Annotated in this window: 39 protein-coding genes, 3 tRNA genes and 1 pseudogene; 22 read left to right on the top strand and 21 right to left on the bottom strand. The window is 72.2% G+C overall.

All coding sequences use genetic code 11. From position 1 onward, the window contains the following. Positions 1 to 224: 224 nt before the first annotated feature. Complete coding sequence (locus ACWDX6_RS19925) at positions 225 to 2,279, bottom strand: transglycosylase domain-containing protein (RefSeq protein ID WP_451486213.1); 2,055 nt, start codon at positions 2,277 to 2,279, stop codon at positions 225 to 227. A 166-nt stretch (positions 2,280 to 2,445) separates the two neighbouring features. Between ACWDX6_RS19925 and ACWDX6_RS19920 the strand changes: the two genes are divergently transcribed. The 4 genes from ACWDX6_RS19920 to ACWDX6_RS19905 all read left to right on the top strand — a co-directional run bounded on the left by ACWDX6_RS19920 (position 2,446) and on the right by ACWDX6_RS19905 (position 6,447). Continuing rightward, positions 2,446 to 3,246 (top strand): ABC transporter permease, encoded by an 801-nt coding sequence (locus tag ACWDX6_RS19920; RefSeq protein ID WP_451486218.1) that lies wholly within the window; start codon positions 2,446 to 2,448, stop codon positions 3,244 to 3,246. Continuing rightward, entirely contained in the window at positions 3,239 to 4,108 is an 870-nt protein-coding gene (locus ACWDX6_RS19915; RefSeq protein ID WP_451486212.1) for an ABC transporter permease, read from the top strand. Before ACWDX6_RS19920 ends, ACWDX6_RS19915 begins: the two co-directional genes overlap by 8 nt. A gap of 20 nt (positions 4,109 to 4,128) precedes the next feature. Beyond that, complete coding sequence (locus tag ACWDX6_RS19910) at positions 4,129 to 5,106, top strand: ABC transporter ATP-binding protein (RefSeq protein WP_451486217.1); 978 nt, start codon at positions 4,129 to 4,131, stop codon at positions 5,104 to 5,106. Between the two features lie 129 nt (positions 5,107 to 5,235). Further along, complete coding sequence (locus ACWDX6_RS19905) at positions 5,236 to 6,447, top strand: DUF445 domain-containing protein (protein WP_451486216.1); 1,212 nt, start codon at positions 5,236 to 5,238, stop codon at positions 6,445 to 6,447. A gap of 156 nt (positions 6,448 to 6,603) precedes the next feature. Here the strand turns inward: ACWDX6_RS19905 and ACWDX6_RS19900 are convergent, their stop codons facing one another. The 3 genes and pseudogenes from ACWDX6_RS19900 to ACWDX6_RS19890 all read right to left on the bottom strand — a co-directional run bounded on the left by ACWDX6_RS19900 (position 6,604) and on the right by ACWDX6_RS19890 (position 7,974). Continuing rightward, positions 6,604 to 6,906, bottom strand: a complete 303-nt coding sequence (locus ACWDX6_RS19900) for a hypothetical protein (RefSeq protein ID WP_451486211.1) — start codon at positions 6,904 to 6,906, stop codon at positions 6,604 to 6,606. Positions 6,907 to 7,210: 304 nt separating this feature from the next. Beyond that, positions 7,211 to 7,705: pseudogene (locus ACWDX6_RS19895) on the bottom strand (class IV adenylate cyclase); the annotation flags it as partial. Then, the gene (locus ACWDX6_RS19890; RefSeq protein WP_451486210.1) at positions 7,702 to 7,974 is read right to left on the bottom strand and encodes a hypothetical protein; all 273 of its coding nucleotides are present in this window, start codon (positions 7,972 to 7,974) and stop codon (positions 7,702 to 7,704) included. The gene ACWDX6_RS19890 and the pseudogene ACWDX6_RS19895, both read right to left, overlap by 4 nt. 550 nt (positions 7,975 to 8,524) lie before the next feature. Here ACWDX6_RS19890 and ACWDX6_RS19885 point away from each other — a divergent pair. Then, the gene (locus ACWDX6_RS19885) at positions 8,525 to 9,637 is read left to right on the top strand and encodes an MrcB family domain-containing protein (RefSeq protein ID WP_451486209.1); all 1,113 of its coding nucleotides are present in this window, start codon (positions 8,525 to 8,527) and stop codon (positions 9,635 to 9,637) included. 5 nt (positions 9,638 to 9,642) lie between these two features. On the opposite strand, the gene ACWDX6_RS19880 is transcribed toward ACWDX6_RS19885, so the two are convergent. Beyond that, on the bottom strand, positions 9,643 to 10,656 hold the full coding sequence (locus ACWDX6_RS19880) for an SEC-C metal-binding domain-containing protein (protein WP_451486208.1): 1,014 nt from the start codon (positions 10,654 to 10,656) through the stop codon (positions 9,643 to 9,645). A gap of 476 nt (positions 10,657 to 11,132) precedes the next feature. Here ACWDX6_RS19880 and ACWDX6_RS19875 point away from each other — a divergent pair, with 476 nt between their 5' ends. From ACWDX6_RS19875 to ACWDX6_RS19865, 3 genes are all read left to right on the top strand, one after another. Next, a complete protein-coding gene (locus tag ACWDX6_RS19875; RefSeq protein WP_451486207.1) occupies positions 11,133 to 11,426 on the top strand; it encodes a DUF6412 domain-containing protein in 294 nt (97 codons plus the stop codon). An 87-nt stretch (positions 11,427 to 11,513) separates the two neighbouring features. Beyond that, positions 11,514 to 12,191: a YidC/Oxa1 family membrane protein insertase gene (locus ACWDX6_RS19870; RefSeq protein ID WP_451486206.1), complete on the top strand. Its 678-nt coding sequence runs from the start codon at positions 11,514 to 11,516 to the stop codon at positions 12,189 to 12,191. 317 nt (positions 12,192 to 12,508) lie between these two features. Next, positions 12,509 to 13,366, top strand: coding sequence for a fumarylacetoacetate hydrolase family protein (locus ACWDX6_RS19865; RefSeq protein WP_451486205.1), 858 nt, complete (start codon positions 12,509 to 12,511; stop codon positions 13,364 to 13,366). A 7-nt stretch (positions 13,367 to 13,373) separates the two neighbouring features. On the opposite strand, the gene ACWDX6_RS19860 is transcribed toward ACWDX6_RS19865, so the two are convergent. Next, on the bottom strand, positions 13,374 to 13,952 hold the full coding sequence (locus ACWDX6_RS19860) for a heme-degrading domain-containing protein (RefSeq protein WP_451486204.1): 579 nt from the start codon (positions 13,950 to 13,952) through the stop codon (positions 13,374 to 13,376). Then, positions 13,949 to 15,061 (bottom strand): Gfo/Idh/MocA family oxidoreductase, encoded by a 1,113-nt coding sequence (locus tag ACWDX6_RS19855; protein WP_451486203.1) that lies wholly within the window; start codon positions 15,059 to 15,061, stop codon positions 13,949 to 13,951. Before ACWDX6_RS19855 ends, ACWDX6_RS19860 begins: the two co-directional genes overlap by 4 nt. 56 nt (positions 15,062 to 15,117) lie before the next feature. Here ACWDX6_RS19855 and ACWDX6_RS19850 point away from each other — a divergent pair, with 56 nt between their 5' ends. The 5 genes from ACWDX6_RS19850 to ACWDX6_RS19830 all read left to right on the top strand — a co-directional run bounded on the left by ACWDX6_RS19850 (position 15,118) and on the right by ACWDX6_RS19830 (position 20,175). Then, complete coding sequence (locus ACWDX6_RS19850; protein ID WP_451486202.1) at positions 15,118 to 16,437, top strand: ROK family protein; 1,320 nt, start codon at positions 15,118 to 15,120, stop codon at positions 16,435 to 16,437. Positions 16,438 to 16,562: 125 nt separating this feature from the next. Further along, positions 16,563 to 17,507, top strand: a complete 945-nt coding sequence (locus ACWDX6_RS19845) for a hypothetical protein (RefSeq protein WP_451486201.1) — start codon at positions 16,563 to 16,565, stop codon at positions 17,505 to 17,507. A 281-nt stretch (positions 17,508 to 17,788) separates the two neighbouring features. Beyond that, positions 17,789 to 18,568, top strand: coding sequence for an HAD-IIA family hydrolase (locus ACWDX6_RS19840; RefSeq protein ID WP_451486200.1), 780 nt, complete (start codon positions 17,789 to 17,791; stop codon positions 18,566 to 18,568). Positions 18,569 to 18,642: 74 nt separating this feature from the next. Next, positions 18,643 to 19,338, top strand: coding sequence for a hypothetical protein (locus ACWDX6_RS19835; RefSeq protein ID WP_451486199.1), 696 nt, complete (start codon positions 18,643 to 18,645; stop codon positions 19,336 to 19,338). A 12-nt stretch (positions 19,339 to 19,350) separates the two neighbouring features. Further along, complete coding sequence (locus ACWDX6_RS19830; RefSeq protein ID WP_451486198.1) at positions 19,351 to 20,175, top strand: class F sortase; 825 nt, start codon at positions 19,351 to 19,353, stop codon at positions 20,173 to 20,175. A 74-nt stretch (positions 20,176 to 20,249) separates the two neighbouring features. Here the strand turns inward: ACWDX6_RS19830 and ACWDX6_RS19825 are convergent. Then, positions 20,250 to 20,323 (bottom strand) — tRNA-Lys (locus tag ACWDX6_RS19825). Between the two features lie 184 nt (positions 20,324 to 20,507). On the opposite strand from ACWDX6_RS19825, the gene ACWDX6_RS19820 reads away from it, so the two are divergent. The 5 genes from ACWDX6_RS19820 (at position 20,508) to ACWDX6_RS19800 (ending at position 26,913) form a co-directional block, all read left to right on the top strand. Beyond that, positions 20,508 to 21,902, top strand: coding sequence for a peptidoglycan-binding protein (locus ACWDX6_RS19820; RefSeq protein ID WP_451486197.1), 1,395 nt, complete (start codon positions 20,508 to 20,510; stop codon positions 21,900 to 21,902). 570 nt (positions 21,903 to 22,472) lie between these two features. Beyond that, entirely contained in the window at positions 22,473 to 24,131 is a 1,659-nt protein-coding gene (locus ACWDX6_RS19815; RefSeq protein WP_451486196.1) for an SPFH domain-containing protein, read from the top strand. Positions 24,132 to 24,300: 169 nt separating this feature from the next. Continuing rightward, positions 24,301 to 24,891 (top strand): lytic polysaccharide monooxygenase auxiliary activity family 9 protein, encoded by a 591-nt coding sequence (locus ACWDX6_RS19810; RefSeq protein ID WP_451486195.1) that lies wholly within the window; start codon positions 24,301 to 24,303, stop codon positions 24,889 to 24,891. 130 nt (positions 24,892 to 25,021) lie between these two features. Further along, positions 25,022 to 26,320, top strand: a complete 1,299-nt coding sequence (locus tag ACWDX6_RS19805) for a sensor histidine kinase (protein WP_451486194.1) — start codon at positions 25,022 to 25,024, stop codon at positions 26,318 to 26,320. Then, positions 26,260 to 26,913, top strand: coding sequence for a response regulator (locus ACWDX6_RS19800; protein ID WP_451486193.1), 654 nt, complete (start codon positions 26,260 to 26,262; stop codon positions 26,911 to 26,913). The genes ACWDX6_RS19805 and ACWDX6_RS19800 overlap by 61 nt, the downstream gene beginning before the upstream one ends. 65 nt (positions 26,914 to 26,978) lie before the next feature. Here the strand turns inward: ACWDX6_RS19800 and ACWDX6_RS19795 are convergent. The 6 genes from ACWDX6_RS19795 to ehuB all read right to left on the bottom strand — a co-directional run bounded on the left by ACWDX6_RS19795 (position 26,979) and on the right by ehuB (position 31,018). Continuing rightward, a tRNA-Lys gene (locus ACWDX6_RS19795) sits at positions 26,979 to 27,052 on the bottom strand. Between the two features lie 86 nt (positions 27,053 to 27,138). Further along, positions 27,139 to 27,897, bottom strand: coding sequence for an IclR family transcriptional regulator (locus tag ACWDX6_RS19790; RefSeq protein WP_403294462.1), 759 nt, complete (start codon positions 27,895 to 27,897; stop codon positions 27,139 to 27,141). A gap of 167 nt (positions 27,898 to 28,064) precedes the next feature. Then, positions 28,065 to 28,838 carry an amino acid ABC transporter ATP-binding protein gene (locus ACWDX6_RS19785; RefSeq protein WP_451486192.1) on the bottom strand — a complete coding sequence of 258 codons (774 nt, stop codon included), beginning with the start codon at positions 28,836 to 28,838 and terminating at the stop codon, positions 28,065 to 28,067. After that, on the bottom strand, positions 28,828 to 29,478 hold the full coding sequence (gene ehuD / locus ACWDX6_RS19780) for an ectoine/hydroxyectoine ABC transporter permease subunit EhuD (RefSeq protein ID WP_451486191.1): 651 nt from the start codon (positions 29,476 to 29,478) through the stop codon (positions 28,828 to 28,830). Before ehuD ends, ACWDX6_RS19785 begins: the two co-directional genes overlap by 11 nt. After that, the gene (gene ehuC / locus ACWDX6_RS19775; protein WP_451486190.1) at positions 29,475 to 30,134 is read right to left on the bottom strand and encodes an ectoine/hydroxyectoine ABC transporter permease subunit EhuC; all 660 of its coding nucleotides are present in this window, start codon (positions 30,132 to 30,134) and stop codon (positions 29,475 to 29,477) included. The genes ehuD and ehuC overlap by 4 nt, the downstream gene beginning before the upstream one ends. After that, on the bottom strand, positions 30,131 to 31,018 hold the full coding sequence (gene ehuB / locus ACWDX6_RS19770; RefSeq protein WP_451486189.1) for an ectoine/hydroxyectoine ABC transporter substrate-binding protein EhuB: 888 nt from the start codon (positions 31,016 to 31,018) through the stop codon (positions 30,131 to 30,133). The genes ehuC and ehuB overlap by 4 nt, the downstream gene beginning before the upstream one ends. Positions 31,019 to 31,130: 112 nt before the next feature. On the opposite strand from ehuB, the gene ACWDX6_RS19765 reads away from it, so the two are divergent. Next, positions 31,131 to 32,210, top strand: a complete 1,080-nt coding sequence (locus tag ACWDX6_RS19765; RefSeq protein WP_451486188.1) for an LLM class flavin-dependent oxidoreductase — start codon at positions 31,131 to 31,133, stop codon at positions 32,208 to 32,210. A gap of 257 nt (positions 32,211 to 32,467) precedes the next feature. After that, on the top strand, positions 32,468 to 34,156 hold the full coding sequence (locus tag ACWDX6_RS19760; protein WP_451486187.1) for a glycosyl hydrolase family 18 protein: 1,689 nt from the start codon (positions 32,468 to 32,470) through the stop codon (positions 34,154 to 34,156). A 73-nt stretch (positions 34,157 to 34,229) separates the two neighbouring features. Here the strand turns inward: ACWDX6_RS19760 and ACWDX6_RS19755 are convergent, their stop codons facing one another. Further along, on the bottom strand, positions 34,230 to 35,939 hold the full coding sequence (locus tag ACWDX6_RS19755) for a putative bifunctional diguanylate cyclase/phosphodiesterase (RefSeq protein WP_451486215.1): 1,710 nt from the start codon (positions 35,937 to 35,939) through the stop codon (positions 34,230 to 34,232). Positions 35,940 to 36,549: 610 nt separating this feature from the next. On the opposite strand from ACWDX6_RS19755, the gene ACWDX6_RS19750 reads away from it, so the two are divergent. Beyond that, positions 36,550 to 37,833 carry a M6 family metalloprotease domain-containing protein gene (locus tag ACWDX6_RS19750; protein WP_451486186.1) on the top strand — a complete coding sequence of 428 codons (1,284 nt, stop codon included), beginning with the start codon at positions 36,550 to 36,552 and terminating at the stop codon, positions 37,831 to 37,833. Positions 37,834 to 37,992: 159 nt separating this feature from the next. Here the strand turns inward: ACWDX6_RS19750 and ACWDX6_RS19745 are convergent. From ACWDX6_RS19745 to ACWDX6_RS19730, 4 genes are all read right to left on the bottom strand, one after another. After that, positions 37,993 to 38,066, bottom strand: a tRNA-Lys gene (locus tag ACWDX6_RS19745). Further along, entirely contained in the window at positions 38,057 to 38,692 is a 636-nt protein-coding gene (locus ACWDX6_RS19740; RefSeq protein WP_451486185.1) for a bifunctional DNA primase/polymerase, read from the bottom strand. Before ACWDX6_RS19740 ends, ACWDX6_RS19745 begins: the two co-directional genes overlap by 10 nt. 199 nt (positions 38,693 to 38,891) lie before the next feature. After that, positions 38,892 to 39,248, bottom strand: a complete 357-nt coding sequence (locus ACWDX6_RS19735) for a hypothetical protein (protein ID WP_451486184.1) — start codon at positions 39,246 to 39,248, stop codon at positions 38,892 to 38,894. 88 nt (positions 39,249 to 39,336) lie between these two features. Next, positions 39,337 to 39,951, bottom strand: coding sequence for a TetR/AcrR family transcriptional regulator (locus tag ACWDX6_RS19730; protein ID WP_451486183.1), 615 nt, complete (start codon positions 39,949 to 39,951; stop codon positions 39,337 to 39,339). A gap of 77 nt (positions 39,952 to 40,028) precedes the next feature. Between ACWDX6_RS19730 and ACWDX6_RS19725 the strand changes: the two genes are divergently transcribed. Then, positions 40,029 to 40,646, top strand: coding sequence for a peroxiredoxin-like family protein (locus ACWDX6_RS19725; RefSeq protein WP_451486182.1), 618 nt, complete (start codon positions 40,029 to 40,031; stop codon positions 40,644 to 40,646). A 33-nt stretch (positions 40,647 to 40,679) separates the two neighbouring features. Here the strand turns inward: ACWDX6_RS19725 and ACWDX6_RS19720 are convergent, their stop codons facing one another. Then, positions 40,680 to 42,008, bottom strand: coding sequence for an AAA family ATPase (locus tag ACWDX6_RS19720; protein ID WP_451486181.1), 1,329 nt, complete (start codon positions 42,006 to 42,008; stop codon positions 40,680 to 40,682). Further along, positions 42,005 to 43,594, bottom strand: coding sequence for a hypothetical protein (locus ACWDX6_RS19715; protein WP_451486180.1), 1,590 nt, complete (start codon positions 43,592 to 43,594; stop codon positions 42,005 to 42,007). Before ACWDX6_RS19715 ends, ACWDX6_RS19720 begins: the two co-directional genes overlap by 4 nt. Positions 43,595 to 43,615: the final 21 nt, after the last annotated feature.

The raw sequence follows: 43,615 nt of genomic DNA, 5'->3' as shown, positions 1-43,615 counted from the left end.
GATCCGTCCCCTCGGCCCTGGCGGGCCTGGGGAGACCCCATGCACCAGACCCCGCTCCCTGATCCGGCCTGATCCAAACGAAAGACCCTAGGTCGTGACCGGCCGACCGTGGCGAGGGCCCTGCCGCTTTCTCGGTCGCCGCACGATCACCGTCCTGGGCCCGAAGGCGATCCTTTCGCGGCGTAGCTGCCACGACGAGCAACCGAAGGAGCCATCGGCGCCTCTCACGGACGGGGCCCGTCCGACGGCTTCGGCAGCTCCTCCGCCTCCTCCCCGAGCTCCTCCGCGCCCTCCCCGAGCTGGAGCTCGAAGTCCCGCGGCTCCATTCCCGCCAGGGCCTCCCGGGTGAACTGGCCCCAGATCTCCGCCGGCGGCCCGCCCCCGTTGATCCGGGGCTCGCCGAGCGCTCCGTACAGCGGCTTCTGCTCACCCGTCCGCGGGTCCTGGCCCATCATCGTGACGACCGTCGCCAGATCGGGCGTGTACCCCGCGAACCAGGCGGCCCGGTCGTCCTCCGCCGTGCCCGTCTTGCCGGCCGCCGGCCGGCCGGCCGACAGCGCCGCCGTACCCGTACCGGTCTCCACCACACCGCGCAGGACCGCCGTCGTCGTGTCGGCGGCCTCCCGGGTGACGGCCTGCCGGCTCTCCGAGGCCGGCAGCTCCAGCTCCTGGCCGTTCCTGGTGACCTTGTCGACCAGGGTGTACGCGCTGTGCCTGCCGTGGTTGGCGAGGGTCGCGTACGCCTCCGCCATGTCGAGGGCGCTCGCGGTGGCGGCGCCGAGGGCGATCGACGGGGAGGCGTTGAGGTCGGGGGTGTCCGGGGGCAGGCCGAGGGCGATCGCGGTCTCCTTGACCTCGGCCGGGCCGACGTCGACCGCCATCTGGGCGTACACCGCGTTGACCGAGCTGTCGGTGGCGGAGCGGACGGTGATCTCGCCGTACGACACGTCGTCCTCGTTGGCCGGGTCGTACACGCCGCCGTCCCAGCCCTCCACCGGGCGCTTGTTGGTGCCGTCGTAGTACGTGTTCGGGGTGATGGGGCGGCCGTCCTGCGTCTGGGCGGCGTTCTCGAGGGCCGCGGTGAGGACGAAGGGCTTGAAGGCGGAGCCGACCTGGTAGTCGCGGCGGGTGGCGTTGTTGACGTACTGCCGGGTGTAGTCGACGCCTCCGTACAGGGCGACCACCCGGCCGGTCGCCGGGTCGATCGCCGCGCCACCCACCCGGACGAAGCGGTCGGCCGGGTTCCGTGCCGGGTCGAGCCGGGACATCACCTGCTCGTCGACGGCGGAGACGAAGGCGTCCTGCTTGCCCCTGTCCAGGGTGGTGGTGATGCGGTGGCCGCCGCGGGCCAGGGTCTTTTCGTCGATGACGCCGCTGCTCGTCAGATGGTCCTCGACGGCCTTGACGATGTAGCCGCGCTGGCCGGAGAGCCCGATCGCGGGGCGGGCGGTCCGCGGTGCGGGGAAGGCGGTGGCGGTGCGGGCGGCGGGCGTCAGCCACCGCTCCTTGACCATGCCGTCCAGGACGTACTTCCACCGGGCGAGCGCCTTGGGCCTGTTCTCCGGGTGCGTGGCCACGTCGTAGGCGGTGGGTGCCTTGAGCAGCGAGGCGAGATAGGCGCCCTGGGCGGTGTCGAGGTCCTCGGCGTCCTTGTCGTAGTAGGCGCGGGCGGCGGCCTGGATGCCGTAGGCGCTGCGGCCGAAGTAGCTGGTGTTCAGATAGCCCTCGAAGATCTCGTCCTTGCTCTTCTCGCGGTGGAGCTTGATGGCGATGAAGAACTCCTTCACCTTGCGGGTGACGGTCTGCTCCTGGCCCAGGTAGTAGTTCTTGACGTACTGCTGGGTGATGGTGGAGCCGGACTGCCGGCCCTTGCCGGCGAGGGTGTTCCAGGCACCGCGGACCATGGCCTTGGGGTCGACGGCCGGCTGGGAGTAGAAGTCCCGGTCCTCCGCCGCGAGTACGGCGTGCCGGACGGCCCGCGGGACACGTGCGAGGCGTACGTTCTCGCGGTCGACCTCGCCGTCCCGGGCGATCTGGGTGCCGTCCGCGTAGAGGTAGACGTTGGACTGGGCGGTGGCGGCGGCGTTCGCGGCCGGGATGTCCACGAGCAGGTACCCGGCGACGAATCCACCGGTCAGCAGCACAGCGGCGAGCAGCAGTGTGCCGAACAGCATCCGCAGGAGGCGCCGGGGGCGGCTCTTCCTGACCTTGGGGGGCCGGACGGGGACGGTGGGGTCCCTGGGGGGCCAGCCGGGCTGCGGGGGCTGATCGACGCTCATGTGGGAGCTCCCGTACCGAATGAAGGGGACATGGCCACCCCATACTGCACGCATTCGGACAAAAGCCAGGAATACGACTCGAAAACGGCTCGCGGGGGAGGCGGTCACCCCGCTAACGTCGTGCGCTTCGGTGTCGCCGACGGGGCGTCAGGAGGGAGCGTGCGTGGTGCGGCTGTACGCGACGGTCGCCGCGGGTGGGTTCCGGCGCCATGCCACCTACCGCGTGGCCACGGCGGCGGGGGTGTTCACCAACACCGTCTTCGGCTTCATCCTGTCGTACACCTATATCGCCCTGTGGGACGAACGGCCCCGGCTCGGCGGGTACGAGATGGCCGACGCGCTCGCCTATGTGTGGATAGGACAGGCGCTGATCGCCGTCTGCGGACTGATGGGCGGCGGGTTCCAGGAAGAGCTGATGGAGCGCATCCGGACGGGTGACATCGCCGTCGACCTCTACCGGCCGGCCGATCTGCAGACCTGGTGGTTCTCCTCCAACGCGGGCCGAGGCGCGTACCAGTTGCTCGGGCGTGGCGTCGTCCCGATGGCGGTCGGCGCGCTCGCCTTCGACTTCACGCTGCCGTCCCGCCCGCTGACCTGGGTGGCCTTCCTCATCGCGGTGGCACTGGGCTCGATCGTCAGTTTCGCCATCTGGTACCTCGTCGCGATGAGCGCCTTCTGGCTGCTCGACGGGCAGGGCGTGGCGCAGGTGGCCTGGCTGGGCGGGCTGTTCTTCTCCGGGATGCTGCTGCCGCTCAACGTCTTCCCCGGCGGGCTCGGCGAGGTGGCGCGGGCGCTGCCCTGGGCGTCGATGCTCCAGGTCCCGGCGGACGTCTATCTGGAGCGGTACGAGGGCTGGGGGCTGCTCGGCGCGTACGGCTTCCAGGGCGGCTGGGCGGTGGCGCTGCTCGCGGCGGGTCGGGTGGCGCAGTGGGCGGCGACGCGGAAGGTGGTGGTGCAGGGTGGCTGAGCTCTCCGCGCGCGGAGGCGCGCGGGCGGGCCGGACGGCGCGTACGTACCGGACGGGGGTGGCCGAGGCCTGGCGTACGTACCGGATGGTGGCAGCCATGTGGATCAGGTCGACCATGACCTACCGCGCCTCCTTCGCGCTGACCGTCTTCTCCAGCTTCACCGTCACCTTCTTCGACTTCGTCGTCATCCTGCTGATGTTCGGCCAGGTGCGCGGCCTCGGCGGCTTCACGTTCGCCGAGGTCGCCTTCCTCTACGGGATGACCGGCACCTCCTTCGGCATCGCCGACCTGACGATGGGCTCGCTCCAGCGCATGGGCAGGCGGGTCCGCGACGGCTCGCTCGACATCTTCCTGATGCGCCCCGCACCGGTGATCGCGCAGGTGGCGGCGGACCAGTTCGCGCTGCGCCGGCTCGGCCGGGTGGCGCAGGGGCTCCTGGTGCTGGTGTGGGGGCTGCTGATCCTCGACGTGGAGTGGACGGCGGTGAAGGCGCTGCTGCTGCCGGTGACGATCGTCTGCGGCGCGCTGATCTTCTCGGCGCTGATGGTCATCGGCGCCTCCATGGTGTTCTGGGCCCAGGACGCCGCCGAGGTCACCAACGCCTTCACGTACGGCGGCAACACACTGCTGCAGTATCCGCCGTCGATCTTCGCGCAGGAGCTGGTGCGGGGCGTGATCTACGTCGTCCCGCTGGCGTTCGTGAACTGGCTCCCGGCGCTGTACATCCTCGGGCGCGAGGCGCCGGCCGGGGTGCCCGGCTGGGCGGCGTTCGCCTCGCCGCTGGTCGCGGCGGTGTGCTGCGGGCTCGCCGGGCTGGCATGGCGGGCCGGACTTCGTTCGTACCGATCGACAGGGAGCTGAGCGTGTCCTCCACCGACTCCATGGATTTCATCGAGCTGGAGAACGTCGAGAAGGTCTTCTCGGTGCGCCGGAAGGCAGGTTTCCTCCGCCGCGAGAAGCGGGAGGTCCGGGCGGTCGACGGGATCAGCTTCGGTGTGGCGCGCGGCGAGATGGTCGGCTACATCGGCCCGAACGGCGCGGGCAAGTCGACGACGATCAAGATGCTCACCGGCATCCTGACCCCGAGTGGCGGCCGGCTGCGGGTCGCGGGCATCGACCCGGCACGGGAGCGGACGCGGCTCGCGCAGCGCATCGGGGTGGTGTTCGGCCAGCGCACGACGCTCTGGTGGGACCTGCCGCTGAAGGACTCGTACCGTCTGACGCACCGGATGTACCGCATCCCGGACGACCGCTTCGCCGCCAACCTCGCCCGGTGCGTGGAACTCCTGGAGCTGGGCGACCTCCTGGACGTCCCGGTGCGCCAGCTCTCCCTCGGCCAGCGGATGCGCGGGGACATCGCGGCGGCGCTGCTGCACGACCCGGAGGTGCTCTACCTCGACGAGCCGACGATCGGGCTCGACGTGGTGTCGAAGACACGCGTACGGGCCTTCCTGCGCGAGCTCAACGCCTCGCGGGGCACGACGGTGCTGCTCACCACCCACGATCTGACCGACATCGAGCAGCTCTGCAAGCGGGTGATGGTGATCGACCACGGCCGGCTGATGTACGACGGGGACCTGGCGGGGCTGCACGCGGTGGGGGAGAGCGAGCGGCTGCTCGTGGTGGACCTGGAGCGGGAGCTGCCGCCGATCGAGGTGGCGGGAGCGCGTTTTGTACGGTCGGAGGGGCCGCGGCAGGTGCTCGCCTTCCCGTCCTCCGCCTCGGCGGCGCCGATCGTGGCGGCGGTGGCGGGGGCGTATCCGCTGGTCGACCTGTCGGTGCGGGAGCCGGACATCGAGGCCGTGATCGCGAAGATGTACGGGGAGGGGGAACTCGGCGTGCGCGCGGGGAGTCCCTGAGAGAGGGAGGTGCAGGTGAAGAGCGACACAGGGCCTGAGGGCGCCGGAGGCGGGGTGGCCGCCCGGCCACCGCTGGCGGCGTTCGCGTACACGGCGGCGGACGAGGAGAGAAGCCGCGCCGTCCGCCGTATGAAGCGGATCGCGACGGGCCTGCTGCTCGTCGTCGCCGTCATCTACGCCCTGGCCACCTGGGCGGAGAGCGCGGGCCTCGGGGCCTGGGCCGCCTATGTGGCCGCCGCGGCGGAGGCGGGCATGGTGGGCGCGCTGGCGGACTGGTTCGCGGTGACGGCCCTCTTCCGGCGGCCGCTGGGGCTGCCGATCCCGCACACGGCGATCATCCCGACCAAGAAGGACCAGCTGGGCGTCACGCTGGGCTCCTTCGTCGGCGAGAACTTCCTGTCGGCCGAAGTGGTACGGGGACGGCTGCACGCGCTGGGCATCGCCGGCCGCCTCGGCGCCTGGCTCGCCGACCCGGCGCACGCCGACCGGGTCACGAGAGAACTGTCCACGGCGCTCCGGGGAGCTTTGACCGTCCTGCGGGACTCGGACGTCCAGGCGGTGGTGGGCGAGGCGATCACCCGGCGGGCGGAGGCGGCGGAGATCGCGCCGGGGATCGGCAAGACCCTGGAGAGGATCGTCTCCGACGGCGCGCACCACCGGGCGGTGGACCTCGTCTGCGCCCGGGCGCACGACTGGCTGGTCTACCACGCGGACTCGGTGATGGACGCGGTCCAGGGCGGCGCGCCCGGCTGGACGCCCCGGTTCGTGGACCGTCGCGTGGGCGAGCGGGTCTACAAGGAACTGCTCCGCTTCGTCACGGAGATGCGCGACATGCCGGCCCACCCGGCGCGGGGCGCGATCGACCGCTTCCTGACCGACTTCGCCGCCGACCTCCAGGCGGACACGGACACGCGGGCGCGGGTGGAGCGCCTCAAGTCGGAGCTGCTGGCCCGGCCGGAGATCCAGGACATCATCGCCTCGGCGTGGGCATCGGTCCGCGGCCTGATCATCGCGGCGGCGGAGGACGACCAGAGCCAGCTCCGCCTGCGCGCCCGTGCGTCCCTGATCTCCCTGGGCGGCCGGCTGGTGACGGACGGGCGCCTCCAGTCGAAGGTCGAGGGCTGGGTCGAGGACGCGGCCGGCTATGTGGTCACGACGTACCGCGCGGAGATCACCTCCCTGATCACGGACACGATCGCGAGCTGGGACGCGGACCAGACCTCGAAGAAGATCGAGGCGAACATCGGCCGCGACCTCCAGTTCATCCGCATCAACGGCACGGTGGTGGGCGCGCTGGCGGGCTTGCTGATTTATACGGTGAGCCACGCGGTGGGGGGGTGAGGGGGGCGCTTCGGGGGGGGGCGGGGGGTTCCCCGGCCCGGGGCTGGGGGGCTTCCGGGGCGGGGTGGTCACGCGCTGGGCGACCGGGTTCCGGCCCGGCCGCCCAGCGCGTGGCGGGGGAGGTGTTGTGGAGTACGTACGGCGTCGGGGTTTCGTTCAGCCCTTGTTCCGGGTGACGGCCCATGAGGTCGCGGCCATGGCCCCGGCGACGGTGAACACCGCCGGCCAGGCCCCGACCTTCTTCGCCAGCGGATGCGACCCGGCGAACGCGGCGACATACCCGGCCCCAAGCCCGGCGGCCACCTTCCCCCCGGCCACCCGCTGCCACTCCCGCACGGCGACCCCACCCGCGGCGGCGAGCACGACACCCCCGAGAGGCCGCTTCTTGCTCCACCGGGCGACGGCATAACCACCGACGAGGCCGGCGGCGGCTACGACGGGGGAGGGGACGCGGGGCATGACGGGGCACCTTCCGACGGACTGGACGTCTACGGTACGAGCCTAATGACGCCGCCCCCCCGTTCGGGGCAGGCGGTGAGGGCGGAGGTTGCGTGTGTGCTTCTGGCGTCTGTCCGCCCTCTCTCCGAGTGTGGCGCCCTGCTGCGTCCCCGCAAGGGCGCTCCTTCGTCGCGTCGGCTTCGCCGACTCCGCTGCGCTCCACCCTTGACCGGCCGGCATCGGGCGCCTTTTCACACTCGGAAGGCGGCCGGAGGGTGGGGGCCAGGCGCGGGAGCCCGCCTGTGCTGCCGGTCCGTTGAGCGTTGTCACGACCCGCCTCGCTCTTGTAGATCTCGTCGACGCAGCCGAACTGGTCCTCGGAGTAGGCGAGTTGAGCAGGGTCGCCGCCTGCCGGACGGATGCCTCGTCGGGGCCCTCGATCTCTACGAAGGTGGGGAGGTCGGGCCAGGTGTCGAAGTCGTAAGGCGACCTCACCCAGGCGCCACTCCTCGCGGTAGTTCTCCTGGTAGCGGACCTCGGTCAGGCCGAGGCGGCGGAGGATGTCGGCCATGGCATGCAGGTCGGTCACCTCGGTCTCGATCTCGGTCGTGCCGTCGATCGTCGTGGCGTCGGTGACCTGCTTGAGCGTGAGCGTCGAGCGGGTGCCCTCGTCCCGCAGGCGGAGCCACGCACCGCCGTCGAGGACGTCGTTCTCGAAGAGTCCGCGCGGGAACGCCTGTTCGGCACCGAGGGTGGTGAACTTGGCCTGAGGGCCGGTGACGTCGACGGCCAGAAACTTCCCCTCGTACTCGTGCTTCATGAGTCCTCCTTTCCGTGTGAGCGGGGGAGGGCGGACGTACGGGCTGTGAGGAACAGGCCCATGCGGTGGGTGTGGTCCTGGAGCTGGCCGATGTGTGCCCGCTCGGTGAACTCGTTCGTGCGCAGCGTCAGCAGCACCTCCCAGTCGCCGATGAAGTGGTGCCGCAGGCGTTCGGGGGAGGTGTAGTGCTCGACCAGGTGGTGGCGTTTCTCGACGGGCATCATGAACTCCGCGCCGAACACACCGCCGGGACGGACCAGACGCTGCATGCGATCGACGAACTCGGCGAGTGAGCGGTGGTGGTTGGCACTGTAGTGCCATGAACAGCTCGTCCAGACTGCGTCGCACGGGATGTTCAGAGATTCGCCCTGAAGGAAGCCCTCCTCTACGACCCGTACGCGCTCGTGGAGTTCTTCGAGTTTGAGCTTGGTCGATCAGGCCCAGCGCGTGGGCTTGATTGTCACCCGGGAGGTGGACCTCTCCACCGTGCAGGGCGAGCGCGTCGCGTTCGATCGCGATGACGCGGTATCCGGCGGCGGCGAGCGGCAGGACGAACCATCCGTCGCTCGCGCCGACGACCGCGACGGTGCCGTCAGGGGCAACCCGCTCCCTCAACGTGGCGAGGAACTGGGGGAAGAAGGTGAGGGTGTGCTCCCACAGGCTCAGGCACTGGATGGGTGCCCACGGCTTCGGCTCCGATGAGGTGCTGGACATGGCGGAGGCGCGATTGGAGTCCGGCTTGTGATGAGAGAACAGGGGACTCGATGTGGTGCCTTGGTTTTCGTGTGCGGCGGCGGGCACGTGATCTAGATTCTCCGCATGGGGATCCGAGACATGCTCAGCGAGATCGCGAGTACATACGACCGCACGGCAGGTTCGGCGCGTGATGTGAAGGGCCAGCAGGTGCTGCGGGGGGTGGCGAGTCGGACGGATCTGGCCCTTCCGCCGGGCTTCAAGGCCAAGGGGCATGGAGGGCAGACGACTCCGGCGGCGACCCCCTGGATAGGCATCTTCGATGAGAGCGGGGAGAGGGACCCCAAGAAAGGGCTCTACCTCGCCTACATCTTTAGCGCCGACCTGAAGAACGTGACCTTGACCCTCCAGCAAGGAATCACATGGCTGGAGGAGCGGCTGGGCAGGGGTGTCGCGCGGGAGGCTCACCTGCGGCATCACGCGGCGCGGCTGCGCCGGGCCGTGAGGCGCCAGGAGCGGCAGGGGTGGGCGGACGAGCCCGAACTGCGAGACAGGGCGGCGCGCCCTCGCGCTTACGAGGCTGCCAGTATCATCGCCAAGTCGTACGACACCGCCGCTCTGCCCAGTGATGTCGCTTTGATGGAGGACTTGCTGGTCGCGATCGAATCACTGCGACGCGCTGAAGAGGCCGACCGCGTCTGGTGGATGAGCGACGACGCCGACGCCCTCGAGATGGCCTACGCGCCGGGCGGCCACGCTCAGCCGGTCACCGATCCACTCGCCGGCTTCCAGCCCAAGAACAGCAGCGAGTACGTGGCCCAGATTACGGCCCGGCAGCAGGTTAAACAGCGAAGCCACGAGAAGCTCATCGAAGACTTCGGCCACTTCGTCGCGCAGCGGGGATACTCCCCCATCACGCGAGGCCAGCACCCTAAAGATCTTGTGTTGCGGCGTTCCGGTGCGGAGGCGGAGTCGGACGCCGAGTGGCTTATCGAAGCGAAGGTCGTGCGCAGCGGCAACCCCACGAAGGCGGTCCGGGAGGCTGTGGGGCAGCTCTACGAGTACCGCCACTTCCTCTACGAGCGGCAGCGAGAGCCCTTCCTCATAGGGCTGTTCTCCGAAGAGATCGGTGTCTACGCCCCGTATCTGGAGGAACGCGGCATCACCTCGATCTGGCGTGAGGGCGCCCGATGGGGCGGCTCCTCCATGGCACACGAGTGGGGGCTTGCCTCAGAGTAGGCCCGTCAGTCGTCCTCGCCGCCGTGGCACTCCCCGTACGTCCGCCCCGAGCCGCACCAGCAGGCGGCCGTGCGGGCCGGGGGCCACGGGGTCGCGCGGCCGCGGGCGGCCAAGGTGGTGGCGTACTGGGGGAGGAGGTCCGCGTTGGCCGGGGAGGAGGCTTCCGAGGCGGCGAAGGCTTCGTAGGAGGGGACCGTCGCCGGGACGATGCCGAGGTTGGGGGTGCCGGCCTGGGCGAGTTCGCGGAGGGAGGCTTCGATGTCCGTGAGGTGGGCCCGGTAGGTGGGGTACTCCGATTCGAGCTCCGGGTAGGCCGCCAGGAGCTCGTCCAGTTCCGCCTCCGGCCAGTGGAGGACCGCCACCGGGAAGGGGCGGGAGAGGGCCGTGCGGTAGGTGCCCAGCTCGCTGCGGAGGCGGGCGATCTCCGCCTGGAGCTCGGCCGGGTCCGACGAGCCGAGGGACCACAGGCGCTTCGGGTCGTGGAGTTCGTCCAGCGGGACGTCCGCCGTGTGGACGGCGTCCGCCAGCATGTCCCAGTCGTCATGGGGGAGCGCCAGCATCCTGCGGACCCGGTGCCGGGACTTCAGGAGCGACTGGGTGGCGTGCGGGAGGTCCTGGTAGTCGTGAGTGGAGCCCAGCAGGAGCGTCGCCGCCTCCGTGAAGACCGCCTCCGACTCCTCCAGCTCGTCATGCGCCTCCAGCGTCGCCGCCACGATCTCCCACGGCCCCGCCTCCTCGGGAGCCGACGTGCGTACGCCCTCGATGATCGCGCGTGCCTCCGCCTCGTGGCCGTACTCCCACAGGTTCGCCGCCTTCAGGGCCCGGATCAGGTGCGGATCCGCGGGCTCCGACGTCAGCAGCGTGTCGTACAGCCGCGTCGCCCGCGCGCGCTCTCCCGCCAGTTCCAGGTGGGCCGCCGCTTGGAGCAGCAGGGGTTCCTGGTCCTCCGGGTACCGCTCGGCGGTGCGCAGCAGGCGCTCGGCTTCAGTGGTGTGATCGGCAGGCGTGTCTGGGCGCATGAGGAATACCGTACTGCTGTACCCCCCTGGAGAGTTGGCGCGGCAGCGCTTATCGTGCCCGCGTGCGGGACAGGGTGGGTGCCAGGGTGCCGGTGGTCGTCCAGACCCGCGGGGTGCGCAGCGCTCCCGTCCGTGTGCTGTGGGTGTGTGCCGAGACCGTCGTCACCTGCGGGGTAGGGCGAGCCGTTCCGGTACGTCAACCGCCTCCGCGCCGGCGACGAGATCACGGTCCGGACCGGGGACGGGCTACCGCGTCGACCAGGTGCTGCCCCGGACCTCTTCCCGGGACGCCGGCGTCATCGCGCCCGTGCCCCGCTCCATGGTCACGCCCCTCCTACGGCTACTCCTCGCCCGGCTCCACTTCCGCCTACCGGCTCATCGTCCGGGCGAAGCTGGTGTCCACCTCCCGTAGGTGAGCCGGGAACGGATCCGACGCGGCGATCGTCTGTAGCGGCAGGAGCGATGCGAAAGGGGGGATGGTCTTGGGCTCGGTCCTTCGGGTCGTCGCGCCCCTCTTCTTCCTGCTCGCCCTCGCCGATCTGTTCCTCTCCGACGGCGGCGCCGTCCCGGCCGCCGTCGCCCTCGCCGCCGCCACCGTCGTCGGCGCCCTCCTCGGCGCGCGCACGGCTCCCGCCGTACCCCCGACGCGGGTGCGCACCGCGCTGCGCGACCGGGAGCGACGCACCGCCTTCCTGCCGCAGCGCGATCCCGACGCGTCGGGCCGCCGCAGGCCGCGAGCGCCCGGCCGTCTCCTTCCGACGGCCGCGTAGAGGTACCCGTACGACACGGCTCTCCGCGGTTCCGTCCTGCCGACTCCTCTTCTTTTCCGGCACGACGAGACCCTTCGGAGGGCTCCCATGTCCGTTTTCGCCTCCCTGGTCGAGCACCTCGCCGACCTGCTCCAGCCGCTCTTCGCGACCACCGCGACCGCCGCCGCGATCGTCCTGTTCACCGCGCTCGTACGGCTGGCCATCCACCCCCTGGCCCGCGCCGCGGCCCGGGGGCAGAAGGCCCGTACCCGCCTCGCCCCGCACCTGGCCGAGCTGCGCCGGAAGCACGCCAGGAACCCCGAGCGGCTGCGGAAGGAGGTCGGTGCGCTGCACGCCAGGGAGAACGTCTCGCCGTTCTCCGGGATGCTGCCCACCCTGCTCCAGCTCCCGGCGTTCCTGCTGATGTACCACCTCTTCGCCGGCGACCGCATGGCCGGCCACAGCCTCTTCGCCGCGCCGCTCGGCGACCGCTGGACCGACGCGCTGGCCGACGGCGGCCCCTTCGGCCCCGCCGGACTGGTGTACCTCGCGCTGTTCGGCCTCGTCGCCGTCGTGGCCACGTACGGCTACCGGAGTACGAAGCGGCAGATGGCCGACACCGCCGCCCTGCTGCCCGAGGGGCCGGGGGCGGGAGCGCTCGCGAAGGTGATGCCGCTGTTCTCGTACGGCACCCTCGTCACCGTCGCGGTCGTTCCGCTCGCCGCCGCGCTCTACATCGTCACCAGCACCACCTGGACCGTCGTGGAGCGGGCACTGCTGCGCTGACCCCGGACGGCTGGCTCTGGGCGGCTGACTCCGGGCGGCTGACTCCGGGCGGCTGCCTCCGGACGGCTGGCTCTGGAGGACTGGCTCCGGACGGCTGCCTCGGAACGACTCCCTCGACTGCCAGGCGCCCTGGATGGCTCCCGACGGGGCTCACGACTCCCCGGGGCTACCGGAGAGTAAGGGTCCAGGTTGTGAACGGGGTATTGCAGAGCGGTCGGATCTCTTGGAGGATCGGCCAATCCTCCGATGGCCGCACTCCATCGGCCGGGGCTCACCGGGGCCCGCCCCGGGCCCACCTCGACCACAGGGAGAAGACCATGAAGCTGCTGCGTGTCGGGCCGGCGGGCGCCGAGCGTCCCGCTCTGCTGGACCAGGACGGAACGCTGCGCGACCTGTCCGCCCTGGTGGACGACATCGACGGGGGACTGCTCGCCGACGCGTCCGCGCTCGACCGGATCCGGGCCGCCGCCGGCGCGGGGGTGCTGCCGGTGCTCGACGCGACCGGGCTGCGGATCGGTCCGCCGGTCGGCCGGATCGGCAAGGTCGTGTGCATCGGGCTGAACTACCACGGCCACGCCGCCGAGACCGGCGCCGCCACCCCGGCCGAGCCGGTCGTCTTCCTCAAGGCCGCCGACACGGTCGTGGGCCCTGACGACACCGTGCTCGTGCCCCGGGGCAGCGTGAAGACGGACTGGGAGGTCGAACTCGCGATCGTCATCGGCCGCACCGCCCGCTATCTGGAGACCGACGAGCAGGCGCTGGCGCACGTCGCCGGCTACGCGGTCGCCCACGACGTCTCGGAGCGCGAGTTCCAGATCGAGCGCGGCGGCACCTGGGACAAGGGCAAGAACTGCGAGACCTTCAACCCGCTCGGCCCGTGGCTGGTCACCGCCGACGAGGTGCCGGACCCGCAGGCGCTCGGGCTGAAACTCTGGGTCAACGGCGAGCTGAAGCAGGACGGCAACACGTCCGACCAGATCTTCCCGGTCGCCGAGGTCGTCCGCTACGTCAGCCGGTTCATGACGCTCTACCCGGGCGACATCATCAACACCGGTACGCCGGCGGGCGTGGCGATGGGGCAGCCGGAGCCGAAGCCTTATCTGCGGGCCGGTGACGTGGTGGAGCTGGAGATCGACGGCCTCGGCCGCCAGCGCCAGGAACTGAAGGACGCGTAACCACGCCTCAAAGGCGGTCGGAGGCGTCCTGAGTGGCCTTCAGTTGTTCCAGGGCCCGGACCACCAGGGCGTGGTCCTCGGCCTGGGGCAGTCCCGACACGGTGACCGAGCCGATCACCCCCGCGCCCTCAACCGCGATTGGGAACGAACCGCCGTGGGCGGCGTACCGGTCGGGGTCCAGGCGGGAGGACTGCTCGAACGTCGTCCCCTTGGCGCGGAAGCGGGCGCCGACGAGGAACGAACTCTCGCCGTACCGCTCGACGACCCGCCGCTTGCGGTCGATCCAGGCGTCGTTGTCCGCGCTCGAACCCGGCAGCGCGCAGTGGAAGAGCTGCTGCGCGCCGCGCCGGATGTCGACGGCCACGGGGGCGCGGCGCTCGCCGGCCAGTTCGACGAGGAGCGTGCCGAGCGCCCAGGCGTCCTCGTACGTGAAGTGGGGGAGGACCAGGCGGGCTTCCTGTGCCTCGATCTCGGCGATCTCAGTGATCTCGGTGATCTCAGTGATCTCGGAGGCCTTGGCGGTCTCGGTGATGTCGGTGGTCTCGGTGGTCTCGGCGGTCTCGGCGGTCTTGGCGGTCTCGCTCATGCGCGCGTCTCCCCGAGTTCCACCGTGACGCCCTCGCGGGCGGACCGCTTCGCCGCCTCCAGGACGTCGAGGGCGGCCGCGGCCTCGTGGGCGGTGACCGGGTTCTCGCCGGTGCCGTGCAGGGCCGCGGCGACGGCCGCGTAGTACGCCGGGTAGTCGCCCGGCAGGGTCTCGACCGGGGTGCCGCCTCCGGTCAGCGGCGACTCGCCGGAGCCGATCGTGCCCCACATCGACTCCGGCTCCACGCCCCAGGGTGCTCCGGGCGCCGGCCGCAGCCCCTCGCGCAGGGCGGCCTCCTGCGGGTCGAGCCCGTACTTCACGAAGCCGGCCGACGAACCCAGGACGCGGAAGCGGGGGCCGAGCTGGGCGGTGGTGGCGCTGACGTACAGATGGGACCGGACGCCGTTGGCGTGCGTGATCGCGATGAAGGTGTCGTCGTCGGCCTCGGCGCCGGGGCGGCGGACGTCCGACTCGGCGTACACGCGGACGGCCGGGCCGAAGAGGACCAGGGCCTGGTCGACGACGTGGCTGCCGAGGTCGTAGAGCAGGCCGCCGATCTCCTCCGGGGCGCCGGACTCGCGCCAGCCGCCCTTCAACTGCGGGCGCCAGCGCTCGAAACGGGACTCGAAGCGCTGGACCGCACCGAGGGCGCCGTCCGCGACGAGCTTGCGGAGGGTGCGGAAATCGTTGTCCCAGCGGCGGTTCTGGAAGACCGAGAGCAGCAGGCCCCGCTCGTCGGCGAGGGCGGCGAGTCCCCGCGCCTCGGCGGCCGTGCCGGCGACCGGCTTGTCCACGACGACGGGGAGGCCCGCCTTCAGGGCGGCGGTGGCGACGGGGACGTGCGTCTTGTTGGGGGAGGCGACGACGACGAGATCCAGCTCGTCCGCCCGTGCCCACAGCTCCTCGGGGGAGCCGGCGACCCGCACGCCGGGGTGCGCGGCGCGGGCCTGCTCCTGGCGCTCGGGGTTCCCCGTCGTGACCGTGTCGAGCACGAGGCCCTCGGTGGCGGCGATCAGCGGGGCGTGGAAGACGGAGCCCGCGAGGCCGTAGCCGACGAGTCCGACGCGGAGTGGGGTGCGAGGGGCGGTGCCAGTGCCAGTGCCAGTCATGCCTTCCACTTAAGCAACGCTGTTGCCAAAGGGCAAGCGGGGAGGAGAATGAGCGGGTGAAGAGCGAGAACGGGCAGGGTGCGCCGGACAAGCTGGACGCGCCGGGTGGTCGGCGCGGGCAGCGCGGGCACGACGGGCAGCGCAGGGCACGGGCGTCGACGACGGCCGGGGTGAACCTGTCGGCGCTGCGCAGCCACAACGCCGCGCTGGTGCTCGATCTGCTGCGCGGCGCGGGAGAGGAGGGCATCAGCCGCCTGGAACTGGCCGAGCGGACCGGCCTCACCCCGCAGGCGGTCAGCAAGATCACGGCCCGGCTGCGGGCGGAAGGCCTGGCGCGCGAGGCCGGCCACCGCGCGTCGACCGGCGGAAAGCCTCGTACGGTGCTGTGCCTCGTCCCCTCGGCGGCGTACGCGATCGGCGTCCACCTCGACCGCGACGAGGTCACCACGGTCCTCCTCGACCTCGCGGGTACCCGCGTCACCGCCCGCCGCCGCCCGCTGGACCTGGGCGCGGGGGCGGAGGCGGTCCTCGACGCGGTCCAAAGCGAGGTCTCGGCCCTGCGCGCACCCGCTGCGGTGGAAGCGGCGACGGAGGTTGGTAGGGGGGCTCAAGCGGGAGCCCCTGGCGTTCCGGATGCGTACGACGACGGCGCCGCCTTCCCGGGCGCGCCCGACCGCCCCGCCGTCCAGCGCGGGGCACCCGCCGCCCCCGCCGTCGAGCCCGTGTCGCCCGCCCCCGCCCCCGCCGTCATCGGCGTCGGCGTCGCCATGCCCGGGCCGCTCGATCATCTGGCCGGGGAGCCGGGGCGGGTCACCGGGTTTCCGGAGTGGGACGGGTACCCGCTGCGGGACGAGCTCGCGCGGCGGCTCCGGTTGCCCGTCGAACTCGACAAGGACACCAATGCCGCCGCCCTCGGGCTCGCCCTCCGGTCTCCGGCCGCCGACTCGTTCGCGTACGTCCACCTCGGTACGGGACTGGGCGCCGGCCTCGTACTCGACGGGCGGCTGCTCCGCGGGGCCAGGACCGGGGCCGGGGAGTTCGGGCACCAGACCGTGCAGCTCGACGGAGCTCCGTGCGGCTGCGGCGGGCGCGGCTGCCTGGAGGTCCTGTGTCTGGCGGCCGTCGCCCGGGGCGATCTCGCCGGGGCGGCGCGGATCCTCGGCATCGGCGCGGCGAACCTCGTACGGCTGCTCGACATCGACCGCGTCCTCCTCGGCGGCCGGGCCGTGCTCGCGGCGCCCGGGGCGTTCGCCGACGGCGCGCACGAGGTGCTCGCCGGCCTCGGGCTCCCCGTTCCGGTCACCGTCGCGGGCACCCCGCACACCGTCGCGGAGGGCGCCGCCCAGCTCATCCTCTCCGCACTCTTCGGAAAATAGGCTGATCGGGCGGATTGTGCGGGCCGTCCGGGGCCACCCGCCGCGTCGCTCCCGGGCGCCGGTCCGCGCGCATGGCAGCGTCGCGGCCGTCCCGTACGCCCGCGAGCAGCAAAGGCACGTGTCCCATGCGACTGCGCAACGCCCTCGCCCTCGGTGTGACCGCGGCGACGACCGGAACCGCCGTGCTCGCCCTCGCCACCGGCCCCGCCGCCGCGGCCTCCGCCCCGGCCACGGTCTCCGCCGGACCCGGCCCGGGGCCGGGCGCCGGCTCCAGCCCAGGTCCGGGCGCCGGTCCGGGCGCCGAGCGCCGGGACACGCCTCCCAGTTGCGGCAAGGAGTCGGACCCCGACTTCCCCATCGACACCCGCATCAAGGGCGGGCCCACCGACTACGTCCCCGGCGGTGGCTTCCGTAACTGGAGCGTGGAGCTCACGAACACCACCACCGACCCCTGCCACAGCATCCATCCGGTCCTGGCCCTCGCCGACCGCGACCGGGTCCTCGAACCCGCGCAGATCAAGCTCGACTTCTACGACTCCGAGGCCCGCCGCTGGCGACCGGTCCGGTTCGAGGGGACCGACGAGGACGAGTGCGTCGGCGTCTTCTCCGACTTCCCGGGCCTCGCCGTCCCGGCGGGGCGCACCGTCACCGTGCCCGTCCGGCTGGCCTTCCGCGCCGACACCGCGCCCAACGAGGTCGTCGCCAACGCGGCGATCGTCCAGCGCAAGGGAGACGACGGCGACTGGGTCGGGGAGTCGGCCGACTACCGCCTCACGATCGCCGCCGAGACCGAGACCGAGACCGAGACCAAGACCGAGGCCGAGGCCGAGAACGAGGACGTACGGGAATCCGCGCCGCCGCTGGAGGCGAGTCCCCCTCCCAAGGGGGACACCGGACTGCCGCCGGCCCGCCCGCTGCCCGAACTCGCCCGGACCGGAGGCGAGTCGGCTGTCGCCCTCGCCCCCGCCGCCGGCGGGTTGCTCCTCACCGGCGCCGCCCTGACCGCCGCCGGAGCCCGCCGCCGCGACCGGGCCACGCCCACGGCGCCGAGCCGACAGCCGAGCGCCTGACCGCCCCCGGAGACCGCCCGGGGCTGCCCAGCCCGGTCGCCACGACCCGCCACCGTGGAGCCGACAAGGCCGACGACGGCACATGGGCCTCTCACTGCGGGCGTCCCCGCCGGCGCCTCCAGCGTCAGCTTCCGCTTCCGCTACACGGGCCGGCAGCTGGTACCGGGGGATCGACGGGGTCAAGATCCAGACATCGTGATTAGGCTGGGGGGCGTCGCCACAGCGCTGTCGCGGCGCCCCCAGCACACCGCACGATTTCTGTACGGCAGGAGCCCCCGCACATGGCAGAGCGCAAGCCGATCGAATCCTGGCTCACCGACATGGACGGCGTCCTCATCCACGAGGGCGTCCCGATCCCCGGCGCCGACGCCTTCATCAAGAAGCTGCGGGAGACCGGGAAGCCCTTCCTGGTCCTCACCAACAACTCGATGTACACCGCCCGCGACCTGCACGCCCGGCTCTCCCGCATGGGCCTGGACGTGCCCGTGGAGAACATCTGGACCTCGGCGCTCGCCACCGCCCGGTTCCTCGACGACCAGCGCCCGGGCGGCACCGCCTACGTCATCGGCGAGGCCGGGCTGACCACCGCGCTGCACGACATCGGCTACGTCCTGACCGACCACGACCCGGACTACGTCGTCCTCGGCGAGACCCGGACGTACTCCTTCGAGGCCATGACCAAGGCCGTCCGCCTGATCAACGCCGGTGCCCGGTTCATCTGCACGAACCCGGACGAGACCGGCCCCTCCCTCGAAGGCCCCCTCCCCGCCACCGGCTCGGTCGCCGCCCTCATCACCAAGGCCACCGGCAAGGACCCGTACTTCGCGGGCAAGCCGAACCCGCTGATGATGCGCACCGGGCTCAACGCCATCGGCGCCCACTCCGAGTCCAGCGCCATGATCGGCGACCGGATGGACACCGACATCCTGGCCGGCCTGGAGGCGGGGATGCAGACGTTCCTGGTGCTCACCGGACTGACGACCCAGGCGGAGGTGGACCGCTACCCCTTCCGCCCGTCCAAGATCGTGAAATCGATCGCCGACATCGTGGACCGCGTGTAGAGACCCCCTGGCCGCACCCCTGCGGATGCGAGACGAACGGAATCGGGTGACCCTGCCAGTACCAGGAGGTCACGATGCGTTCAGGTCCCATTGCTCTCCGCGCCGCAGGGGCGGCCGCCGCGCTCGTACTGGCACCCTCGACCGGTACCGCGCACGCCCACGACGGAGTGAAGGTCACCGTCATCCCGTCCACCGTCCGGCCGGGCACCGATGTCGACATCCGCGTCCAGGGGTGCGCGAGCACGACCGGGGCCGCCACGTCGAAGGCCTTCGTCGCCGACGCCGAGCTCACCGGCCGCGGCGGTGGTGATTCCCGCCTGGTCGGCGACACGACCGTGAAGTCGAAGCTCGGCGACGGTACGTACAAGGTGGCCGTGACCTGCGACGGACACGAGCACCGGGATGTCGGGACGATCCGCGTCCAGCGCCACGAGCCCACCCCTCAGCCGACGCACAAGCCCACGCCACAGCCGACGCACAAGCCCACGCACAAGCCGACCCATCAGCCCACTCACCGCCCGACGCACGCCGAGCCCACGCACCGGCCGACGCATCACGCCAGCCCGGTCGCCCCGGTCCGCGCGGGTGGCGGCGGTGCCGCGGTCTTCGCCGCCCCGGTGGCGCCGGGTGTCGCGCAGACCGTCACCGACGACGGCCTCGGCACCCCGTACACCCTGGTCGGCCTGGGTCTGGCCGCGGCCGCGGCGGTGGCCGTCGCCTTCCGCAGCGCTCGCCGCCACCGCACCGGTCCGGCTCCGGACGCGGACTGAGGTGCCGACCCCATGTCCTCCGGACCGGGAAGCCGCGCGGCGGGTGACGGACGGCCCGGCGAGGGGCGGCCCGCCAACGGACGGGCCGGCAACGGACAGCCCGGCAACGGACGGGCCGGCAACGGACAGCCCGGCAACGGACGGGCCGGCAACGGACGGGCCGGCAACGGACAGCCCGGCAACGGACGGGCCGGCAACGGACGGGCGCTGACCGGCGTCGCCTGGGCGCTGCTGCTCCTGGGCCTCTGGCTCTGGGGCCGCGAGATCACCGACGGACCGGGAGGCAGCTCCGCGCCGACGCACGGTGACATCGCCGCCGTCGGGCGCCCGCTCGGCGTCCCTCTGCCGCCGGCGCACAGCCCGCTGAACTCAGCCGAGCCGCGTCGGGTGGAGATCACCTCGCTGGGCATCGCGGCGCCGGCCGTGCCACGTGGCCTGGACCGTACGGGGGCGGTGGACGCGCCGCCGTACGAGATGGCGCGGTCCGTCGGCTGGTACGAGCGCGGCGCCCGGCCGGGCGTGGAGGGTGTGGCCCTCTTCGTCGGCCACGTCGACACCGAGACGCGGCCGGCCGTCTTCTACGGGCTGAGTGCGGCCCGCCCGGGGGGCGAGGTCCGCATCACCCGTTCGGACGGCTCAGTCGCCGAGTTCACCATTGACGACGTCCAGGTCGTCCCCCGTGACCGCTTCGACCCGCACGAGGTCTACGGACAACGCCAGGCCGGCCGGGCCGAGCTCCGGCTGATCACCTGCGGCGGCACCTTCGACCGCGGGACCGGCACCTACACGGCGAACGTGGTCGTCTCCGCGTATCTCACCGGCGTGGCGAAGCCCTGAACGCCTGGCGGACGACGAGTACCGGACAGACGTCGAGGCCCCCTCACCATCGGTGAGGGGGCCTCGACTGTGCGTGCGCCGCCAGGGACTCGAACCCCGGACCCGCTGATTAAGAGTCAGCTGCTCTAACCAACTGAGCTAGCGGCGCCTGCTGACCCGCATAACTTTACCCGATCGCCGGGAGTGCTCCCGACCATTCCTCGCCGCTCCCGGCCTGTCGGATGGTCCTTTTTTATCTTCGATCCGTCAAAATGCGATATGTCCAGACAGTTGAGACACTGACGCCCGTGCAACAGCGCCAAAAGATCTTGACGAGTGTGGAGGGGAATCGCATGAGCGTGCCGGTATTCGAGGAGTACGAGCCCGCGGCAGACTGCGGCTGCGCGGGCTGCGCCCAGCAGCGGCGCGATCTTGTCCTTGGCCTGCCCGTACGGGCGGGCGGTCACCCGGCGGCGCACGGAGCGCGCCGCGCACTGGTCCTGGTGACGGCGGCGGGAGTGGTCATGGGGGGCGGAGGAGCGAGCGCACTGGCCCGACCACCCGAGCCGGCGGACCTCACGACGGGGACGGCCGGGAGCAGGGCGGCGAAGGCGGAGGTTTCGAGAACCGCGGTGACCGCGGACACCCCGGGCCCGGGGGCCGACACTCCGCAGGGCGGCACCGGTCCGCTGCACGGAGCACCCGGGCCCGGCTCGCAGCCGTCACCCGTCTCGACTCCGACGGGCAGTCACATCTCCACCGCCTCCCTGCGGAAGACCACCCGCTCCGAGATCATCAACCGCGCCAAGCGGTGGGTGAACGCCCAAGTCCCCTACTCCATGGAGCGGTACTGGTCGGACGGCTACCGCCAGGACTGCTCCGGCTACATCTCGATGGCGTGGAGCCTGCGCGCCAACGAGTGGACCGGCAGCCTCGACCGCTTCGGCGAGCGGATCGACCGCACCGAGCTCCAGCCGGGCGACATCCTGCTCTTCCACAACCCGGCCAATCCGACCAAGGGCTCGCACGTCACGATCTTCGGCGGCTGGACGGACTACACGCACTCGTCGTACGTCGCGTACGAGCAGACCAAGCCCCGCACGCGCAAGCAGGCCACGCCCATGGCGTACTGGAACAACTCCGACCGCTATGTGGCCTACCGCTACAGAGGAGTGGTCAGCGGCGCAAGCGGCACCGGCGGGGCGTCGGGCGCGGCGGCGGCGCCGTACCCGGGCGCGGCGAAGTTCGGGCCGGGGGCCGACAACGCGTACGTCACCCAGCTCGGGCGGCTGCTCGTGGACCGAGGCGGCAAGAGGTACTACAGCAAGGGGCCCGGGCCGCGTTGGGGCGACGCGGACCGCAGGGCGACCCAGGCGTTCCAGCGGGCGCAGGGCTGGAAGGGCAAGGAGGCGGACGGGCTGCCCGGGCCGCACACCTGGCGGCTGCTCGTGTCCGGCCAGGGCAAGGACATCGGCGGTTCGAGTGGTTCGGGCGGGTCGAGCGCGCATGCTCCGGGGTTTCCCGGGCGTGGCTACTTCCGTCCGGGCCAATCCAACGCATATGTGGAGAAGCTGGGCAAACAGCTGGTGAAGCGGGGCTACGGCAAGCACTACCTGTCGGGTCCCGGTCCGCGCTGGTCGGAGGCGGACCGTCGCAATGTCGAGGCGTTCCAGCGGGCACAGGGGTGGCGCGGCGGTGCGGCCGACGGCTACCCGGGCCCGGAGACCTGGCGGCGCCTGTTCCGATGACCCCGAGAGCATGAGGTGGACCGAATGACCCCATCGACCCCGAATCCGCTGGGCCCGCCGCCCGGGGACACCGGCGCGGCGGCCTCCCGCGACGCGGCCCGTACGGCGAGACGCCTGACGGACGAACTCCGCGCGTCGAGGCCGAAGCCACGCCCGGAGCCCGGTCCCCCCGTCAGCCAGGAGACCGCCCCCGAGGTCCCTGGCACGGCTCCGTCCGCCTCTGGGCAGGCGCCCGGCACGGCCTCGTCCGCCCCCGGTCAGGACCCCGACGCCTCCCGCCCGCCCGCCGCCGCCGACGCCACGAGCACCGGATCGAGCCCTGGCCCGACTGCCCCGGCCGGCTCGGCTGCGCCGACCGGCCCGGCTTGCCCCACTGGCACGGTCAGCCCGGCTGCGCCGACTGCGCCGACTGCGCTGGCAGGGACGGCAGGGACGGCCGCCACGGTCAGCCCGGCGACCCCGACCAGCCCCTCTCACGGGACCGTCCCGACCGGCCCTGACGCGGAGGCGGTGCCCGCGCCGGACGCGGCGGCGTCTGCGCCGGGCCCGGCTGGCGGCCCCGAAGGGGCGGTGCCCGCACCGGCGTCGGCCTCGGCCGGTCCGGCGGTCGGCCCGGGAGAGGCGCAGGACCCACCGGCCGCGGCACCGGGACCGGAGGCCCGGCCGGTCATGGCCCCGGCCGACTCCGGTTCGGGCGCGGCGGCCGGCCCGTTCGGAGGCGCGCCCGGCTCGGCTCCCGGAGCATCGGCGGGCGTCGGCGGGAAGGTGCTGGTCGGGGCCGTCACCGTGACGGACCCGAACCGGCCCGGCTCCGACGCGGGGGCCACCGTGGCCACCGCGCCGACCGGCTCGGCCCCGCCCGGGACCGCATCGCCCGGCTCGGCCCCGCCCGGGACCGCATCGCCCGGCTCGGCCCCGCCCGGGACCGCATCGCCCGGCTCGGCCCCGCCCGGGACCGCGTCGACCTCCGCCGACGATGTGCGGCGGATCGCCGGGGCGCAGGTCGGTGTGATCGCCGTGCCCGTGGCCGCCGAAGCCAACCCGGCGCGGATGGCGCACGTCCCGCCGCGCGTCGGGGCGCGGCGTAAGACGGTCATCGGGAACGAGACGACCGGGTCGATCCCCGTCCACCTCCTCTTCCGTGACGAGCCGGAACCTTCCGCGGTCAACGTGCTCCGCGTCGACGACGACGGCGGCCCCGCCACCGTCGCCATGACGCGCCCCGTGGCCGACAAGGCCTCCACGCCCCCCACCCCCCACACTCCCAAGGCGCTCATCCCCAGCCCCACCCGGCCCGAGCCCTCCCGCCCCGCCCCCACCGCCGACCCCAAGCTCGTCGAGCGTCCGGGCCCCGTCCTGCCCGGCTGGATCGGGGTCGTCGGCGGGGTCCTCGCGCTCGCCGGCTGCGCGGCCGTCCTCTGGTGGGCCGGGGCCGTGCCCGAGGAGCTCGCCCGGATGCTCCGGCTGCCCACGCGGCCGTACTACGGCATCCACCTCGGCCAGTGGGCGCTTCTCGCCCTCGGTGTCCTGGCCGTCCTCTTCTCGCTCGGCGGTGTCGGCCGCGGCCGCGTCGGCTACGCCTGGGTCCTGACCCTCTTCGGCGACTACCGCGGCACCGTCCGCCGTACCGGTCTCGTCTGGACCAACCCGCTCCTGCTCCGCCGCCGGGTCGACGTCCGCCTCCGCCACTGGCGCAGCGAGCCGCTCTCCGCGGTCGACGCCAAGGGGACCGCCCTCGACGTCGTCGTCCTCGTCGTCTGGCGCATCCGGGACACCGTCCGTGCCGCGCTCGGCGTGGAGGGCCACGAGGAGTACCTGCGCGAGCAGGTCGAGGCGGCCATGGCCCGCGTCCTGTCCCAGCTGCCGGCCGACGCCTTCCACGAGGACGCCCCGACCCTGCGCGACGCGGAGGCGGTCGGCGAGGCCCTGACCCGGATGCTCTCCGCGGAGTGCGCGCCGGTCGGGATCGACGTGTTCTCGGCGCAGCCGACCCGGATCGAGTACGCCCCCGAGATCGCCGCCGCGATGCAGCGCCGCCGGGTCGCCGCGCTGGACGCCGCGCACCGGGACAGTGTGCTGACGGCCGTCGTGGACGCGGTGGACGACGTGGTCCACCGGCTGACCACGCGTGGTCTGGTCGAACTGGACGACTACGAGCGCAAGTCGCTGGTCAAGGACCTGACGGTGGCGTTCTACACCGGTCGCTCCCACGCCGGAGAAGGGGCGTGACTGGTATGGACATGTTCAACTTCCGTCCATACCTTGGTACTTGGTCTAGACCGGAATAGGCACCACCGCGGAACGACGGTACGTCCGCACCACGTGCACCGCCGCACGACCGTCGCCCCGCGTGCAGCACGGCTCATCGAACTCCCCCACGTTCACCAGGAGCGACAGCATGCGCAAAAAGATAGGCGTGGCGGCGGTGGCGCTCGGCGTCGCCGGCGCCTCCCTCTTCGCCACCAGCAGCGCCAACAGCCACGGCTACACCGACTCCCCGATCAGCCGGCAGAAGCTCTGCGCCAACGGCACCGTGACCAACTGCGGCTCCATCCAATGGGAGCCGCAGTCGGTCGAGGGGCCCAAGGGCTTCCCGTCCGGAGGGCCCGCCGACGGAAAGCTCTGCTCCGCCGGACTCTCGCACTTCGCCCAGCTCGACGACCCGCGCGGCGGCAACTGGCCCGCCACCCAGGTCACCGCGGGCCAGAGCTACAGCTTCCGCTGGCAGTTCACCGCCCGCCACCGCACCACCGACTTCCGGTACTACATCACCAAGAACGGCTGGGACCGGACCAAGCCCCTCACCCGGGCCGCGCTCGACTCCCAGCCCTTCCTGACGGTCCCGTACAACAGTCAGCAGCCGCCGGCCACGCTCTCGCACTCCGGGACCATCCCCGCGGGCAAGACCGGCAAGCACCTGATCCTGGCGGTCTGGACGATCGCGGACACCCCGAACGCCTTCTACGCCTGCTCGGACGTCCAGTTCTGACCTGCCGTCGGTCGGCTGAGCGGGCGGCCCTCGCGGGGGCCGCCCGCTCCTCGGGGTGGGCCCAGCCCTACCTCCGTACACCCCCCACCGCCATGGCCCCGCCCCGCTGCCGCCCCCTACCGTGTGGCGCATGGAGCCACGAAACCCCTGGCAGGCCCTCACCCGGAGCGGGTATCCCCGCGGCAGCTGGCCCTGGAGGTGCGCCGGATACCTGGCCTCCGGGGTCGTCACCGGCCTGCCCGCGCTTCTCGTGCTCCTCGTGCTCGTCGTCTTCTCCGCCGTCCTCGTCGGGCTGCCGCTGCTCCTCCTCGCGGGCCTCGCCCTCGGCGGCCTCGAGCGCCGACGGCTCCGGATCGTCGACCGCGACCCCGCCGCCGACCCGCACCGCGTCCCCGACACCCCCGGCCTCGCCGCGTGGCTCCGGCTGCGGGTCCGGGAGCAGGTCACCTGGCGCGAGCTGGCGTACGCCGTGCTGCACGCCACCGTCCTGTGGCCGCTCGACCTGATCGTGTCGGCGGTGGCCCTCGGGCTTCCCGCCACCCTGATCGGCACGCCCCTCCTGCTCGCCCTCGACGGCGACGAGACCAAGGTCGTCAAGGTGTACCTGGTCACGTCCCAACCGGAGGCCTTCGCCGCCGCACTCCTCGGCGCGGTGCTCCTCGTCGCCCTCCTCTACCCCCTCGCCGCCCTCGCCGGCGCCCGCGCCGCTCTCACCCGGGCCCTGCTCGCGCCCCGGGAGACCGAGCTGCGGGACCGTATCGGCGAGGTCACCGCCTCCCGGGCCCGCCTCGTCGACGCCTTCGAGGCCGAGCGGCGCCGGATCGAGCGGGATCTCCACGACGGCGCCCAGCAACGCCTCGTCGCCCTCACCATGACCCTGGGGCTCGCCCGCCTGGACGCCCCGCCCGGACCGCTCGCCGACCAGCTCACCAAGGCGCACTCCGAAGCCGGCCAGGTCCTCACCGAGCTGCGTGAGCTCATTCACGGCATCCACCCCCAGGTCCTCGCCGACTACGGCCTCGCCGCCGCCCTCGCCGACGCGGCCGACCGCTCCGCCGTCCCCGTCGAGGTCGACAGCGGCATCGCGCTGCCCCGGCTGCCCGCGGCGGTCGAGTCCGCCGGGTACTTCGTCGTCCGCGAGGCCCTCGCCAACATCGGCAAGCACAGCGGCGCCACCAAGGGCCGGATCACCGCCGGGTACGAGGACGGGACCCTGCGCGTCGACATCCACGACGACGGGCGCGGCGGCGCCGACCCGGCCCACGGCACCGGTCTGACCGGACTCGCCGACCGGATCGCGGTCCTCGATGGCACACTGACGATCATCAGCCCCCCGGGCGGTCCGACCGCCCTACGAGTGGAGATCCCGTGTCCGCCTCGCTCCGCGTCGTCCTCGCCGAGGACGGCGTCCTCCTCCGCGAAGGGCTGATCGGGCTCCTCGCCCGCTTCGGCCACGAGGTCGTGGCCGCCGTCGGCGACGCCGACGCCCTGCGCACGGCCGTCGCCGCGCACGATCCGGACATCGTCGTCACCGACGTGCGCATGCCGCCCGGTTTCCAGGACGAGGGGCTGCGGGCCGCCGTCGCCCTGCGCGCCGAGCGCCCGGCGCTGCCCGTCCTCGTCCTGAGCCAGTACGTGCAGCGGTCCTACGCCGCCGATCTCCTGGACGCGGGCGACGGTACCGGCGTCGGCTATCTCCTCAAGGACCGGGTCGGCCAGGTGGAGGAGTTCCTGGACGCCCTCACCCGCGTCGCGGCCGGAGGTACGGTCGTCGACCCCGAGGTCGTACGGCAGCTGCTGCGCCGCCACCGCGATCCGCTGGAGGCGCTGACCCCGCGCGAACGCGAGGTGCTCGGGCTCGTCGCCGAGGGGCACTCGAACGGCGAGATCGCCCGCCGGCTCGTCGTCACCGAAGCGGCCGTGGGCAAGCACATCGGCAACATCCTGGGGAAGCTGAACCTGCCGCCCGCCGAGGACACCCACCGCCGGGTCCTGGCCGTCCTGACCTATCTGAGGGCGTGAGACCCGGACCTGGAACCGGGAGCACGAAGAAGCCCCCCGCTCGCGCGAGGGGCTTCTTCCGTCTGTGCGCCGCCAGGGACTCGAACCCCGGACCCGCTGATTAAGAGTCAGCTGCTCTAACCAACTGAGCTAGCGGCGCCTGCTGACAGAGAAAATACTACCTGCTCCCGCGGGGTGCTCCTGACCAGCCTCAGGCCGGTCCATGGCCCGTCCTCGCCGGGGGTTTCAGATGGCCAGTGACAGGACCACGGGGGCCGCTCTGCGGTTCAGCGTGTCCGCCGCCGAGCGAAGCCGGTGCGCGTGCTCGATCGGCAGGGACAGCGCCAGGCAGCCCACGGCCGCGCCCGCCGTCAGCGGGACCGCCGCGCAGACCGTGCCCACGGCGTACTCCTGCAGGTCGAGCACCGGGACGGTCGGCGGCTGGCTGTCCAGCTTGGAGAAGAGCACCTTCTCGTTGGTGATCGTGCGGGAGGTCAGCCGGGCGATCTTGTGGCGCGAGAGGTGGTCCCGGCGGCCGTTCTGGTCGAGCTGGGTGAGCAGGCACTTGCCGACGGCGCTCGCGTGCGCGGCGGAGCGGAAGTCCACCCACTCGTTGACCTTGGGCGTGCGCGGGCCGTCGGCGAACTGGGTGATCTTCACCTCGCCGTCGATGTACCGGCTGATGTAGACGGCCGCGCCGACGGAGTCGCGCAGCTCGGTCAGCGTCTCCTGGAGCTTGCCTTCCAGGGCCTCGCGACGGGTCATGCCGGAGCCCAGGAGGACCAGCGAGTCCCCGACGACATAGGCACCGTCGGCGACCTGCTCGACGTACCCCTCGCGGCGGAGCATCAGCAGCAGGGACGACAGGTGGGCGACGGGCAGACCGGTCTCCCGAGCGATCTGGACGTCCGTCACCCCGCCACCGTGCCGTGAGACCGTCTCAAGGACGCGCAGGGCGTACTGCACCGAATGGAACGGCGCGGTGGGCTCGGGCTTCAGCGCCACGGTTTCCCCCTACCAGGTTGTGACCGCAAGCTTCTGTACCACGATAGCCGTCAAGGGCCGTTTGCGGGGCGGCTGTTGGCGAGAATGATGCGGCGCCCCAGCGCCGTACGCTGGGGCGCACCACTCTGGCATATGCCATAGGCACACTTGCCCGACAGAGCCTCAGGTCAGAGCACCGCGCCGAGGAACTCACGGGTGCGTTCGTGCTCCGGAGCGGAGAAGATTTTTTCCGGAGAACCGGACTCGATCACCCGTCCCCCGTCGAACATCAGCACCTGGTCGGAGATGTCCCGGGCGAAGTTCATCTCGTGCGTCACGCAGATCAGCGTGATGTCGGTGCTCCGCGCGATGTCCCGGAGCAGGTCGAGCACGCCGGCCACCAGCTCCGGGTCGAGCGCCGAGGTCACCTCGTCGAGCAGCAGGACCTTCGGCTCCATCGCGAGCGCCCGCGCGATCGCCACCCGCTGCTGCTGGCCGCCGGACAGCTGTGCGGGTCTGGCCTCGTACTTGTCGCCGAGACCGACCAGATCGAGCAGCTCGCGGCCGCGCGCCTCGGCCTCCTCCCGGCTCTTGCCGAGGACCCGGACCGGCGCCTCGGTGATGTTGCGCAGGACGGACATATGGGGGAAGAGGTTGAAGTGCTGGAAGACCATGCCGATCTTCTTGCGGACCTCGCGGCGCTGCCTCTCGTCGGCGGGGTACAGCTTTCCGCCGTTGACCCGGACGGTCCCGGCGTCGGGTTTCTCCAAGGTCATCAGGAGCCGCAGGATCGTCGTCTTGCCGGAACCGGAGGGTCCGATCAGGGTGACGTGCTCGCCGGCCCGGACCGAGAAGCAGAGGTCGTCGAGGACGGTGATCTCTTCGTCGCCGGTGCCGAATCGTTTCGTCACGTTCTCGAAGCGGATCAGGTCGTGGCCGGTTTCGGTGGCTTCAGTGGGCAAGGCGGCGCTCCAGGGTGCGGACGAGCAGGGAAGCGGGATACGCGATCAGGACGAAGGCCACGCCGACCACCGTGAGCGGTTCGGTGTACTGGAAGGTGGCGGCGCTCTCGAGCCGGGACTGCTGGAGGAGTTCCAGCACGCTGATTCCGGCCAGGAGCGGGGTGTCCTTCAGCATCGCGATGACGTAGTTGCCCAGCGCGGGCGCGATCCGGCGCAGGGCCTGCGGCAGGATCACCGTCACCCAGGTGCGGTGGCGCGGCAGGCTGAGCGCGGTCGCCGCCTCCCACTGGCCGGCCGGGACGGCGTCGATACCGGCTCGGTAGACCTGTGCGGTGTACGTCGAGTAGTGCAGGCCGATCGCGAGCGTGCCCGTGGTCAGGGCGGAGAACTGCACGCCCCACTCGGGCAGGACGAAGAAGAGGAAGAAGAGCTGCACGAGCAGCGGGGTGGTGCGGACGAACTCGGTGACGGCGTGCACCGGCCACCGGACGACCCGGCTGCGCGCCCGGAAGCCGAGCGCCCAGACCAGTCCCAGCGTGAACGAGATCAGCGAGCCGAGGACCAGCACCTGAAGGGTGACGAGGAGGCCGTCCCAGAAGCGTGGCATGAAGTCCGCCACCGCGGACCAGTCCCAGTTCACTTGGCCACCACCCCCAGGTTCGCCTTGGTGCGTCGCTCCAGGGCCTTCATCGAGCGGGTGATCACGAGCGCGATCACGAAGTACACGAGGAGCGTGACGGTGTAGATGGCGCCGCTCTCCTGGGTCGCGAGCCGCACCAGGTAGGCGGCGAACGACACGTCGCCGACGCCGAGCAGCGAGACCAGGGCGGTGCCCTTGAGCAGCTCGACGAGGAGGTTGCAGAGGGAGGGGATCATCTCCGGCACGGCCTGGGGGAGCAGCACGAGCCGCAGCCGCTGCCAGGGGGTGAGGCTGAGCGCGATGCCCGCCTCCCGCTGGGCCTTCGGTACGGCGTTCAGCCCGCCGCGCACGATCTCGGCGCCGTAGGCCCCGTAGGAGAGTCCGAGCGCGAGGATCGCCGCCCACATCGGGACCAGCTGCCAGCCGACCAGCGGCGGCAGGACGAAGAAGAGCCAGAACATCAGGATCAGCGCGGAGGTGCCGCGGAAGACCTCGGTGTAGAGCCCGGCGAGGAAGCGGACGGACCGGGAGCGGTGGGTGCGGGCGGTGCCGACGGTGAAGGCGACCAGCGCGCCGAGCGCGGCGGAGGCGATCAGGAGCTGGAGGGTGATCCAGATGCCGGGCAGGACCCAGTTCTGCCAGAGTCCGGCGGTCATCGGCACAGCTCCTCGGCGGTCAGGGTGGTCATCTCGGCCTCGGTGAAGCCGAAGCGCCGCATGATGCGGAAGAGTTCGCCGCTCTTCTTCATCTTGTGCAGCTCGGTGTTGAAGGCGTCCCGCAGCGAGGCGTCGGTGGGGCGGAAGGCGAAGCCGCCGGCGTCGATCTTCTTCTCGCCGTCGACGACGGTGGCGAACGGCTCGGTGGCCTCGGCCCTGCTGGACTTGCGGACGACCGAGCGGGCGGTGAGGGCGGTGCCGGCGAAGACGTCGACCCGGCCGGACTCGACCGCGTTCAACCCGGCGACCTGGTCCTGGAGGACCACGATGTCCTTCTCCGGGTAGCCGGCGGCCACGGCGTGACCCAGCTGGGCCCATCCGCTGCCGGTCGCGAAGCGGGCCTTCGCCCGCACCACGTCCTCGTACGAGCGGAGCTTCTCCGGGTTGCCCTTGCGGACGATGAAGGAGTCGAGCATCTGGTACTCGGGGTCGGCGAAGAGCACCTGCGCGCAGCGCTCCTTGTTGATGTACATCCCGGCCGAGACGACGTCGAACTGCTGGGAGTTGAGTCCGGGGATGAGCGAGGCGAAGTCGGTGGCCACGGGCTGGACGCGCTCGATGCCGAGCCGCCGGAAGATCACCCGGGCCAGCTCGGGGGCCTCGCCCGTGAAGGCTCCCTGCGCGTCGACGTAGCCGTAGGGCACCTCGCCGGCGATCCCGAGGCGGACCGTGCGCTGGGATCTGAGCCGGCCGAGCGTGTCGCCGGAGGCGACGCGCGCGCAGCCGGCCGCACCGAGCGCCGCTCCGGCCGCCCCGGCGGTGCCGAGGAGCAGAGTACGGCGATTTATGTGATATGTCCCTCGGGAGGGACCTGTTCGAGCCATGGGCGCGCCGCTACCCCGACCCGGGCAGGTCAATCCTGCGGAATAAGCGGAGACAGCCTCCTGTTCTCTTCCGTCGTACCTATGTCTTTTGCGCGCGGAAGGGCCGTCAACGGTGAGCGACGCGATTCGGGGCACGGCATACGGGGACTCGCCCGTACCGCTGTCCGTACTGGACCTGGTGACCGTCGGCAGCGGACGGACCGCGACGCAGGCGCTGGCCACGAGTGTCGAGATCAGCAAGCTCGCCGAGCGGCGCGGCTACCACCGCCACTGGGTGGCCGAACACCACTCCATGCCGGGCGTCGCCTCCTCCTCGCCGGCCGTCATCCTGGCCCATCTCGCCGCCCACACCCGCCGCATCCGGCTCGGCTCGGGCGGTGTCATGCTGCCCAACCACGCCCCGCTGGTGATCGCCGAGCAGTTCGGGACCCTGGAGGCGTTCGCCCCGGGCCGGATCGATCTCGGGCTGGGGCGCGCGCCCGGTACGGACGGCGCCACGGCCGCCGCCCTGCGCCGCACCCAGATCCCGGGCGAGGGCGCCGACGACTTCCCGCGGCAGCTGACCGAGCTGACCCGGTTCCTGGACGACGACTTCCCCGACGGGCACCCGTACGCGCGGATCCACGCGGTGCCCGGGCCCGTGCAGGGCCCCAAGGGGCGTCCGCCGGTCTGGCTGCTCGGCTCGTCCGGCTTCAGCGCCCGGCTGGCCGGCACGCTCGGTCTGCCCTTCGCGTTCGCCCACCACTTCTCCGCCCACAACACGATCCCGGCGCTCGACCTCTACCGGGACTCCTTCCGGCCCTCGGAGGTCCTGGACGCGCCGTACGCCCTCATCGGCGTCTCCGCGCTCGCCGCCGACGACCCCCGGGAGGCCCGTCGCCAGGTCCTCACGGGCGCGCTGTCCATGCTGCGACTGCGCACCGGCCGGCCGGGGCTCATCCCGACACCGGAGGAGGCGGAGGCGTACACCTTCGGCCCGGCGGAGCGGGACTTCGTGAGCGGCTGGCTGGCGAACGTCGTCCACGGCACGCCGGACGAGGTCCGCAAGGGCCTCGACGAGCTGCGCGAGCGGACCGGCGCCGACGAGCTGATGATCACCGCCAACACGCACGGCGGGGAAGCCCGGCTGCGCAGCTACGAGTTGATCGCGGACGCGTACGGCCTGCCGGACGGAGTCGTTCCGGAGCGGTGAGACCCTGAGTTCTTCCGGCGGGTTGGTTCAGTCTCGAACAACTTGTCCGCGACACCCCCAAGCGAACCCCAAACCGCTCGTCACCTGTGGTGGCGGGCGGTTTCGCGCTGTGCCACCCGCCGCTGACAAGGGCTTTCTTCAGCAAATTGGTCTAGTCCTCGATTTGGTTCAGACCATTGACGCGCTGTTCGTCCGGGGGCTATCACTTCCTCAACTCCTGTACGGCACACCCCCCCAGCACTCCCCGGAGGCCGCACGTGCACCCCCGTAAGCCAGTGATCGCCGCGCTGCTCAGCACGGCCCTCGCCGCCGGCGCGCTCGCCGCGACCGTCGGACTCGGCTCCGCCCAGGCGGCCGACACCGCAGCCCCCTCGACCGGGGGTGTGAAGATCGCGTACTACGACCAGTGGAGCGTGTACGGGAACGCCTTCTATCCCAAGCACCTCGACACCCGGGGCATCGCGGGCAAACTCGACATCATCAACTACTCGTTCGGCAACATCCACCCGACCGAGCTCACCTGCTTCGAGGCCAACAAGGCGGCCGGAGACGACGCCAACCCCAACGCCGGCGACGGCGCGGGAGACTCGTACGCCGACTACCAGCGCTCCTTCTCCGCCGCGGACAGCGTCGACGGTGTGGCCGACAAGTGGGACCAGCCGATCGTGGGCGTCTTCAACCAGTTCAAGGAGCTGAAGGCGAAGCACCCCCATCTGAAGATCAACATCTCGCTCGGCGGCTGGACCTACTCCAAGTACTTCCACGACGCGGCGAAGACGGACGCGAGCCGCAAGAAGTTCGTGGCCTCCTGCGTCAAGCAGTACATCGCGGGCGACCTGCCGGTCGAGGGCGGCTACGGCGGTCCGGGCACCGCCGCCGGGATCTTCGACGGCATCGACATCGACTGGGAGTACCCCGGCTCGCCCGACGGCCACCTCGGCAACCACTACGGCCCCGAGGACAAGGCCAACTTCACCCTGCTGCTCGCCGAGTTCCGCAAGCAGCTCGACGCGTACGGCGCGGCCAACGGCGGCAAGAAGTACCTGCTGACCGCGGCCCTCCCGGCCGGCCAGGACAAGATCAAGCACATCGAGACGGACAAGATCGGCGCGTACCTCGACTACGCGAACATCATGACGTACGACATGCACGGCGCCTGGGACGGCGACGGGCCGACGTACCACCAGTCGCCGCTGTACTCCGGCGCCAACGACCCGACCGACCCGATCAAGCCGGGCACGGAGAAGTACTCGATCGACAACGCCATCGACGCCTGGATCGACGGCAAGCCGGCCTACGGCATCGCGGGCGGCTTCCCGGCGAACAAGCTGACGCTCGGCTACGAGTTCTACTACCGCGGCTGGAAGGGCGTCCCGGCCGGTGCGGCCAACGGCCTCGCCCAGCCGGCCACCGGCGCCTCGGCGGCCCGCCCGGTCAGCCAGCAGCCGGGCATCGCGCACTACAAGGAGCTCGGCGGCATCGTCGACAACGCGGCGACGACCTTCTGGGACGACCAGGCCAAGTCGGCCTACTTCTACAAGGACGGCGAGTTCTTCACCGGCCTCGACAAGCGGACCATCCAGGCCCGCGCCGACTACGGCCACCAGCGGGGCCTGGCGGGCGCGATGATGTACTCGCTCCTCGGCCTCGACGCCGACGCCACGCTCTTCAACGACATCGTGGCCGCGGTCGGTTCCTCCCCGACCTCCCCGACGACGCCGCCCACGACGCCCCCGACGACCCAGCCCACCCCGACTCCGAGCCAGACGACCACGCCGCCGACCACGGGCTGCACCGCCCCCGCGTACGCGCCCGGCACGGTCTACAACGGCGGCTCGCTCGTCTCCCACAAGGGCCGCACCTGGAAGGCCCAGTGGTGGACCCAGAACGAGGAGCCGGGCACGACCGGCGAGTGGGGCGTCTGGAGGGACCAGGGCGCCTGCTAGTTCCTCGCCGACATGACCACTGCCCCCGCCCGGTTGTCCCACCGGCCGGGGGCAGTCCAGTGTTTGTCGCGGGTCACACCCGCAGCGGCGCCACCCCGATGAGTTCCGCGATCCGGTCGGGGGACACCGCCCGTGAGTAGAGCCAGCCCTGCCCCGTGTCGCAGCCGATCCGGCGCAGCCGCGTCGCCTGGCCGGAGGTCTCCACACACTCGGCCGTGACGGTCAGGCCGAGCCGGTGGGCCAGCTGGACCAGCGCCTCGACGATCAGCTCGTCCGCCGGGTTGGCGTGCGCCTCGTCCTGGAAGCCGCGGACGAACGACCCGTCCAGCTTCAGGACCGAGACCGGGAGCCGGCTCAGGTACGCCAGATTCGAATAGCCCGTACCGAAGTCGTCGATGGCGATCCGCACCCCCATGTCGCTCAGCGCCTGGAGGGCCTGGAGGGGACGGCCCGCCGAGCCCATCACCGCCGACTCGGTCAGCTCCAGCTGCAGCAGATGCGGCGCGAGGCCCGTCTCCGCCAGGATGCCGGCCACATCCGCCACCAGGTCCGAGTCCCACACCTGCCGTACGGCCACGTTGACGCTCACGAAGAGCGGGCGTTCGCGCGGATGGTCCTTCTGCCACTGCCGGGCCTGGGTGCACGCCGTCCGCAGCACCCAGCGCCCGAGGTCGACGATCGAACCGTCCTCCTCGGCGATCCCGATGAACCGATTCGGCGCGAGCGAGCCGAACTGCGGATGATTCCAGCGCACCAGCGCCTCCACCCCGCGCACCACGCCGTCGGCCATCCCCACCAGCGGCTGGTACTCCAGCGCGAACTCGCCGCGTTCCACCGCCGGCCGCAGGGTCGAGGAGAGCGCCTGCCGGGTCATCCGGTGGGCGTTGCGCTCGGGATCGAAGAGCGTCCAGCGGGCCTTGCCGTCCGCCTTCGCCCAGTACAGCGTCGTGTCGGCGGCCTGCATCAGCCCCGTCGCGGTCGTCCCTCGGGCGCCCCGCTCCACCACACCGATCGACGCGGACACGGACAGCCGCTGCCCGGCCAGGTCGAAGGGCTGCTGGAGCGCGCACAGGACGGACTGCGCCAGGTCCGCGACCTGCTCCGTCCCGGTCGAGTCCTCGACCAGGATGGCGAACTCGTCACCGCCGAGCCGCGCGACCAGATGTCCGCCGCTCCTGGTGTACCCGTCGCTGTCCGCGCACTCCGTCAGACGGGCGGCCACGGCGGCGAGCAGCCGGTCCCCCACACGGTGGCCCAGGGTGTCGTTGACCGCCTTGAAGCCGTCGAGATCGAGGTAGCAGAGACCGATCCGCCCTGTTCCGCCATGCCCGTACGACTCGTACGACGATCTGATCTCCGGGCCCTCGTCCTCCTGCGCGGCGGCTTCCAGGGCGGCCGAGAGGCGCTCGAAGAACAGGGTGCGGTTGGGCAGCCGGGTCACCGGATCGTGCATCTGGAGGTGGCGCAGCCGCGCCTGCAGCTCGCGCCGGTCGCTGATGTCCGCGATCGAGAGCAGGACGCGGCGGCTGTCGGGGACGGGGGAGACGGTGATCTCGGCCCACAGGGAACGCCCGTCGGGGTGCTTGAGCCGGCGGGTGCAGCGGAAGCGGGAGCGACGGCCCCGCAGCACCTCGCGGTACGCGTGCCAGGTGCGCCCGTCGGAGGCCAGGTCGACGAGATCGGCGGCGGCCTGCTCGCGCAGCGAGCCGGCGTCGGTGCCGAAGAGCGCGCCGAGCGCGTCGTTGGCGGTGACGACGACGCCGTCCTGGTCGACGACGGCCATGGCCAGCTGGGCGGCGCGGAAGGCGGCGCGGTAGTCGCGCAGCTCGGCGGCCGTCCGCGGGTGCGACCCCGGGCCGGGCGTCGCACCGGCCCGGGGGGCCGTACCCGTCAGGGAGCCGGGCCCCGTGGCTTTGGGCGAGCCCGTGCCTGTGGCCTTGGGGGAGCCCGCGCCCGCCCGAGGGCCGCCTTCGGTCATGGGGTCGGGATGACGCTCCGTGATCGGAGGCGTGGGCTCCCGTGCGGGCGAGAGCTGGGTGTGCACCGGTCGTTCGGGGGTTCCGCTCACCGCTCGCTCCCCTAGCGCAGTTGGGCCGTACAGATGTGGTCGGAATGGTCGGCCAAGGCAAAGTGTGCCGATCATAGAGGCTGTCCGGGGGACCGATCCAGCTCCGGGGCGGCCGTCCCGCCCCCTGGGCGGGGCTAAGCCGCGCTCCGTTGACCCCTGCCCGATCGTTTCTGCGCGGGTCTGACGCGGGGCGTCGACGACGTGACCGAATGTGACTTTCCGTGAGCCTTGCGAAGGCGTGTCGCGTCGACCCGGCGGCGCCCGCTCACTCGACTGGGGCAGCGGAATAGTGCGAAATGCCGCAAATCATCACAAGGTGGGTGAGGTGTCCCGCATTCCGCAGCCGGAGGTCCATGTGAGGGGTCAGCAGACACCCGAGGGAGTGGAGCGGCCGTCGCTGCGTGCCTCGGCGGCGGCCTTCACCTCACTCGTGGCGCTCGCCGCGACCGGTCTGGTGGCGGGCCCCGCCGTGGGCGCCCCCTCCGCGGGCCCGTGCGCCCTGCCCCGTACCGCGGCCCACCACTCCCTGGGCCTGGACACCTGGAACGGCTCCTACCCCCAGCCCACCCGCACCCTCGACGCGGTCATGATCTTCCTGTCGTTCCCGGACTCCACCCCGCTGACCGGCACCGACGCACTGGTCGCCGACTACTTCCCGGGCACCACCGACTTCTTCCGGCGCGCCTCGTACGGCCGGTTCACGCTGCGCGCCCACCCGCAGCGCGAGTGGATCGCCATGCCACGGGCCTCCACCGCCTACGAGATACAGCGTGACTGGGACACGGGCCGGCGCACGCAGTATCTGCGCGACGCGATCGCGGCGGCGAACGAGAAGGTCGACTTCTCGCGGTACGACATCGTCTATCTCGTCGCGGACCCCGACGCGCCGGGTGTGGACTCCGATGCCACGAAGGTCGTCAACCTCGACCGTCCGCTGACCGTCGACGGTACGGACATCAAGCGGGTCGTCACGGTCTTCGAGCGGCATCCGCCGGACCGCAACGTGCTGGCCCACGAGACCGGGCACGTCTTCGACCTGCCCGACCTCTACCACCGGCCGACGGACGGCAAAGGCGACTGGGACACCCATGTGGGGGACTGGGATGTCATGGGCAGCCAGTTCGGCCTCGCGCCGGACCTCTTCGGCTGGCACAAGTGGAAGCTGGGCTGGCTGGAGCGGCGCCAGGTGGCCTGCGTCCAGGGGCCGGGCTCCCGGCTGCTCAGCCTGGAGCCGCTGGCGGCCGCGCCGGTGGCGGGCGCCACGCTCGGCACCCGGCTTGCGGTCGTACGGACCGGCCCCGGCACCGCCCTGGCGATCGAGGCCCGCGCGGCGACCGGCAACGACGAGGAGACCTGTAAGGAGGGTGTGCTGATCTACCGCGTACGGAACGAGGCGGCGTCCGGGAACGGGCCGATCGAGGTCGTGGACACCCACCCGCAGTCCGAGGCGTGCTGGGACCGCTCGGTGTACCCGCCGCTGGCGGACGCGCCGCTGGCGGTCGGGGAGACGTTCACGGTGCCGGAGGACGGGACGCGGGTGGAGGTGGCGGACCGGACCCGGGCGGGCGTGTGGACGGTGAAGGTGACGGTGGAGGAGGGCCGCACCTGAGGCGCGGGGGCTCTCGCCGAAGGGGGGCACACGGGGGCGCGCGTGCGGACGCGGGACGGGGCGCGGGTTGCGGGCGGCCGCGCGCGTGCGGACACGGGACGCGGGGCCGCGCGGCGCACGAAAAAGCCCCTCGCTTCCGCGAGGGGCTTTTCCCGTCTGTGCGCCGCCAGGGACTCGAACCCCGGACCCGCTGATTAAGAGTCAGCTGCTCTAACCAACTGAGCTAGCGGCGCCTGCTGACGTCGTAGACCTTAGCACCCTGATCGGCGGGAGGAAAAATCGATATCCGCACGTCGGCGGCGGAGGCGGCGCGGACCGCCCGGACGCAGGCCCACAGCATGACCTCGGGCCCCGGGAGCCACGGGTGGCGGGTGTCCGGGGCGACGACCCAGCGGGGGCCGGCGGCCTGGAGCGGGGTGAGCGGGGGGATGGTCACGGCGTCACCGGTGCCGTGGCAGAGCGGCGGGGGCACGGCGTCGTCCCACTCCTCCCAGTCGAGCAGGGCCGGTAACCGCTGGGCGGTCCCCGGGGCGGCGAAGAGCAGCATCCGGCCCCGGTGGAGGGCGACAGGGCCGGTGCCGGGGCCCTCCGACCAGAGCCGGTCGAGCATCCGCCGCCCGAAGATCGTGTCCACGTTCACGACGTCGAAGACGGTCCCGCAGGGCAGGACGGCGGGGGCGGTGGGCCGGGCCTCCCAGAGCGCGAGCGTGGAGCGCGGGTAGGAGGCGGCGGAGGCGAGCCAGCCGGCTCCGTCGGGCGTGACGTGGGCGGTGTGGTGCCGCCCCTCGTCCTGCTCGCGGAGGAACCGGAAGATGTCGGACCGGTCGGTCGGGGAGTCGTCTCGCAGCCATGCGCTCATGGAGCCAGATCTACCGGGAGTGACCACGCCGTTTCCCAGAGTTGCCGAAAACCCGGACAGGGAGGGGAGCGGAGGAGTATCTTTCGCCCCGGCATATGCCCCCGGGTGGTGGCGGAGGCGCGTCCGCGAGGCATGCCGGGGAGGGAAGGCCGCCCTCTGGCCTCGGGCCACGGCGCGCGGCCCCGCCGAAGACTCCGGCTCAGCCCTCCGGTGCGTGGTCGCCCTGACGGATCAGATCCCGGCCGAAGTCGATCATCTTGCGGGCGTAGTCCTCGGTCCACTCCGCCCGCTCGGCGACGTCCGCCGGCGTCAGCCGGTCGAACCGCCGCGGGTCCGTCAGCTGGGCCGCCGCGATCGCCTGGAACTCGATCGCCCGGTCCGTCGCCGCGCGGAAGGCCAGCGTCAGCTCGGTCGCCCGGCTCAGCAGCTCGCGGGGGTCGTCCATCGACTCCAGGTCGAAGAAGTGCTCGGGGTCGGCGGTCGCCTCGGCAGGCTCGAAGATCAGCGGTGCGGGCCGGAGCCGCCGCTGCCCGTTCCGCTCCGCGGATTCCGCCATCGTCCTTCTCCTCCTCGCACACACACGGCCCGGACACCCGGGCCGTCACCTTCCATTGTCCCGCCTCGCGCAAGGGGGCGCGGGCCCGTCAGCCGTCCAGGCCCCGCAGATACACCGCGAGCCCGCCGAAGAACTCGCGGTCGGCGTCGATCCAACGCGCACGGCGACCGGCCTCCGCCATGTACGGGAAGCGGTCCTGGGGCAGCTCGGAGATGACCACCGTGCCCGCGCCGGACAGCGATCCCAGGTGTTCGAGCTGGATCGCCCCGACGACGTACGACAGCAGCCCTCGCAGGGCGACGACCCGCCGCTCGCCCTCGACGCCCGCCTCGGCGAGGAGGCCGAGGACCGTCTCGGACCAGCGCAGCAGTCCCGGAAGCCGGTGCCGGTGGGTGACGGTCAGCGGGACGGCGGCGGGATGGGCGCGCACGCTGTCGCGCAGCCGCCGGACCATGGTCTCGACCCGCTCGCGCCATGGGCCGTCCGCGGCGGGCGGGGTGGGGTCGACGGAGCTCAGCACCCGCTCGACGACGAGCCCCTCCAGCTCGTCGCGGTCGGCGACGTACCGGTAGAGCCCCATCGTGCTGAGGCCGAGCTCCTTGGCGACGGTGCGCATCGAGAGGCCGGCGAGCCCGTCGCGGTCGATGACGGCGAGTGCGGCGGCGGCGACCTGGTCCTGGGTGAGTGAACGCGGGCGTGGCATGACGGTTGACAGCGTACGTCTTACGCCTACGCTGTTAGGAGTACGCCGTACGCCTACGAGAGAGGTGCCCGATGCGCATGCCCGGAGGACTGCTGCGGCCCGGTTCCGTCGCCCCCGTCCGCAGGCTCGACCCGCTCCTCGGCCCGCCGGTGGCCGTCCCGGACCCCGACCGGCTCATCCACCTTCAGTTCCGGCGCTTCGCCGGCTGCCCCGTCTGTCATCTGCACCTGCGGTCGGTGGTGCGGCGGCACGAGGAGATCGAGACGGCCGGCATCCGCGAGGTCGTCGTCTTCCACTCACCGTCCGGGGAACTGCGGCCGCACCTGGACGGCCTGCCGTTCCCGGTCGTCGCCGACCCGGACAAGCTGCTCTACACCGCGTTCGGGGTGGAGTCCGCGCCCCGGGCCCTGCTCTCGCCACGGGCGTGGTGGCCGATGGCCCGGGCCGTTCTCCTCGGCACCTGGGGAATGCTGCGCGGCCGCGAGAAGCCGCCCGTACTCCGCCCGAACGGCGGACGGCTCGGCCTCCCCGCCGACTTCCTGATCGGCGGCGACGGCCGGATCCTCGCCGCGAAGTACGGCGAACACGTCGACGACCAATGGTCCGTGGACGAACTCCTCACCCTCGCCGCGACCGCCGCGACCGCCGCGACCGCCGCCTCGCCCGTGCCGGCCTCCGGACCGGCCGGGCACTAGGGGCTCCAGGCGATCCGGTGCCCGGAGCGGCGGTCAGGGGCTCCAGGCGATCCGGTGCTCCGCGAGGTGTGAGAGGACCGCGTGGTTCGCCTCCCAGCCGTCCGGGAACTTCACCGTCACGCCCAGCTGGACCGGCTCCGTCGACGGGTGTTCGTCGAGGAGGTCCGCGACGCCCGCGCGGCAGACCACGACGCAGGCGTGGCGGTGGCGGGAGGCCAGGACGCACAGGCGGCCCGTCTCCAGGTGGAAGGCCGTGGCGTCCGGGCGGCCCGACAGGGGGTGGAGGACGACCGTCACGTCGTACTCCCGGCCCTGGAGGCGGTTCGCGGTGTCCACGGTCACGCCCACGACACCCAGCTCCGCCAGCGCCGCCCGTACCGCCGCCGCCTGGTCGCGGTGGGCCGTGCCGACCGCGATCCGGTCGGCGGTCAGCGGCACCGGGTCGGGGTCCCGCTCCGAGACGGCGGCGCCACCCCGGTCCAGGAGCCGGCGCACCACCAGCGCCACCGCGCGTACCGCCTCCGGGTCCGTGCGCGGGGTGTGCCGGGCCGGCAGTTCGAGCAGACCCCACCCCGACGCGGCCGCCTCGTCCAGGACCCGGTCCGGGCCCGAGCCGTCCGAGGCCACCCCGAACGTCAGCCGCCGCTCCCCGTGGCCCGTACCGCTGCGGAACGGCGTGTACGGATAGAACGCGTCGGACACCAGCGGCGCCGCCGACGCCGGAAGCCGCCACGACACCGGCAGCCGGTGCTGCGGCAGCTCCGGATTGTGCGCCAGGAGCGTGGACACCGCGCTGGCGGAGGGGTCGTACGAAAGCCCCGCCCACTGCTCCGCGCCGACCACCGAGAAGGGATCCAACTGCCCCGGGTCGCCGACGAACAGCGCCCGCTCGAAGAGCCCCGCCACCGCGAGCAGCGCGTCCGAACGCATCTGGTACGCCTCGTCCACGATCGCGTGCGCCCACGGCTCGACGTTCTTCACATGCGCCCACTTCGCGGCCGTCGAGACGACCACGTCCAGACCGGCCAGATCGCCCGCCTTGGACGACTTCCGTACGTTCTCCAGATCGTCGAGCGCCTTGTCGTAGGGGTCGCTGTCGTTGGAGTGCAGCCGGCCCACCGGAAGATCCGGCTGCTTCTCCGCGAGCCGCAGCACCAGATCGTCCACCTGCGCGTTCGTCTGCGCGACGACCATCAACGGCCGCCCCGCCGCGGCCAGTTCCAGCGCGGCGCGCACCACGAGCGTCGACTTGCCCGCGCCCGGTGGGGAGTCCACGACGACGCCGCGGGCGCTGCCGCGCAGGGTGTCGGCCAGGATGCCGTCCGTCGCCCGGGCGGCCTCGGCGGAAGGGTCGAAGGTCACAGCACGTCCTCCACGGTCACGGCGTCGGGCAGTTCGGCGGCGTCGGAGCGCGGCGGTCCGCCGTGCGTCCAGGGCGTCTCCTCCGGGTCCGGCAGCTTCGCGCCCACCCGTTGATCGTGCTCGAACAGCGTCCAGGCGATCCGCTCGCCCTTCTCCGGCACCGACCCCTCCGCCGGTTCCTTGGACCGCCCCATCCGGTCGGTGACGCGCAGCACCAGTGAGCCGTCCTCCTCGTACCGTACGAACTCGGCCGTCTGCGGCTTGCCCTCCAACGAGCGGTACACCTTCATCCGGTCCCCGAGATGCGGCCGGTCGTCCGTGCGGACCGTCAGCAGCGGGCGCGGCGAAGGCCGCTTCGACTCCGACCAGGCCATCGTCACCTCCACCACCTCGGCGACGAACGCCTCGCCCGCGAGCCGCCGCCCGGCCAGCACCAGCGGATCGTCCAGGGCCTCCTGCGCCTCCAGCTGCGCCTGCGCGGACTCGCGCGCCGCCAGCTTCTGGGCCGCCGTCACCGCGTCGTCGCCGCGCGGCTGCGGCGGTTCGCCGGCCACGACCCGGTCGCGATGGCCGGTGAAGGACCAGCGGTCGCGCGTCCAGCGGTCCGCCACCCGCGCCCCCTGCGGCAGCTCCCGCAGCAGGTCGAGCGACCGCCACACCGCCTCCCAGGTCGGCTTCAGCTGGGACTCGATCAGCCGGCGGATCTCCCGCTCCGCACGGTGCAGTTCACCGAGCCGCTCGTCGGCGCTCTCCCCGTCCTCGGCCGACGCCAGCGCCTGCCGGGCCCGGTCGAAACGCTCGATCGCCGGTGCGAGCAGCCGGTTGTCGAAGGCCGGGTCCGTCGCCGGGCCGGCCGGTGGGCAGAGCAGCTGCCCGTCGCGGTCCCGGCCGAGCTCGGCACGGAGCGCCGCCTCGGCCCCCGACTCACCCTCCGCCGGATCGATCCAGGCCAGCAGCGCCCCGAGATGCTGGTCCTCGAGGGAGGACTGGCCCGTCGCCCAGTGCCGGTTCAGCAGATCCGTCGCCGACAGCAGCAGCGAGGAGCCCGGCACACGGGCCCGCTCCCCGAAGTGCGTCAGCCAGCGGCCGAGCAGCGGTACGCGCGGCGGCGCCGGGAACGGCGTCTCCGGATCCTGCTCGGCCGTCCGCCGGAACCGCATCGACCGCCCGAGCAGCCGTACGTACTCGACGCCCGCCCGGCTCGGCACGATCAGCTGCGGCGCGTCCGCGCACAGCTCGACCTCGACCTTCACCTTCTTGCCGGTCTCCGGGTCCGTCTCGTTCCGCTCCGCCGCCTCGACCGCGCCGGTGAACGAGTCGATGTACGGCAGGACCTCCCCGGCCAGCTCCGCGAGGAACGCGAACCGCAGGTCACGGTCGCGCGGCTGCGCCACCACGAGCAGACGCGGCTCCTCGCGGTCGGTCCCGACCAGGGCCCCGAGCGGGGCGCCCGCCTCGCCCGCCGTGGTCAGCGGAACGAGGACGAGGGGCCGGTCGGACAGATGCCGGTGCCGGACGGTGGCCAGCGGCTGGGCCCGCCCCGACTCGACGGCCTCCAGACGGGCGAGGGTGGAGATCAGCGACATGCGGGGGCCTCTCCGGTGGCG

The sequence above is a fragment of the Streptomyces sp. NPDC003027 genome, assembly GCF_053591435.1.
This window is presented reverse-complemented; position numbering and strand designations above follow the sequence as displayed.

Coding starts and splice junctions, on each gene's coding strand:
- ACWDX6_RS19925 (WP_451486213.1), bottom strand. CDS start 2,279: ATGAGCGTCGATCAGCCCCCGCAGCCCGGCTGGCCCCCCAGGGACCCC.
- ACWDX6_RS19910 (WP_451486217.1), top strand. CDS start 4,129: ATGGATTTCATCGAGCTGGAGAACGTCGAGAAGGTCTTCTCGGTGCGC.
- ACWDX6_RS19905 (WP_451486216.1), top strand. CDS start 5,236: ATGAAGCGGATCGCGACGGGCCTGCTGCTCGTCGTCGCCGTCATCTAC.
- ACWDX6_RS19900 (WP_451486211.1), bottom strand. CDS start 6,906: ATGCCCCGCGTCCCCTCCCCCGTCGTAGCCGCCGCCGGCCTCGTCGGT.
- ACWDX6_RS19890 (WP_451486210.1), bottom strand. CDS start 7,974: ATGCAGCGTCTGGTCCGTCCCGGCGGTGTGTTCGGCGCGGAGTTCATG.
- ACWDX6_RS19885 (WP_451486209.1), top strand. CDS start 8,525: ATGGGGATCCGAGACATGCTCAGCGAGATCGCGAGTACATACGACCGC.
- ACWDX6_RS19880 (WP_451486208.1), bottom strand. CDS start 10,656: ATGCGCCCAGACACGCCTGCCGATCACACCACTGAAGCCGAGCGCCTG.
- ACWDX6_RS19875 (WP_451486207.1), top strand. CDS start 11,133: ATGGTCTTGGGCTCGGTCCTTCGGGTCGTCGCGCCCCTCTTCTTCCTG.
- ACWDX6_RS19870 (WP_451486206.1), top strand. CDS start 11,514: ATGTCCGTTTTCGCCTCCCTGGTCGAGCACCTCGCCGACCTGCTCCAG.
- ACWDX6_RS19865 (WP_451486205.1), top strand. CDS start 12,509: ATGAAGCTGCTGCGTGTCGGGCCGGCGGGCGCCGAGCGTCCCGCTCTG.
- ACWDX6_RS19860 (WP_451486204.1), bottom strand. CDS start 13,952: ATGAGCGAGACCGCCAAGACCGCCGAGACCGCCGAGACCACCGAGACC.
- ACWDX6_RS19855 (WP_451486203.1), bottom strand. CDS start 15,061: ATGACTGGCACTGGCACTGGCACCGCCCCTCGCACCCCACTCCGCGTC.
- ACWDX6_RS19845 (WP_451486201.1), top strand. CDS start 16,563: ATGCGACTGCGCAACGCCCTCGCCCTCGGTGTGACCGCGGCGACGACC.
- ACWDX6_RS19840 (WP_451486200.1), top strand. CDS start 17,789: ATGGCAGAGCGCAAGCCGATCGAATCCTGGCTCACCGACATGGACGGC.
- ACWDX6_RS19835 (WP_451486199.1), top strand. CDS start 18,643: ATGCGTTCAGGTCCCATTGCTCTCCGCGCCGCAGGGGCGGCCGCCGCG.
- ACWDX6_RS19830 (WP_451486198.1), top strand. CDS start 19,351: ATGTCCTCCGGACCGGGAAGCCGCGCGGCGGGTGACGGACGGCCCGGC.
- ACWDX6_RS19820 (WP_451486197.1), top strand. CDS start 20,508: ATGAGCGTGCCGGTATTCGAGGAGTACGAGCCCGCGGCAGACTGCGGC.
- ACWDX6_RS19810 (WP_451486195.1), top strand. CDS start 24,301: ATGCGCAAAAAGATAGGCGTGGCGGCGGTGGCGCTCGGCGTCGCCGGC.
- ACWDX6_RS19805 (WP_451486194.1), top strand. CDS start 25,022: ATGGAGCCACGAAACCCCTGGCAGGCCCTCACCCGGAGCGGGTATCCC.
- ehuC (WP_451486190.1), bottom strand. CDS start 30,134: ATGACCGCCGGACTCTGGCAGAACTGGGTCCTGCCCGGCATCTGGATC.
- ehuB (WP_451486189.1), bottom strand. CDS start 31,018: ATGGCTCGAACAGGTCCCTCCCGAGGGACATATCACATAAATCGCCGT.
- ACWDX6_RS19755 (WP_451486215.1), bottom strand. CDS start 35,939: ATGGCCGTCGTCGACCAGGACGGCGTCGTCGTCACCGCCAACGACGCG.
- ACWDX6_RS19740 (WP_451486185.1), bottom strand. CDS start 38,692: ATGAGCGCATGGCTGCGAGACGACTCCCCGACCGACCGGTCCGACATC.
- ACWDX6_RS19735 (WP_451486184.1), bottom strand. CDS start 39,248: ATGGCGGAATCCGCGGAGCGGAACGGGCAGCGGCGGCTCCGGCCCGCA.
- ACWDX6_RS19730 (WP_451486183.1), bottom strand. CDS start 39,951: ATGCCACGCCCGCGTTCACTCACCCAGGACCAGGTCGCCGCCGCCGCA.
- ACWDX6_RS19725 (WP_451486182.1), top strand. CDS start 40,029: ATGCCCGGAGGACTGCTGCGGCCCGGTTCCGTCGCCCCCGTCCGCAGG.
- ACWDX6_RS19715 (WP_451486180.1), bottom strand. CDS start 43,594: ATGTCGCTGATCTCCACCCTCGCCCGTCTGGAGGCCGTCGAGTCGGGG.